This is a genomic window from Micromonospora avicenniae (assembly GCF_900156065.1).
Classification (GTDB): domain Bacteria; phylum Actinomycetota; class Actinomycetes; order Mycobacteriales; family Micromonosporaceae; genus Micromonospora; species Micromonospora avicenniae.
The window spans coordinates 567,738-624,759 of the sequence record NZ_FTNF01000001.1; the positions used below are offsets into that span (position 1 = coordinate 567,738).

53 protein-coding genes (2 of these 53 only partly in view) are annotated in these 57,022 nt (G+C 72.5%); 20 read left to right on the forward strand and 33 right to left on the reverse strand.

Translation table 11 applies throughout. The features are described from left to right. The 4 genes from BXA10_RS02695 to disA form a co-directional block, all read left to right on the forward strand. Nucleotides 1-688, forward strand: the 3' portion of a protein-coding gene (locus BXA10_RS02695) for a UbiA family prenyltransferase (RefSeq protein ID WP_076467075.1). Its footprint begins 200 nt before the window's first position; the window shows 688 of its 888 coding nt (coding positions 201-888); the start codon falls outside the window, past its left edge; it ends in the stop codon at nt 686-688. A gap of 139 nt (nt 689-827) precedes the next feature. Beyond that, nucleotides 828-1,574 carry a putative periplasmic lipoprotein gene (locus tag BXA10_RS02700; protein ID WP_076467077.1) on the forward strand — a complete coding sequence of 249 codons (747 nt, stop codon included), beginning with the start codon at nt 828-830 and terminating at the stop codon, nt 1,572-1,574. Nucleotides 1,575-1,689: 115 nt separating this feature from the next. After that, a complete protein-coding gene (gene radA / locus BXA10_RS02705; protein ID WP_076467078.1) occupies nt 1,690-3,147 on the forward strand; it encodes a DNA repair protein RadA in 1,458 nt (485 codons plus the stop codon). A gap of 133 nt (nt 3,148-3,280) precedes the next feature. Beyond that, the gene (disA, locus tag BXA10_RS02710) at nt 3,281-4,456 is read left to right on the forward strand and encodes a DNA integrity scanning diadenylate cyclase DisA (RefSeq protein ID WP_076467388.1); all 1,176 of its coding nucleotides are present in this window, start codon (nt 3,281-3,283) and stop codon (nt 4,454-4,456) included. A gap of 104 nt (nt 4,457-4,560) precedes the next feature. Here the strand turns inward: disA and BXA10_RS02715 are convergent, their stop codons facing one another. The 3 genes from BXA10_RS02715 to BXA10_RS02725 form a co-directional block, all read right to left on the reverse strand. Next, nucleotides 4,561-5,280: a hypothetical protein gene (locus tag BXA10_RS02715; protein ID WP_076467080.1), complete on the reverse strand. Its 720-nt coding sequence runs from the start codon at nt 5,278-5,280 to the stop codon at nt 4,561-4,563. 117 nt (nt 5,281-5,397) lie between these two features. Beyond that, nucleotides 5,398-5,994, reverse strand: a complete 597-nt coding sequence (locus tag BXA10_RS02720; protein WP_076467082.1) for a peptide deformylase — start codon at nt 5,992-5,994, stop codon at nt 5,398-5,400. Continuing rightward, the gene (locus tag BXA10_RS02725; RefSeq protein ID WP_076467083.1) at nt 5,991-6,503 is read right to left on the reverse strand and encodes a glycine cleavage system transcriptional repressor; all 513 of its coding nucleotides are present in this window, start codon (nt 6,501-6,503) and stop codon (nt 5,991-5,993) included. Before BXA10_RS02725 ends, BXA10_RS02720 begins: the two co-directional genes overlap by 4 nt. A gap of 96 nt (nt 6,504-6,599) precedes the next feature. Here BXA10_RS02725 and BXA10_RS02730 point away from each other — a divergent pair, with 96 nt between their 5' ends. Further along, a complete protein-coding gene (locus tag BXA10_RS02730; protein WP_076467085.1) occupies nt 6,600-7,511 on the forward strand; it encodes an HhH-GPD family protein in 912 nt (303 codons plus the stop codon). A 337-nt stretch (nt 7,512-7,848) separates the two neighbouring features. On the opposite strand, the gene BXA10_RS02735 is transcribed toward BXA10_RS02730, so the two are convergent. From BXA10_RS02735 to lysS, 3 genes are all read right to left on the reverse strand, one after another. Next, complete coding sequence (locus BXA10_RS02735; RefSeq protein ID WP_076467086.1) at nt 7,849-10,386, reverse strand: ATP-dependent Clp protease ATP-binding subunit; 2,538 nt, start codon at nt 10,384-10,386, stop codon at nt 7,849-7,851. Nucleotides 10,387-11,085: 699 nt separating this feature from the next. After that, a complete protein-coding gene (locus tag BXA10_RS02740) occupies nt 11,086-11,430 on the reverse strand; it encodes a histone-like nucleoid-structuring protein Lsr2 (protein ID WP_165947327.1) in 345 nt (114 codons plus the stop codon). Between the two features lie 111 nt (nt 11,431-11,541). Then, nucleotides 11,542-13,050 (reverse strand): lysine--tRNA ligase, encoded by a 1,509-nt coding sequence (lysS, locus tag BXA10_RS02745; protein WP_076467089.1) that lies wholly within the window; start codon nt 13,048-13,050, stop codon nt 11,542-11,544. An 87-nt stretch (nt 13,051-13,137) separates the two neighbouring features. Here lysS and BXA10_RS02750 point away from each other — a divergent pair, with 87 nt between their 5' ends. Next, entirely contained in the window at nt 13,138-13,881 is a 744-nt protein-coding gene (locus BXA10_RS02750) for a class I SAM-dependent methyltransferase (RefSeq protein ID WP_076467091.1), read from the forward strand. A gap of 9 nt (nt 13,882-13,890) precedes the next feature. Here the strand turns inward: BXA10_RS02750 and BXA10_RS02755 are convergent, their stop codons facing one another. The 7 genes from BXA10_RS02755 to BXA10_RS02785 form a co-directional block, all read right to left on the reverse strand. Continuing rightward, the gene (locus BXA10_RS02755; RefSeq protein ID WP_076467093.1) at nt 13,891-14,649 is read right to left on the reverse strand and encodes a type III pantothenate kinase; all 759 of its coding nucleotides are present in this window, start codon (nt 14,647-14,649) and stop codon (nt 13,891-13,893) included. A gap of 318 nt (nt 14,650-14,967) precedes the next feature. Next, the gene (gene nadC / locus BXA10_RS02760; protein WP_076467391.1) at nt 14,968-15,864 is read right to left on the reverse strand and encodes a carboxylating nicotinate-nucleotide diphosphorylase; all 897 of its coding nucleotides are present in this window, start codon (nt 15,862-15,864) and stop codon (nt 14,968-14,970) included. Continuing rightward, nucleotides 15,861-17,555, reverse strand: a complete 1,695-nt coding sequence (locus BXA10_RS02765; RefSeq protein WP_076467095.1) for an L-aspartate oxidase — start codon at nt 17,553-17,555, stop codon at nt 15,861-15,863. The genes nadC and BXA10_RS02765 overlap by 4 nt, the downstream gene beginning before the upstream one ends. 83 nt (nt 17,556-17,638) lie before the next feature. Further along, on the reverse strand, nt 17,639-18,532 hold the full coding sequence (locus BXA10_RS02770) for a septum formation family protein (protein WP_076467097.1): 894 nt from the start codon (nt 18,530-18,532) through the stop codon (nt 17,639-17,641). Nucleotides 18,533-18,655: 123 nt separating this feature from the next. Next, the gene (panD, locus tag BXA10_RS02775; protein ID WP_076467099.1) at nt 18,656-19,078 is read right to left on the reverse strand and encodes an aspartate 1-decarboxylase; all 423 of its coding nucleotides are present in this window, start codon (nt 19,076-19,078) and stop codon (nt 18,656-18,658) included. Between the two features lie 29 nt (nt 19,079-19,107). Further along, nucleotides 19,108-19,953, reverse strand: coding sequence for a pantoate--beta-alanine ligase (gene panC, locus BXA10_RS02780; RefSeq protein WP_076467101.1), 846 nt, complete (start codon nt 19,951-19,953; stop codon nt 19,108-19,110). Nucleotides 19,954-20,014: 61 nt separating this feature from the next. After that, a complete protein-coding gene (locus BXA10_RS02785; RefSeq protein WP_076467394.1) occupies nt 20,015-20,980 on the reverse strand; it encodes a Rossmann-like and DUF2520 domain-containing protein in 966 nt (321 codons plus the stop codon). A gap of 663 nt (nt 20,981-21,643) precedes the next feature. Between BXA10_RS02785 and BXA10_RS02790 the strand changes: the two genes are divergently transcribed. Together BXA10_RS02790 and BXA10_RS02795 are read left to right on the forward strand one after the other, a co-directional pair. Continuing rightward, a complete protein-coding gene (locus BXA10_RS02790) occupies nt 21,644-22,633 on the forward strand; it encodes an SAM-dependent methyltransferase (RefSeq protein ID WP_084752168.1) in 990 nt (329 codons plus the stop codon). Then, nucleotides 22,630-23,817, forward strand: coding sequence for an NADH-quinone oxidoreductase subunit D (locus BXA10_RS02795; RefSeq protein WP_175649084.1), 1,188 nt, complete (start codon nt 22,630-22,632; stop codon nt 23,815-23,817). The genes BXA10_RS02790 and BXA10_RS02795 overlap by 4 nt, the downstream gene beginning before the upstream one ends. Nucleotides 23,818-23,837: 20 nt before the next feature. Here BXA10_RS02795 and BXA10_RS02800 read toward each other — a convergent pair whose 3' ends face one another. From BXA10_RS02800 to BXA10_RS02815, 4 genes are all read right to left on the reverse strand, one after another. Then, nucleotides 23,838-25,364: a hypothetical protein gene (locus tag BXA10_RS02800; protein WP_084752137.1), complete on the reverse strand. Its 1,527-nt coding sequence runs from the start codon at nt 25,362-25,364 to the stop codon at nt 23,838-23,840. A gap of 131 nt (nt 25,365-25,495) precedes the next feature. Continuing rightward, entirely contained in the window at nt 25,496-26,500 is a 1,005-nt protein-coding gene (locus BXA10_RS02805) for a glycine betaine ABC transporter substrate-binding protein (protein WP_076467107.1), read from the reverse strand. A 287-nt stretch (nt 26,501-26,787) separates the two neighbouring features. After that, complete coding sequence (locus BXA10_RS02810) at nt 26,788-27,510, reverse strand: ABC transporter permease (protein WP_076467399.1); 723 nt, start codon at nt 27,508-27,510, stop codon at nt 26,788-26,790. Next, complete coding sequence (locus tag BXA10_RS02815) at nt 27,507-28,193, reverse strand: ABC transporter permease (protein WP_076467109.1); 687 nt, start codon at nt 28,191-28,193, stop codon at nt 27,507-27,509. The genes BXA10_RS02810 and BXA10_RS02815 overlap by 4 nt, the downstream gene beginning before the upstream one ends. 2 nt (nt 28,194-28,195) lie before the next feature. Here BXA10_RS02815 and BXA10_RS02820 point away from each other — a divergent pair, with 2 nt between their 5' ends. Beyond that, complete coding sequence (locus BXA10_RS02820) at nt 28,196-29,212, forward strand: ABC transporter ATP-binding protein (RefSeq protein WP_076467111.1); 1,017 nt, start codon at nt 28,196-28,198, stop codon at nt 29,210-29,212. Nucleotides 29,213-29,268: 56 nt separating this feature from the next. Here the strand turns inward: BXA10_RS02820 and BXA10_RS02825 are convergent, their stop codons facing one another. From BXA10_RS02825 to folP, 7 genes are all read right to left on the reverse strand, one after another. Next, entirely contained in the window at nt 29,269-29,769 is a 501-nt protein-coding gene (locus tag BXA10_RS02825) for a hypothetical protein (RefSeq protein ID WP_076467113.1), read from the reverse strand. Nucleotides 29,770-29,806: 37 nt separating this feature from the next. Beyond that, on the reverse strand, nt 29,807-30,115 hold the full coding sequence (locus tag BXA10_RS02830; RefSeq protein ID WP_076467114.1) for a hypothetical protein: 309 nt from the start codon (nt 30,113-30,115) through the stop codon (nt 29,807-29,809). 54 nt (nt 30,116-30,169) lie between these two features. Continuing rightward, nucleotides 30,170-31,375 carry an ABC transporter permease gene (locus tag BXA10_RS02835; protein ID WP_076467116.1) on the reverse strand — a complete coding sequence of 402 codons (1,206 nt, stop codon included), beginning with the start codon at nt 31,373-31,375 and terminating at the stop codon, nt 30,170-30,172. Between the two features lie 133 nt (nt 31,376-31,508). Next, nucleotides 31,509-32,036 carry a DUF3180 domain-containing protein gene (locus BXA10_RS02840; RefSeq protein ID WP_076467118.1) on the reverse strand — a complete coding sequence of 176 codons (528 nt, stop codon included), beginning with the start codon at nt 32,034-32,036 and terminating at the stop codon, nt 31,509-31,511. A gap of 19 nt (nt 32,037-32,055) precedes the next feature. Then, nucleotides 32,056-32,583: a 2-amino-4-hydroxy-6-hydroxymethyldihydropteridine diphosphokinase gene (gene folK, locus BXA10_RS02845; RefSeq protein ID WP_076467120.1), complete on the reverse strand. Its 528-nt coding sequence runs from the start codon at nt 32,581-32,583 to the stop codon at nt 32,056-32,058. Further along, nucleotides 32,580-32,945 carry a dihydroneopterin aldolase gene (folB, locus tag BXA10_RS02850; RefSeq protein ID WP_076467122.1) on the reverse strand — a complete coding sequence of 122 codons (366 nt, stop codon included), beginning with the start codon at nt 32,943-32,945 and terminating at the stop codon, nt 32,580-32,582. Before folB ends, folK begins: the two co-directional genes overlap by 4 nt. After that, nucleotides 32,942-33,832, reverse strand: coding sequence for a dihydropteroate synthase (folP, locus tag BXA10_RS02855; RefSeq protein ID WP_076467124.1), 891 nt, complete (start codon nt 33,830-33,832; stop codon nt 32,942-32,944). The genes folB and folP overlap by 4 nt, the downstream gene beginning before the upstream one ends. Before the next feature lie 355 nt (nt 33,833-34,187). Here folP and BXA10_RS02860 point away from each other — a divergent pair, with 355 nt between their 5' ends. The 7 genes from BXA10_RS02860 to BXA10_RS02890 are packed head-to-tail and all read left to right on the forward strand — an operon-like array spanning nt 34,188 to nt 42,573. Then, nucleotides 34,188-34,502, forward strand: coding sequence for a hypothetical protein (locus tag BXA10_RS02860; protein ID WP_076467126.1), 315 nt, complete (start codon nt 34,188-34,190; stop codon nt 34,500-34,502). A 14-nt stretch (nt 34,503-34,516) separates the two neighbouring features. Further along, on the forward strand, nt 34,517-34,879 hold the full coding sequence (locus BXA10_RS02865) for a hypothetical protein (protein WP_076467128.1): 363 nt from the start codon (nt 34,517-34,519) through the stop codon (nt 34,877-34,879). A 49-nt stretch (nt 34,880-34,928) separates the two neighbouring features. Next, nucleotides 34,929-38,300, forward strand: coding sequence for an ATP-binding protein (locus tag BXA10_RS02870; RefSeq protein ID WP_076467130.1), 3,372 nt, complete (start codon nt 34,929-34,931; stop codon nt 38,298-38,300). A 1-nt stretch (nt 38,301) separates the two neighbouring features. After that, nucleotides 38,302-40,239 (forward strand): MraY family glycosyltransferase, encoded by a 1,938-nt coding sequence (locus BXA10_RS02875; RefSeq protein WP_076467132.1) that lies wholly within the window; start codon nt 38,302-38,304, stop codon nt 40,237-40,239. A gap of 6 nt (nt 40,240-40,245) precedes the next feature. Beyond that, nucleotides 40,246-40,794 (forward strand): hypothetical protein, encoded by a 549-nt coding sequence (locus BXA10_RS02880; protein WP_076467402.1) that lies wholly within the window; start codon nt 40,246-40,248, stop codon nt 40,792-40,794. Further along, the gene (locus tag BXA10_RS02885) at nt 40,791-41,960 is read left to right on the forward strand and encodes a M23 family metallopeptidase (protein WP_076467133.1); all 1,170 of its coding nucleotides are present in this window, start codon (nt 40,791-40,793) and stop codon (nt 41,958-41,960) included. The genes BXA10_RS02880 and BXA10_RS02885 overlap by 4 nt, the downstream gene beginning before the upstream one ends. Nucleotides 41,961-41,973: 13 nt before the next feature. Then, a complete protein-coding gene (locus BXA10_RS02890; RefSeq protein WP_076467135.1) occupies nt 41,974-42,573 on the forward strand; it encodes a hypothetical protein in 600 nt (199 codons plus the stop codon). 1 nt (nt 42,574) lies between these two features. Here the strand turns inward: BXA10_RS02890 and BXA10_RS02895 are convergent, their stop codons facing one another. After that, nucleotides 42,575-43,129, reverse strand: coding sequence for a hypothetical protein (locus BXA10_RS02895; protein ID WP_076467137.1), 555 nt, complete (start codon nt 43,127-43,129; stop codon nt 42,575-42,577). Between the two features lie 194 nt (nt 43,130-43,323). On the opposite strand from BXA10_RS02895, the gene BXA10_RS02900 reads away from it, so the two are divergent. Next, nucleotides 43,324-45,942: an FtsK/SpoIIIE domain-containing protein gene (locus BXA10_RS02900; protein WP_076467139.1), complete on the forward strand. Its 2,619-nt coding sequence runs from the start codon at nt 43,324-43,326 to the stop codon at nt 45,940-45,942. Beyond that, entirely contained in the window at nt 45,939-46,703 is a 765-nt protein-coding gene (locus BXA10_RS02905) for a hypothetical protein (RefSeq protein WP_076467405.1), read from the forward strand. Before BXA10_RS02900 ends, BXA10_RS02905 begins: the two co-directional genes overlap by 4 nt. 136 nt (nt 46,704-46,839) lie before the next feature. Here the strand turns inward: BXA10_RS02905 and folE are convergent, their stop codons facing one another. From folE to BXA10_RS02925, 4 genes are all read right to left on the reverse strand, one after another. Next, nucleotides 46,840-47,505, reverse strand: a complete 666-nt coding sequence (folE, locus tag BXA10_RS02910) for a GTP cyclohydrolase I FolE (RefSeq protein ID WP_076467140.1) — start codon at nt 47,503-47,505, stop codon at nt 46,840-46,842. 38 nt (nt 47,506-47,543) lie between these two features. Continuing rightward, nucleotides 47,544-49,559, reverse strand: a complete 2,016-nt coding sequence (gene ftsH, locus BXA10_RS02915; protein WP_076467408.1) for an ATP-dependent zinc metalloprotease FtsH — start codon at nt 49,557-49,559, stop codon at nt 47,544-47,546. 532 nt (nt 49,560-50,091) lie between these two features. Further along, nucleotides 50,092-50,667: a hypoxanthine phosphoribosyltransferase gene (hpt, locus tag BXA10_RS02920; protein ID WP_076467142.1), complete on the reverse strand. Its 576-nt coding sequence runs from the start codon at nt 50,665-50,667 to the stop codon at nt 50,092-50,094. A 101-nt stretch (nt 50,668-50,768) separates the two neighbouring features. Continuing rightward, nucleotides 50,769-50,957, reverse strand: a complete 189-nt coding sequence (locus BXA10_RS02925) for a hypothetical protein (RefSeq protein ID WP_076467144.1) — start codon at nt 50,955-50,957, stop codon at nt 50,769-50,771. Between the two features lie 100 nt (nt 50,958-51,057). Here BXA10_RS02925 and BXA10_RS02930 point away from each other — a divergent pair, with 100 nt between their 5' ends. Continuing rightward, nucleotides 51,058-52,020: a GlxA family transcriptional regulator gene (locus BXA10_RS02930; RefSeq protein WP_076467146.1), complete on the forward strand. Its 963-nt coding sequence runs from the start codon at nt 51,058-51,060 to the stop codon at nt 52,018-52,020. 4 nt (nt 52,021-52,024) lie between these two features. Here the strand turns inward: BXA10_RS02930 and tilS are convergent, their stop codons facing one another. From tilS to dacB, 3 genes are all read right to left on the reverse strand, one after another. After that, nucleotides 52,025-53,020 (reverse strand): tRNA lysidine(34) synthetase TilS, encoded by a 996-nt coding sequence (tilS, locus tag BXA10_RS02935; protein ID WP_076467148.1) that lies wholly within the window; start codon nt 53,018-53,020, stop codon nt 52,025-52,027. 10 nt (nt 53,021-53,030) lie between these two features. Next, nucleotides 53,031-54,101: a zinc-dependent metalloprotease gene (locus tag BXA10_RS02940; protein WP_076467150.1), complete on the reverse strand. Its 1,071-nt coding sequence runs from the start codon at nt 54,099-54,101 to the stop codon at nt 53,031-53,033. 143 nt (nt 54,102-54,244) lie between these two features. Continuing rightward, nucleotides 54,245-55,663 carry a D-alanyl-D-alanine carboxypeptidase/D-alanyl-D-alanine endopeptidase gene (gene dacB / locus BXA10_RS02945; protein WP_245828111.1) on the reverse strand — a complete coding sequence of 473 codons (1,419 nt, stop codon included), beginning with the start codon at nt 55,661-55,663 and terminating at the stop codon, nt 54,245-54,247. A gap of 620 nt (nt 55,664-56,283) precedes the next feature. Between dacB and BXA10_RS02950 the strand changes: the two genes are divergently transcribed. Continuing rightward, entirely contained in the window at nt 56,284-56,790 is a 507-nt protein-coding gene (locus BXA10_RS02950) for an inorganic diphosphatase (protein ID WP_076467154.1), read from the forward strand. Nucleotides 56,791-56,824: 34 nt separating this feature from the next. On the opposite strand, the gene eccD is transcribed toward BXA10_RS02950, so the two are convergent. Continuing rightward, a protein-coding gene (gene eccD, locus BXA10_RS02955) for a type VII secretion integral membrane protein EccD (RefSeq protein ID WP_076467156.1) crosses the window boundary here: on the reverse strand, nt 56,825-57,022 show its end. It continues 1,200 nt past the right edge of the window; the window shows 198 of its 1,398 coding nt (coding positions 1,201-1,398); its start codon lies beyond the right edge, outside the window; its stop codon occupies nt 56,825-56,827.

Consider the following 57,022-nt stretch of genomic DNA (forward strand, 5'->3'; position numbering starts at 1 on the left):
CGTGGGCTGGGCCAACGACGCGCTCGACGCCGAGCGGGACACCGCGGTGGGGCGTACCGACAAACCGATCCCCGCCGGCGCGATCAGCCGGCGCACCGTGGCCGTGGGCGCGGTGCTGGCCGCGTCCGCCACCCCGGTGCTGGCACTGTTCACGAACGCCACAGCGGCCTTCTGGGTGACGCTCGCACTCGTCTCGGCGCTGATCTACGACTGGCCGCTGAAGTCCACCCCGGCGTCGGTGCTGCCCTACGCGGTCTCCTTCGGCGCCCTGCCCGCCTTCGTGGTGCTGGCGCTCCCCGGGGCGCCGGCACCGCCGGCCTGGCTGGTCGCCGCAGGGGCGTGCCTCGGCGCCGGAGCGCACTTCGCCAACGTCCTGCCCGACCTGGCCGACGACGCCCGCACGGGGGTACGCGGCCTGCCGCACCGCCTCGGCGCGACCGGCAGTCGGGTGGCCGCCGCGGTGCTGCTGCTCACGGCGACCGGGACGCTGGTCTTCGGTCCGCCCGGGCCACCGTCCGGACTCGGGCTCGCCGCGGTTCTCGCCGCCGTCGTGGTTCCGTCGCTCAGCTGGTACGGCGGGCGCGGGGCGGCCCGAGCGGGGCGGCGCCCGGTGGCCGCCTTCCGGGCGGTGATGCTGGTGGCGCTCATCGACGTGGTGCTGCTGGTCACGAGCGGCCGGGTGGTCTGATAGTCACCCCGGGAGGTGGCATCGCCGGGTCGGGGTGCGGCCCTCGATCAGCTCCAATTACCCTGGAGCGCGGTCTGCGCGGGCATGGCCACCGTGCCCGGCGTACGCACCGGGTGTGATCGTGACGAGGAGGACCGACGTGACGCGCTCGATCAGGGGTTCCCGGCGGGCGGCCCTGCTGCTGTCCGGGGTGGCGGCGGCGACGAGCCTGCTGCTGTCCGGGTGCGGCGCCGGCCAGGTATCGGAGACCGCCGAGAAGGTGCCGTCGGTCCAGGGCGTCAACATCGAGACGGAGAACGGGCAGCTCGCGGTCCGCGGCCTGCTTGTCGAGTTCCCCGGCGTCGATGGCTACAAGGCCGGCGAGAACGCCCGGCTCAACGCGGTGATCTACAACGACTCGAAGGAGCCGGTCACGGTCACCGTCACCAGCCAGGACGCCCGCGAGGTCGTCCTCACCGGCCGCGGCGCGTCGGCCAGTCCGACCCCGTCGGAGTCGGCTTCGCCGAGCGGTTCGGCCTCGGCCAGCCCGTCGGAGTCCACCAGCCCGTCGGAGTCCACCAGCCCGTCCGGCTCCGCCAGCCCGTCGGAGTCCGCCAGCCCGTCGCCCTCGGCGCCGGCCGGCGAGCCCGCGCGCTTCGAGATCGCACCGCTGAGCTACATCCAGCTGAACTACCAGGGCGAGCGGATGCTCGAGCTGATCGGTCTCAACGAGTCGCTCCGTTCCGGCCAGAACGTCTTCGTCACGTTCGACTTCGGCAACGGCAACACGATCACCGGCCCGGCCCCGATCGCGGTGCCGTTCACCCCGCCCGCCCCGCCGTCGCCGATCGTGCACCGTGAGGGCGGCGAGGAGGGCGGCGCTGAGGGCGCCGGCCACGGCGGCTGACCAGCCGCACGAGCTTCCGAGAACACCCCGGCGTGGTGAGCACCACGCCGGGGTGTTCCGTCGTCCGGCGGGGTCTGCGCGCCATCTGGTCGTACCGCCGGGCTAGCGTCCTGGTGTGACGACCTCCCGATCCACCTCTGCACGCGGCGGCGCGGTGTCCGGCACGCGCGGCCGTGCCTCCGGCCGTGAGCCTCGGCCCGCCTACGAGTGCGACGCCTGCGGCCACCAGCCACCCAAATGGGTGGGACGCTGCCCGGAGTGCGGCGAGTGGGGCTCCGTGGTCGAGAGCACCATCACCGGGCCGACCGTCTCCGGCCGGGTGGTCAGCTCGCGGATGCCGGCCGAACCCGCCCGGCCGATCGCCACCATCAGCGCCGCACCCGCCCGGGCCCGCCCGACCGGAGTGAGCGAGCTCGACCGGGTGCTCGGCGGCGGCCTGGTGCCGGGTGCCGTGGTGCTGCTGGCCGGTGAGCCGGGCGTGGGCAAGTCCACCCTGCTGCTCGACGTCGCCCAGCAGTGGGCCGCCGGCGCGGGCAGCCCGTCGCTGGTGGTCAGCGGCGAGGAGTCGGTCAGCCAGGTGCGGCTGCGCGCCGAGCGGATGGGCACCCTGCACGACCAGCTCTACCTGGCCGCCGAGAGCGACCTGTCCGCGGTGCTCGGCCACCTCGACGCGGTCAAGCCCGGGCTGCTGGTGCTCGACTCGGTGCAGACCATCTCCACCCCCGGCACGGAGGGCGTGCCGGGCGGGGTGACGCAGGTGCGAGCCGTCACCGCCGCGCTCGTCTCGGTCGCCAAAGAGCGGGGCATCGCCACGGTGCTGGTCGGCCACGTGACCAAGGACGGCCAGGTCGCCGGCCCCCGGGTGCTGGAACACCTGGTCGACGTGGTGCTGCACTTCGAGGGCGACAAGCACTCCTCGCTACGGATGGTGCGCGGCGTCAAGAACCGCTTCGGCGCGGCCGACGAGGTCGGCTGCTTCGAGATGCACGAGGGCGGCATCTCCAGCCTGGCCGACCCGTCCGGCCTCTTCCTGACCCGCTACTCCGAGCCGGTGCCCGGCACCTGCGTCACAGTGGCGATGGAGGGTCGGCGCGCCCTCGTCACCGAGGTGCAGGCGCTCATCGGCGCGACCGTCGCCGGTTCCCCCCGGCGTACGGTCTCCGGGCTCGACTCGGCCCGGCTGGCCATGGTGCTGGCGGTGCTGCAACGGCGTACCGAAAGGCTCACCCTGCACGACCGGGAGGTCTTCGCCGCGACGGTCGGCGGCATCCGTGTGGTCGAGCCGGCCGCCGACCTGGCGGTGGCGCTCGCGGTCGCCTCCGGCGGGCTCAACCTGGCCATCGCGCCGCATCTCGTGGCCATCGGCGAGGTCGGGCTCACCGGCGAGGTACGGCGGGTCGGGGCGGTGCCGCGCCGGCTGGCCGAGGCCGCCCGGCTGGGCTTCCGGTTCGCGCTCGTCCCACCCGGATGTGGGCCGGAGTCGACCGGGGTGGCCCCGGATCAGATGCGGGTGATGGAGGTCACCGATGTCCGGTCGGCGCTGCAGTGCGCCGCGCGGGCGTCGGCGGAGTAACCCATCGTGACCGCCGGGTCGGACCGCCCGGGCGATACCGGGGCAGCGCGCCACGGGCCGGACAAGAGGGCATCGTGACACATCACAGTAACCACGACAGCACCCACCGCACGTCAGTCCGTAGACTGTGCCCGTGCCGATCGACCGCGATACCACCAAGCCTGCCGGCGCGACACCCCACGCCCGCACCGGCGCCGTGGGCTCGCCCGCCCGTCCGATCAGCGTGAACGTGACCGGCGGCGCTGCGGGTGACCCGCTGCGCGCGAACCTGGCGTTGATGGCGCCCGGCACCGCGCTGCGCGACGGCCTCGAACGGATCCTGCGCGGCCGCACGGGCGCGCTGATCGTCCTCGGCTACGACAAGGTCGTGGAAGGGCTCTGCACCGGCGGCTTCCCGCTCGACGTCGAGTTCTCCGCGACCCGCATCCGAGAGCTGTGCAAGATGGACGGCGCCGTGGTGCTCTCCAGCGACGGCACCCGCATCGTCCGGGCCGCGGTGCACCTGATGCCCGACCCGTCCATCCCCACCGAGGAGTCCGGCACCCGGCACCGCACCGCCGAGCGGGTGGCCCGGCAGACCGGCTACCCGGTCATCTCGGTCAGCCAGTCGATGCGGATCATCAGCCTCTACGTGAACGGCCAGCGGCACGTTCTGGACGACTCGGCCGCCATCCTGTCCCGGGCCAACCAGGCCCTGGCCACCCTCGAGCGCTACAAGCTCCGGCTCGACGAGGTCTCCGGCACCCTCTCCGCGTTGGAGATCGAGGACCTGGTCACCGTACGGGACGCGGTGGCCGTGGTGCAGCGACTGGAGATGGTCCGCCGGATCGCCGACGAGATCGCCGGCTACGTGGTCGAGCTGGGCACCGACGGCCGCCTGCTGGCCCTGCAGCTCGACGAGCTGATGGCAGGCGTCGACGCCGACCGGACACTCGTGATCCGCGACTACCTTCCGGCCGGCCGCAAGTCGCGCACCCTCGACGAGGCGCTGGTCGAGCTGGACCTGCTCGGCGCCACCGAGCTGATCGACCTGGTCTCGGTCGCCAAGGCGATCGGCTACCCGGCCGCGTCCGACGCGCTCGACGCGGCGGTCAGCCCGCGCGGCTTTCGGCTGCTGGCCAAGGTGCCGCGGCTGCCGGCCGCGGTGGTGGACCGGCTGGTACTGCACTTCGGCAGCCTCCAGCGGCTGCTCGGCGCGACCGTGGAGGACCTCCAGGCGGTCGAGGGAGTGGGCGACGCACGGGCCCGCGGCGTACGCGAGGGCCTGTCCCGGCTCGCCGAGGCGTCCATCCTCGAGCGGTACGTCTGACCGTTCCGACGTTCGTCGACCCCGCTCGGTCTCCGTGTCGGTTTCCCGCGACGTGCCGGTTCCCGCGACTCGTCGCCTTCGGCGACCGGCCCCCGCGCCCGTGCTCAGTCGCTGATGGTCAGCTTGACCGGCTCGCTGAGCTTCGTGTCCACCCGGGCGAAGACCTGGTACGACCCGGGCGGCACCTGCGGCCCCGCGGCCAGCCCGTCCGCGCACCGCGTGGTGTCCCGGCCGTTCCACGTCACCTGGAACATGTGCTCGATGTTCGGCGGGAAGGACTTCACGTCCGAGCCCTTGGCCTGACCGCAGGTGTCGGAGGACCAGATCTTCTCCGCACCGGACTTGATGAAGATCTCCTGGAGGGTCGCGCCGACGTCGCGGCTGCACGTCCGGTCGGAGATGTTCCTGATCCGCAATTGCAGGTCGACGGAGGCTCCGACGCCCACCGAGGCGGGCAGCGCCACCGGGGTCACCTTGATCTCGGCGTCGGCGCAGCTTCCGTCGTTCGACCCACCGTTGACGGGAGCCGTCGGAGCGTCGCCGCCCGGAGAGGCCGGCGCGTCGGCGCTCGCGTCTGGGCCGTCGGAGGTGCCGGACGCCTCGGGCGGGGGCGTCCCGGTCTTCGGGGTGAGCAGCGTCTGGGTCGGGCTCGGACTGACCGACGAGGTCGCACTCGCCCCGGCCTGCGGTTTCTTGTCGCCGGTGTTACCCGATCCGGTGCACGAGTAGAGCAGGACAATCAGGAAGAGAAGCCCCGCTCCGAGTACAACGGCGCGACGCCGCCAGTACACGGCGGGTGGCAGGGGGCCGACCGTCAGACGCATGATTCCCCCACCGTATCCGCGTAGCAGAGTCGTGGTGCGGCACGACTCGCCGGAAGGTTCCCGGAGCGTCAAGATCGGCATCCACTGTCGACAGGGTAGTCGAGCGGGCGCCTGGGATCAGAGGTAGACCTTGCGCTGGTAGACGGCGTGCGCGCCGGCGACCCGGTCAAGGAAGAGCAGCCCCGAACAGTGGTCGATCTCGTGTTGGAGCGCCCGAGCCTCGAAGCCGTCGGTGACCAGCCGTACCGGCGCGCCGGTGCCCGGCAGCTTGCCCGCCACCACCAGGCGGCTGGCCCGCTTCACGTCCCCGGTCAGGTCCGGCACCGACATGCACCCCTCGCGCCCCGCCTTCCACCGGGTCGCCTCGACCACCCGGGCGTTGCAGAGCACGAAGGTGCCGTGCACGGTGACCGCCTTCGGGTGCCCGGTCACCTCGACCGCGAACACCTGGGCGCCCACCCCGACCTGCGGAGCCGCCAGGCCCACGCAACCCGGCGAGACACGCATGGTGGCGATCAGGTCGGCGGCCAGCCGTACGGTCTCCGCCGAGGTCGGATCCACGGCCGCGCCCGCCCGGCTGAGCGCCGGATGCGGGGCGCTCACCACCGGGCGCACCTCACCGGGGAGGCCCAACGCCTCCGGCGTCCAGTCGCCCAGCCCGGCGTACTCCTCGCCGGCCGAGGCCGCGTCCGGGCCGCGCGTCTCGCCGCTCACAGCAGGTCCGGATCCGCAGGCCGGAGGCTGACCTCGACGCCCAGGTCGGCGGCGGCCCGGTCCAGCCGGCCGGCCAGTTCGTCGGCGGTGCCGGGCGGCAGGTCCACCTCGGCGACCACCACGTAGAGCGAACCGGCCAGCCGGGTGCTCAAGTCGGTGACGTTGCCGCCGACGCCGGTGACCACCCGCGTCATCGCCGCGACGATCCCCATCCGGTCGGCCCCGTGCACCGCCATCACGTACGGCTCGCCGCCCGTCGCCGCGCCACCGTCCGGGGTGACCGCTCGTACGGTCGCCAGCAGCTGTCCGTCGGCGGCGAGCGGCGCCAGCGCGGCCTCGACCTCGGCGGCGGCGGGACCCACGCAGATCAGCGTCATCGCGAAGTGACCCCGCAACCGGGTCATCGTGCTGTCGGTGAGGTTCGCGCCCAACCGGGCGAGGACCTCGGCGACGTCGGCCACGATGCCCGGCCGGTCCCGGCCGATGACGGTGATCGCGAGCTCGTTCATCCGCGCATTCTGCCCGATCCGTCACCCGCCGCGGAGCCGCCCCGCCCAGGCTGCCCACGCTCCGGGAACACCGACGCGTGACATGATCGACGGACGATGAGTGAGCCGACGTTCGCCACCCTGGTCAGCCGCTGGTACGAGGAGAACGCCCGGGACCTGCCGTGGCGTAAACCGGGCGTCAGCCCGTGGGCGATCCTGGTCAGCGAGGTGATGCTCCAGCAGACGCCGGTGGTCCGGGTGCTGCCCGCGTACGAGGCGTGGCTGACCCGGTGGCCGGTGCCGGCCGCGCTGGCAGCGGACACTCCCGCCGAGGCGATCCGGATGTGGGGCCGGCTCGGCTACCCGCGCCGGGCGCTGCGGCTGAGGGAGTGCGCGACGGCGATCGTGGAGCGGCACGGCGGGGAGGTCCCGGATCGGCTGGACCAACTGCTGGCGTTACCGGGAGTCGGGACGTACACGGCCCGTGCCGTCGCCGCGTTCGCGTACGGGCAGCGGCACCCGGTGGTCGACACCAACGTACGCCGAGTGGTCTGCCGCGCCGTGGCCGGCGAACCCGACGCCGGACCTGCGACGCGCCCCGCCGACCTGCTCGCCACCGAGGCGCTGCTGCCCGCGGAGCCGGCCGCCGCGGCACTGGCCAGCGCGGCCTTCATGGAGCTGGGAGCGGTCGTCTGCACCGCGCGTTCACCGCGTTGTGACAAGTGCCCGGTCGAGTCGACCTGCGCCTGGCGCGCCTCCGGGCAGGCCGCGCCGGCCGGTCCCACCCGCCGCCCTCAGCGGTACGCGGGCACCGACCGGCAGGTACGCGGTCTGCTGCTCGGTGTGCTGCGCGAGTCGACCGGACCGGTGCCGCGGCTGCGGCTCGACCAGGTGTGGACCGACGGCGTACAGCGCACCCGCGCGCTCGCCGGTCTGGTTCAGGACGGCCTGGTGGAGCCGGTCGGCGACGACTCGTACCGCCTCGTCGGGGACGGTCCGGCCGTCCCCCTCCCCGATCTGACCCGCTGACCTCCCGCGCCAGCGCGACCGGCGCTCGCCGATGGAGTGCCCGATCATCGCGGGTGGGCGTTCGCCGGCCCCCGGGCGCCGGCGGCCGGCCGGGGGTCGGGCGACGGCCGACCGGGGGTCGGGCGGCGGTCGCTGGTTGGCGGGCGGCGGGGCGCTGATCCACTCGGCATCCTTGAAGTCGGGGTGTCCAAGTGCGCCGGATGGGCCGACTTCCTTGATCCCGAGTCGATCAACGACCTGGCCCACACAACGACCACCGCCGACCCGGGAGTGCAAAAAGGCGGGGCCCCGGCGGCTCTCGCCACCGGGGCCCCGCCCCTACTGCCGCTACCCGACGTTACGCCGCGTCGTCCGCGCCCGCGGTGGCCGCGCCACCGAGGTCCGCCGGCACGGCGTCCGGAACGATGTCCGGCTTGTCCGCGCCCCGGAAGACGAGCTTCGACTTGTCGATGTCGTTCGGGTCGCCCTCGCAGTCCACCACCACGATCTGACCCGGGGTCAGCTCGTTGAAGAGGATCCGCTCGGAGAGGTTGTCCTCGATGTCGCGCTGGATCGTGCGACGCAGCGGACGTGCACCGAGCACCGGGTCGAAGCCCTTCTTCGCCAGGTACTTCTTGGCGTTGTCGGTCAGCTCCAGACCCATGTCCTTGTTCTTCAGCTGCGTCTCGATCCGCTGGATCATGATGTCGACGATCGAGAGGATCTCCGACTCGCGCAGCTGGTGGAAGACGATGGTGTCGTCGATCCGGTTCAGGAACTCAGGCCGGAAGTGCTGCTTGAGCTCGTCGTTGACCTTCTGCTTCATCCGGTCGTAGTTGGAGTCGGAGTCCTCCGACGCCTGGAAGCCCAGCGACACCGCCTTGGCCACGTCACGCGTACCGAGGTTGGTGGTCAGGATGATGACCGTGTTCTTGAAGTCCACGATCCGGCCCTGACCGTCGGTGAGCCGGCCGTCCTCCAGGATCTGGAGCAGCGTGTTGAACACGTCCGGGTGGGCCTTCTCGATCTCGTCGAAGAGGACCACCGAGAACGGCCGACGCCGCACCTTCTCGGTCAGCTGCCCGCCCTCGTCGTAGCCGACGTAGCCGGGAGGGGCACCCACCAGCCGGGAGACCGTGTAGCGGTCGTGGAACTCGGACATGTCCAGCTGGATGAGGGCGTCCTCGCTGCCGAACAGGAACTCGGCCAGCGCCTTGGAGAGCTCGGTCTTACCGACGCCGGACGGACCGGCGAAGATGAACGAGCCCGACGGACGCTTCGGGTCCTTCAGGCCGGCGCGGGTACGCCGGATCGCCTTGGACACCGCCTTGACCGCGTCCTCCTGGCCGATGACGCGCTTGTGCAGCTCGTCCTCCATGCGCAGCAGGCGCGAGGTCTCCTCCTCGGTCAGCTTGTAGACCGGGATGCCGGTCCAGTTGCCGAGCACCTCGGCGATCTGCTCGTCGTCCACCTCACTGACGACGTCCAGGTCACCGGCCTTCCACTCCTTCTCCCGCTGCGCCTTCTGGCCAAGGAGCTGCTTCTCCTTGTCCCGCAGCTGGGCGGCCCGCTCGAAGTCCTGCGCGTCGATCGCGGACTCCTTGTCGCGGCGGACCTGGGCGATCCGCTCGTCGAAGTCGCGCAGGTCTGGCGGAGCGGTCATCCGGCGGATCCGCATCCGGGCGCCGGCCTCGTCGATCAGGTCGATCGCCTTGTCCGGCAGGAACCGGTCGGAGATGTAGCGGTCGGCCAGCGTCGCGGCAGCGACCAGAGCCGCGTCGGTGATCGACACGCGGTGGTGCGCCTCGTAGCGGTCCCGCAGCCCCTTGAGGATCTCGATGGTGTGGGCCAGCGAGGGCTCACCCACCTGGATCGGCTGGAAGCGACGCTCGAGAGCGGCGTCCTTCTCCAGGTGCTTGCGGTACTCGTCGAGGGTGGTGGCACCGATGGTCTGCAGCTCGCCGCGGGCCAGCATCGGCTTGAGGATGCTCGCCGCGTCGATCGCACCCTCGGCGGCACCCGCACCCACCAGGGTGTGGATCTCGTCGATGAAGAGGATGATGTCGCCGCGCGTGCGGATCTCCTTGAGCACCTTCTTGAGGCGCTCCTCGAAGTCACCGCGGTAGCGGGAACCGGCGACCAGCGCGCCGAGGTCGAGCGTGTAGAGCTGCTTGTCCTTCAGCGTCTCGGGCACCTCGCCCTTGATGATCTTCTGGGACAGCCCCTCCACCACGGCGGTCTTACCGACGCCGGGCTCACCGATCAGGACCGGGTTGTTCTTGGTACGGCGGGAGAGCACCTGCATGACCCGCTCGATTTCCTTCTCGCGCCCGATGACCGGGTCGAGCTTGCCCTCGCGGGCGGCCTGGGTCAGGTTACGGCCGAACTGGTCCAGCACGAGGCTGGTGGACGGCGCGGCCTCACCGGCGGCGGCGCCGGCGGCAGCAGGCTCCTTGCCCTGGTAGCCGGAGAGCAGCTGGATCACCTGCTGACGGACCCGGTTGAGGTCCGCACCGAGCTTGACCAGCACCTGGGCGGCGACGCCCTCACCCTCGCGGATCAGACCGAGCAGGATGTGCTCCGTGCCGATGTAGTTGTGGCCGAGCTGCAGCGCCTCGCGCAGCGACAGCTCCAGCACCTTCTTGGCCCGCGGCGTGAACGGAATGTGCCCGCTCGGCGCCTGCTGGCCCTGGCCGATGATCTCCTCGACCTGCTGCCGGACGCCCTCCAGCGAGATGCCCAGGCTCTCCAGAGCCTTGGCCGCGACGCCCTCGCCCTCGTGGATCAGGCCCAGCAGGATGTGTTCCGTACCGATGTAGTTGTGGTTGAGCATCCGGGCCTCTTCCTGGGCCAGGACGACAACCCGTCGCGCTCGGTCGGTGAACCGCTCGAACATGCCCTCGTGCTCCTCACGTGCCGTGCGCCTTGATGGTCAAAGATCTTGGCGGGGCCGGTGCGCGGACGTCCGGGACGGGCGTCCGTGCCTCATTACTCTATCGCCGCGGACCGACTCAGCTGAGGTCGTGTGTCTCCGGCAGCAGCCGCGTACGCGTCGTTTTGCACAACCGTGCGCGCTCAGGAGGTGTTCCGGTACCCCCAGCGCTACGCGTAGAGCGAAATTCTCACCGTCACTCGAACGAGCTGTCCGAGCCTTCTGGCGGGCCGGATCCGCGTCGGCGGCGGCCCCTCGACGGACCGCCGGCGGTCATCCACAGGCTGTGGACGAAAACTCCACCGGCTGTGGACAACGCCGCCCGACGGGGGTTTCTTCCCCACCGCGGTGGTCGTAGCCGAAGTAGATCAGCGCGCCGAGGAGCATCCAGGCCGCAGGAGGCGGCACCGGCACGACCCCGAACCATCGGGGCGCGGCCGAACCCGGTCGGCGAGCACTCCCGCAGGCGAGAGTCCGCGAGGATCACAACGCCCCCGATACCGGACGTAAAGGGACACGCGTCGTGCTCAGGGAGATTCCGAGCGACTGCCCCGCGTCTCGGTGCCCGGCTGCCAGGAAGCGCCCGCACGGGGCCGGAAATGCGGCGACGCCGGCCCGGAGAGTGCTCCGGCCCGGCGTCGTTCGCCGCTGTGGTCGACCCGGTCAGCGCCGGGCGTGGTACTCGTCGACGATCTCCTGGGGGATCCGGCCCCGGTCGGAGATGTCCTTCCCCGCCTTCTTGGCCCACTCCCGGATCGCCCGGTTCTGCTCCCGATCGGCGGTCGCGCCGCCCCGGCCGCGTGCCGCCCGGCCACCGACCACCACGCCGCCACGGCCGACCTTGGTGCCCGCTCCGACGTACGGCGCGAATACGTCACGCAATTTCTCGGCGTTCGCACTCGACAGGTCGATCTCGTACTGAACGCCATCCAACGCGAACTTGACCGTCTCGTCCGCGTCCCCGCCGTCCAGGTCATCGACCAGCTTGTGAATGATCTGCTTGGCCACGTCCCACATTCCTTTCGAGCAGGGTGCTCCTGCTAACTCAGAGCACAATAACCCGTACGACGCGCGCCGCGTCAATAGGATGCGGTATGACGCCCCGGCCGCGACCGGCGACTACTCGGGCCGGACCAAGGGGAACAGGATCGTTTCCCGAATTCCCAGCCCGGTGAGCGCCATCAAGAGACGATCGATTCCCATTCCCATACCGCCCGCCGGCGGCATTCCATACTCCATCGCCCGAAGAAAGTCCTCGTCGAGCCGCATCGCCTCGTCGTCGCCACGGGCAGCCAGCTGCGCCTGGGCCACCAGCCGCTCCCGCTGCACCACCGGGTCGACCAGCTCCGAGTACGCGGTGGCCAGCTCGAAGCCGAGCACGTAGAGGTCCCACTTCTCGGCCAGCCCCGGCTCGCTGCGGTGGGCCCGGGTGAGCGGGCTCGTCTCCACCGGGTAGTCCCGGATGAACGTGGGTTCCCGCAGACCTGGCACGACCAGTTCCTCGAACAGTTCCTCAGCGAGCTTGCCCGGCCCCCACTTCGGATCGACGGCCAGTCCCACCTTGTCGGCGTACTCCACGAGCCGGGCGCGCTCGGTGCGGACCGTCACTTCCTCGCCGAGCGCCTCGGAAAGCACCCCGAACAGCGTCACCGACCGCCACTCGCCGCCCAGGTCGAACTCCCGCCCATCGGCGTGGGTGACCACCGTCGAGCCGCTCACTGCGATCGCCGCCTGCTGCACGAGATTACGAGTCAGCTCGGCCATCGTGTCGTAGTCGCCGTACGCCTGGTAGGTCTCCAGCATCGCGAACTCCGGGGAGTGCGAAGAGTCGACACCCTCATTCCGGAAGTTGCGGTTGATCTCGAAGACCTGATCGACGCCACCGACCACGGCGCGCTTCAGAAACAGTTCCGGCGCGATTCGCAGATACAGATCGGTGTTCAACGCATTGCTGTGCGTCACGAATGGGCGCGCCGCGGCGCCACCGTGCAGCAACTGGAGCATCGGGGTCTCGACCTCGATGAAGCCCCGCCCGTGCAGGGAATCACGCAGGCTCCGGACGGCCGCGGCCCGGGTACGAACCATCTGCCGCGCCTGCGGGCGCACGATCAGGTCGACGTAGCGCTGCCGGACGCGGGCCTCCTCGGAGAGCGGCTTGTGCGCCACCGGCAGCGGACGCAGCGACTTGGCGGTGACCGCCCACTCGTCGACCAGCACGGAGAGCTCACCGCGGCGGCTGGTGATCACCTCGCCGGTGACCCCGACGTGGTCACCGAGGTCCACCAGGCGCTTCCAGTCCTCCAGCCGCTCCGGGCCGACCCGGTCCAGGGAGAGCATCGCCTGCAACTCGGTGCCGTCACCGTCACGAAGCGTCGCGAAGCAGAGCTTGCCGGTGTTCCGCACGAAGATCACTCGACCGGTGACGGATACCCGGTCGCCGGTCGCGGTGTCGGTCGGCAGCTCGGCGTAGCGCGCGCGCACCTCGGCGAGGGTGGCCGTACGGGGGTAGCCGACCGGGTACGGCTCGACACCGTCGGCGAGCATGCGGTCCCGCTTCTCCCGGCGGACCTTCATCTGCTCGGGAAGGTCGTCGGCGGGATCCACAGGTAGGGCGTTCTGCTCGGTCACGGCATGCTTCCTCGTCAGGAGATACAGGGGGTCACGCCCGAGCGTACTCAAGCCCCCAGTGGACCGTTACGGGATAACCTCCGCGCCATGGTTGATCACACTCAAGCCCTCTCCTTCGGGGCCGCCGCAGCCGAGTACGACCGCTTTCGGCCGCACTATCCGGAACCGGCGCTGCGCTGGGCCCTCGACGGCCTGACCGGGACGCCCGTCCGCGTCGTCGACCTCGGCGCCGGCACCGGCATCCTGACCAGGGGCGTACTGGCCCTCGGGCACGAGGTGACGCCGGTGGAACCCGATCCGGGCATGCGCGCCCAACTCGATGCGACCACCCCCGGCACGACGGCGCTCGCGGGCAGCGCCGAGGCCGTGCCGCTGCCCGACGGTGCGGCGGACGCGGTGCTGGTCGGGCAGGCGTACCACTGGTTCGACCGGGACCGAGCGCACGCCGAGATCGCCCGGCTGCTCCGCCCCGGCGGCACCTTCGCGCCGGTCTGGAACACCCGGGACGAACGGGTCGGCTGGGTTGCGGAGCTGGGCCGAATCGCCCACATGGGGGATAACGCCGGAAACGTGATCGAGAGGTACACCGACTTCGGCCCGGAGTTCCAGCCGATCGAGGTCGGCGAGTTCAGCCACAGCACCACGCTCACGCCGGACGACGTGGTCGCCCTGATCAGGACCCGCTCGTACTGGCTGACCGCGCCGGCCGAGGAGCGGCGGAAGGTGGAGCGGGAGCTGCGGGAACTCCTCGCCACCCATCCCGACCTGGCCGGCCGGGAGACGGTGGAGCTGCCGTACCGGACGATCGTGCTGCGGGCGCGGCGGCGCTGAGCCGGCCGATCACGTGTTGCGCTCGTAGATCATCCGCAGACCGATCAGCGTGATCATCGGCTCGTGGTGGGTGATGGTCCGACACTCGTCGATCACCAGTGAGGCGAGGCCGCCGGTGGCGATCACCGCCTTCACGTCGCCGAGCTCCTCGACCATCCGCTCGACGATCCGGTCCACCTGGCCGGCGAAGCCGAAGTAGAGGCCGGACTGCAGGCACTCGACGGTGTTCTTGCCGATCACCGACCGCGGCCGAGTCGCCTCAACCTTGCGCAACTGGGCCGCGCGTGCGGCGAGCGCGTCGAAGGAGATCTCGATGCCCGGGGCGAACGCACCACCGAGGAACTCACCGCGCTCGCTGATGACGTCGAAGTTGGTGGTGGTTCCGAAGTCGACCACGATCGACGGGCCGCCGTAGAGCGTGTACGCGGCCAGCGTGTTCACCACCCGGTCCGAGCCCACCTCCTTGGGGTTGTCGATCGCCAGCTGGACCCCGGTCCGCACCCCCGGCTCGACGATCACGCTGGGCAGCTTGTCGTAGTAGCGGGCGAGCATCGTACGCAGCGAGCGCAGCGCGGCCGGGACGGTGGAACAGGCGGCCACTCCGGTGATCTCGACGGCGTCGCCGGCGAGCAGGCCCCGGAACATCAGGCCCAGCTCGTCGGCGGTCGACCGGGCGTCCGTCTTGATCCGCCACGAATGCACCAGCTTGTCGCCGTCGAAGGTCGCCAGCACGGTGTTGGTGTTTCCGATGTCGATGCAGAGCAGCACGGACGAAGCCTAGACAACGCTCGTCCGCGCAGGGTGCGGAGCGGGTCGCGCTATGGCCCACGGCGACGCTTTGGAGCTGATGACGTAGACGATTCAGCGGGAGCCGGAGCACCCGCTCACTGCCGCACCTGCCACCCGGTCCTACCCCACCGCCCACCACCACACCGACGGTTCGCGTGGCGTTCGAAGCGGGGGACGGCGCCATGACGTAGACGACTCAGCTCCAAAGCAGCCGGACAGCACAACCGCCCCCGACCCCGCGCAGACACCGGGCGCGCGCGAGCGCCGTCGCGCCCTGTGGGCACGCGGCCCCGGGCGTCATTCGGTACGCAGATCCAGGGCGATGTCGAGGATCGGCGACGAGTGGGTCAACGCGCCGACCGAGAGGTAGTCGACTCCGGTCGCCCCGTACTCGGCCGCCACCGGCAGGGTCAGCCCGCCCGTCGCCTCCAGCTCCGCCCGGTCCCCCACCTGCGCGACCACCTCACGCAGCTGGGCCGGGGTCATGTTGTCCAACAGCAGGAAGTCGGCACCTGCCTCGACCGCCTCCACCGCCTCGGCGACGGTGTCCACCTCCACCTGCACCGGCACGTCCGGGAACGCCTCCCGGACCCGCCGGTAGGCGGCGGGGATCCCACCCGCGGCGAACTTGTGATTGTCCTTGATCATGGCAACGTCGTAGAGGCCGAGCCGCTTGTTGGTGCCACCGCCGGCGCGCACCGCGTACTTCTCCAGGGACCGCAGGCCCGGCGTGGTCTTCCGGGTGTCCAGCACCGTCGCCTTCGTGCCGGCCAACGCGTCGGCCCAGGCTCGGGTGTGGGTGGCCACTCCGGACATGCGGGAGAGCAGGTTGAGCGCCGTCCGCTCGGCGGTGAGCAGCAGCCGGGTGGGCCCGGTCACCGTCGCCAGCACGTCACCGCGGGCCACTCGCTGACCGTCGCGGGCCACCAGCGACACCTCGACCGTACGACCGGCGCCGGTCACCTCGCCGACCAGCTCGAAGACGGCAGCGGCCACGACCAGACCGGCCACGACGCCGTCCGCGCGAGCCACCAGGTCGGCGGTGTCGGTCTGCTCGGCCGGAATGGTCGCGACGCTGGTGACGTCGAGGAAGTCCGGCCCCAGGTCCTCGGTCAACGCGCCGACGATCAACCGGCGCACCTCGTCCGGGTCCAGGCCGCCGCCCCGCAACGCCTGCTCCGTCGACTCCCTCATCGCGTCCCCTCCCACTGCTGCGTCAACCGGCCGTGCGCACCGACCGCCTCGACGAGGTGACCCAGCCACCGGTCGTCGGCCGCCGGGAAGTCCTCCCGCCAGTGGCACCCGCGGGTCTCCTGCCGGGCGTACGCGGCGGCGACCAGCGTCGACGCCACCGTGAGCAGGTTCGTCGCCTCCCAGTCGGCCATCCGCGATCGTCCCCGCCCAGCGCCCAGTTCGGAGAGCACCCCGGCCGTCGTGACGAGCGTCTCCGCCGAGCGGAGCACCCCCGCACCCCGGGTCATGGCCCGCTGCAGCGCCGGCGTTCCCTCCGCCGGAACCACCCAGCCCTCACCGCCGACCCAGGCCCCGGTCTCCGCCGGCCGGGCCTGCTCGGGCAGCCCGGCGGCGATGTCCTCGGCGATCCGGCGGGAGAAGACCAGCCCCTCCAGCAGCGAGTTGCTGGCCAGCCGGTTCGCACCGTGCACACCCGTGCAGGCGACCTCGCCGCAGGCGTACAGGCCGGGGATGGAGGTGTGGCCGCGCAGATCGGTGCGTACCCCACCGGAGGCGTAGTGCGCGGCCGGCGCGACCGGGATCAGATCGGTGGCCGGGTCGACCCCGATGGCCAGGCAGGACGCCACGATGGTCGGGAAGCGCCGGGCCAGGAAGTCACCGCCGAGGTGCCGGGCGTCGAGGAAGACGTGGTCCGCTCCGGTGGCGAGCAGCACCCGGTGGATACCCTTCGCCACCACGTCCCGCGGCGCCAGCTCGGCGAGCTCGTGCTGGCCCACCATGAACCGCTTGCCGTCGCCGTCGACCAGGTACGCGCCCTCGCCGCGCAGCGCCTCCGACACCAGCGGCTGCTGGGCGCGACCGGCGCCGGGCACCCTCGCCTGCTCCGGCACGATCAGGGCCGTCGGATGGAACTGGACGAACTCGACGTCGGTCACCGCAGCGCCGGCGCGCATCGCCAACGCCACGCCGTCGCCCGTGGAGACCGCCGGATTCGTGGTGGCCGCGAAGATCTGCCCCATGCCGCCGGTGGCCAGCACCACGGCCCGCGCCAGGATGGCGCCGACCCCGTCCTCGCTACCCTCGCCGAGCACGTGCAGGGTCACCCCGCACGCCCGGCCGAGCCCGCCGGGACCGTCGCCCGGGGCCCGCAGCAGGTCCAGCACGAGAGCGTGCTCGACCAGCCGGATCCAAGGATCGCGGCGTACGGCGGCGTGCAGCGCCCGTTGCACCTCGGCGCCGGTCGCGTCACCACCGGCGTGCACGATCCGGTCGGCCCGGTGCCCGCCCTCCCGGGTGAGCATCAGCGAGCCGTCCGGGTTCCGGTCGAACTCGGCGCCGATCCGCATCAGCTCACGTAGCCGGATCGGCCCCTCCTCCACCAGCACGCGGACCGCGGCCGGGTCGCAGAGGCCCACCCCCGCGATCTCGGTGTCCGAGGCGTGCGCGGCCGGGGTGTCCGCCGGGTCGAGGACCGCGGCGATGCCGCCCTGCGCCCACCGGGTCGAGCCGTCGTCGATGTTGACCTTGGTGACGACGGTGACGTGCAGGCCCGCCTCCCGCAGGTGCAGCGCCGCGGTGAGTCCGGCCACGCCCGAGCCGACCACGACCACGTCGGTGGTCTCCACCCAGCCCGGAGCGGGCGCGGCCAGCAGCCTCGGCAGGGCCGGCAGGTCGACGGTCGGAAGCTCCATGGACACAGTCAACCCCGAACGAGGCTCGGGAGAGGCGGCGGGGGCGGGACGAGTGGTTTGGGCTACCCCGTCCGTACCCGCGGTCAGCTGGTGCGGACGGGCAGACCGGCCGGGCCGGCGCCCCTGAGCGAGCCGGTCACCGTACGGTGGCTGAGCCAGAGGTAGCAGCGCACCCCCCGGTCGCCGACCCGCCACCGTCCCTCGCCCGGCGGGCGGACCACCACGCCGCTGCGGAACCGCAGCTCGGCGTCGTCGGGTACACCGACGAACCGGCCGAGCACCGAGCGGCACCCGGCGTAGAGGGGCAGCCAGTCCGCCTGTCGCGTCGGGTACGCGCCCTCCGGCGCCCGCCACACCCCGACGAACTCCGCGTCGTGGCGGGTGACGCAGTCGACCGGCACCAACCCCTGCACGCCCGCACCCTTGCCGCCCCGGGCCTGCTGGCAGCCCAGCCGCAGCGGATACGGGCCCTTCAGCGCGTCGCGGAGGCTGCCCGTACGGGTCACCACGGTCGCGGCGGCCTCGACAGTGGTCAGCTCGGAGAGGTCGCACCGGTACCACCGGGAGCCGGCCGCCCAGCCCACCCCGGAGGGCACGGCCACGGAGAGTCTCAGTCGGCCGGCCCGCCAGTCGTCGCCCACGTACCCACTGGCCCGGGTGTCGCAGTCGGCGAAGGCGCCCCGCATGTCGGCGGAGCTGCCCGACGGCGGCGTCGGCGACGCCACCGGGAACGTGCCCACGTGCACGGTCTCCACCCGATGCGGCTCGGCGCAGTCGATCGGCTGGTACGCCGCCAGGGTCACCACATCGGTGAAGTCGGCCGCCTGGCACATCCCGACGGCCGGGGTGAACGCCGCTGCGGGCGGCAGGGCGGGCCAGTCGTCGGTGAGATCGCCGTCGCCGTCACCTGTCCCGCAGCCTCCCAGCAGGACCGCCGCGGTGGCGACCGCGGACAGGACGGTCATCGAACGGCGCATCGCGGCCTCCCCCAGGCACCGCCCGCCTCCCGGCAGGTGCGACAAGGGTAACCAGGAATGACCTTTCGGTGACAGACCGCATCGGCCGCCCGAACCGGTCGGGACGGCCCGCCTGCGGAACGGTCAGACCACGGCGTACGGGTTCGGGACCGGGTCGCCGGCGGTGCCGGGGACGGCGGTCGACGGATCGGCCGTCAGGTCCACGATCCGGTTGTCCGCGTCCACGTGCACCACCCGCGGCCGGTAGGTCCGCGCCTCGGCGTCGTCCATCTGCCCGTACGAGATGAGGATGACCAGGTCACCGGGGTGCACCAGGTGCGCCGCCGCGCCGTTGATGCCGATCACGCCGCTGCCCCGCTCGCCCGGGATCACGTACGTCTCCAGCCGGGCTCCGTTGGTGATGTCCACGATCGCCACCTGCTCACCCGGGAGCAGGTCGGCGGCGTCGAGCAGATCCTCGTCCACCGTGACCGAGCCGACGTAGTGCAGGTCCGCCTGGGTGACCGTAGCGCGGTGGATCTTCGACTTGAGCATGGTTCGCAGCATCGGGGTGGGCCTTTCGCGGAGCAGGGGGTTCAAGAACGGGGGGCGAGACGGATCGGCATGTTGTCGATCAGGCGAGTGCTGCCGACCCAGGCGGCGATGAGCAGCCGTGCCGGGCCGTCCACCGGCCCCGGCTCCAGGTCCGGGTCGGTCAGCACCAGGTAGTCCAGCTGCGCGCCGGGGGTACCGGCGCCGAACGCCTGGTGCGCGGCGCTGAGCACCACGCCCGCGTCCCGCCCCTGCTCGGCGGCCTCGGCACCGGCACGCAGCGCGCCGGACAGGCTCAGCGCGGCGGCCCGCTCGGGCTCCGAGAGGTACCGGTTGCGGCTGGAGAGCGCGAGCCCGTCCGGTTCCCGTACGGTCGGCACGCCGAGCACCTGCACCGGCACGCCCAGATCGCGGACCATCCGCCGGATCAGGGTCAGCTGCTGGTAGTCCTTCTCGCCGAAGAAGGCCAGGTCGGGCCGGGTGAGCTGGAACAGCTTCAGCACCACGGTGAGTACCCCGTGGAAGAAGCCGGGGCGGCTCTGCCCCTCCAACTCCGCACCGAGGCTGCCCGGGTCGACCCGGACCCGGGGCTCACCGCCCGGGTAGATCTCCTCCCGGCTCGGTGCGAAGACCACGTCCGCCCCGGCTCGCCGGCAGACCTCCAGATCGGCGGCGAGCGTACGCGGATAGCGGTCGAAGTCCTCGTTCGGGCCGAACTGCAGCGGGTTCACGAAGATCGTCACCAGCACGTGGTCGGCCTGCTCCCGGGCCGCGCGCAGCAGCGTCTCGTGCCCCTCGTGCAGGGCACCCATGGTCATCACCACGCCGACCGTGCCGGTCAGCCCGGCGCGCGCCTTCGCGAGCTCCTCGCGGGTCGTCACCAGTTCCATGCGGCGGCCACCTCCCGGATCCTCGTCAGCGTGCACACGCCCCCCGCCATTCCCCGGACCGTCACCTGGCCACCTGCCCCTGGGTGTCGGCGAGCACACCGAGCAGCGACGCCGCGTCGGCCGGGGCCAGCCGGCCGCTGGCGATGGCCCGGTCAGCGGTACGCCGAGCCAGGGCCAGGTAAGGGGCCACCGACTCGGGCGCGGTGGCGGCGAGTCGGGCGAGATGCCGCTCGACGGTGCCGGCGTCGCCGCGGGAGACCGGACCGGTCAGCGCTTCGTCGCCGTAGTGCAGGGCGTTCTCCAGGGCGGCCCGCAGCAGCGGGGCGAGCACCTTCTCCGGCTGGGTCACCCCGGCGTCACGTAGCCGGTCGGCCGCCTCGTTGACCAGGGTCACCAGATGGTTGGCGCCGTGCGCCAGGGCCGCGTGGTAGAGCGGGCGGTCCGTCTCCCCGACCCACTCCGGCACACCACCGAGATCGGCGACCAGCCGTGCCGCCAGCGGCCGAAGGTCGGTGGGAGCGGTCACCCCGTACGAGATGCCGGCGAGCCGGCCGAGGTCCTCCGGCGTACCGGTGAAGGTCATCGCCGGGTGCAGGGCGAGCGGCCGGGCACCGACCGCGGCGGCCGGGTCGAGCACGGCCAGCCCGTGCGCACCCGAGGTGTGCGCGACCACCTGCCCGGGGTGGAGCAGGCCACCGTCGGCCAGGGTGGCGACCACGCACGCGAGCGAGTCGTCCGGCACCGCGATCAGCAGCAGGTCGGTGGCGGCTCGGGCCACCTCGGCGGCGGAGCCGGGTGCCACGCCGGGCAGCAGCGCGAGCCGGTTGCGGTTCACCCCGGACCCGCCGGTGGCGGCGACCACCCGGTGCCCGGCGGCGGAGAGTGCGGCGCCCAGGACGGCGCCGACGCGGCCGGCGCCGATGACGCCGACGGTGAGGCTGCGCGGAAAGACGCCCGGACGGGCGGAGCCCACGGTGGCGGCGGCCTGCCTGGGGGCGGCCGGGCGTGGGCGCAGCGGTGCGCTCATGGCGATGATCCAGTCCTCGAGTGGGGTACCGGTCGATCGCAAGTATGCGCCCGGGCGACGGTATCGAAACCCCTGATGTGAAAACCTTCACCACCCCGGGCCGGCCTGTCGGGCGGGACCTGCCACGGCGGGGACGAGGCGCCGTCTCATGCCAGGTGACCGTAGGGTCGGCACGGTGACGGGCCCTGACCGAGGAACGAACTGATGCCGATCCGCTGGCGCGACGCGATGGACCGGGCGCTCTACGGCCCGGGCGGCTTCTTCGTCTCCGGGTCCGGCCCCGTCGACCACTTCCGGACCTCGGTGCACGCGTCCCCGGCGTTCGCCACCGCACTGCTCCGGGTCGTCGAACAGGTCGACGCGGCGCTCAACCACCCGGACCGGTTGGACGTGGTCGACGTGGGTGCCGGTCGCGGAGAGCTGCTACGGGCTCTCGCGGGGTTGGCCGCCGGGTCCGGTTCGAGGGGGCGTGCCGGGTCCGCTCCGGCGGCGGGTGCCGGGTCGGGGGTTTCCGGGGAGCCCACCCGCTCCGGGCGGTCAGGCTTGATCCCTCCGCGGGTGGGCTCCCCGGAAACCCTGACTTCCGCGGCCGCCGTCCGTCCCGCGCCGCCACAATCCGGATCCGGATCCGGGGCACGGCCCGCCGAGCCGGCATCCTCCGCCGTGGTTCCGCTGGCCGAGCGGGTACGGTTCACCGCCGTCGAACTCGCGCCTCGCCCCGAAGACCTCCCTCCGGAGATCAACTGGGTCGACCGGATCCCGGCCGGGATCACCGGGCTGCTCCTGGCCACCGAGTGGCTGGACAACGTGCCGCTGGACATCGCCGTGCACGGGTCCGGCGGGTGGCGGTATCTGCTGGTCGATCCCGCCTCGGGTGCAGAGCTTGTGGGTGGCCCGGTCGGTCCGGAGGACGCCGAATGGCTGGCGACGTGGTGGCCGGTACCCGGCGACGTCGCCGACGAGGTGGGCTTGCTGCCGGGAACCCTTACGGACGGTCCAGGAACGACCGGGTCGGGTTTCCGGGCAGCCCGGCCGGCGGAGGGATCAAGCCTGACCGCCCGGAACCGGTCGGGCTGCCCGGAAACCCCCACGGCGACCAGCGCCGAACCGAGCGAGTCGGGCTGCCCGGAAACCCCCACGGCGACCAGCGCCGAACCGAGCGAATCGGACTGCCCTGACGCCGCCACGGGCGCGAGGGCCGAGATCGGACGGACCAGGGACGAAGCCTGGGCAGAGGCGGTGCGCCACGTCGACCGGGGGCTGGCGTTGGCCGTGGACTACGGACACCTGACGGCGGAGCGGCCGGTGGGCGGGACGCTGACCGGCTACCGGGGCGGGCGACAGGTGACACCGGTGCCGGACGGATCCTGCGACGTCACCGCGCACGTCGCCATGGACTCCGTCGCCTCCGCCGGTGAGCGGGTCGCGCGGTGCGCGTACTCCTTGTCGTCGCAGCGGGAGGCGCTGCGCGCGCTCGGGGCCGACGGCGGCCGACCGCCGCTGACGTTGGCCGCCACCGACCCGGCCGGGTACGTGCGGGCGCTCGCCGCGGCGTCCACGGTGGCCGAGCTGACCGACCCGGCCGGCCTGGGCGGGCATCGGTGGCTGTGGCAACCGGTCGACGTGGCGTTCGACCCGGGCGTGGCACGATGACGGGCATGACCACCGACGCCGGGGACCTCCGCGAGCTGACCGTCGGCACCGGGGCCGGCCTGGTGGCGGGCACCGGCGGTGAGCAGCTCGGCACCGACATGGTGCTCAACATCGGCCCGCAGCACCCGTCCACCCACGGTGTGCTGCGGCTGAAGCTGGTGCTCGACGGTGAGCGGGTGGTGTCGGCCGAGCCGATCGTCGGCTACATGCACCGGGGCGCGGAGAAGCTCTTCGAGGTACGCGACTACCGGCAGATCATCGTGCTGGCCAACCGGCACGACTGGCTGTCGGCGTTCTCCAACGAGCTGGGCGTGGTGCTCGCGGTCGAACGGTTGATGGGGCTCGAGGTGCCCGAGCGGGCGACCTGGCTGCGGATGGCCCTCGCCGAACTGAACCGGGTGCTGAACCACCTGATGTTCCTCGGCTCCTACCCGCTGGAGATCGGCGCGATCACGCCGATGTTCTACGCCTTCCGCGAGCGGGAGACGCTCCAGGCGGTGATGGAGGAGGTCTCCGGCGGCCGGATCCACTACATGTTCAACCGGGTCGGCGGGCTGAAGGAGGAAGTGCCGTCCGGCTGGACCGGCCGGGCGCGGGCCGCGATCGGCGAGGTACGCCGGCGTCTGCCCGACCTGGACCACCTGATCCGGCGCAACGAGATCTTCCTGGCCCGTACCGTCGGTGTCGGAGTGCTCTCCAGGGAGGACGCCGCGGCGTTCGGGGCGTCCGGCCCGGTCGCCCGCGCCTCCGGCCTCGACCTGGACCTACGTCGGGACGAGCCCTACCTCGCGTACGACGAGTTGGACGTCCCGGTGGTGACCAAGACCGCCGGGGACTGCCATGCCCGGTTCGAGGTTCTGCTCGACCAGGTGTACGTCTCGCTCGACCTCGCCGAGCAATGCCTGGACCGGGTCGACCGGCTCACCGGACCGGTGAACACGCGGCTGCCGAAGGTGGTCAAGGCCCCCGAGGGGCACACGTACGCGTGGACCGAGAACCCGCTCGGCATCAACGGCTACTACCTGGTCTCGCGGGGCGAGAAGACGCCGTGGCGGCTCAAGCTGCGCACCGCGTCGTACGCCAACGTGCAGGCGCTCGCGACGCTGCTGCCGGGCTGCCTGGTGCCGGACCTGATCGCGATCCTCGGCTCGATGTTCTTCGTGGTCGGCGACATCGACAAGTAGGTCGGGCCGGGCGGCGCCGGTCAGCGCCAGCGGGAACCGCCGCCACGGGGTCCGTCGTCGCGGGGCGGGTAGTCGTACGCGTCGTCGTCGACCCGCGCGCGGCGGCCGACCCGCTCCGGCTCGGCGTCGACCGGCCCGCGCTGGCGCGGCGGGCGCCACTCGTCGGGCACGGGCACCCCGCCGGCGGGCAGCGCCCGCTCCTCCGGCTCGACCCAGTTGCCCCGGCGGCCCTCGTCGTACCCGCGTTGCGGCTCGTCCCGGCGGACCGCCGCCCAGCGGTCGGCGACCCGGTACTCACTGCCGGTCGCGTCCGCGTGCACCTCGGCCCGCCGCTCGCCCATCCGCACCTCCCGGCCCCGGTCGTCGTCCCGGACCGACGCCCAGCGGTCACCGGCGCGCATCTGCGACCAGTACTGTCCGGCGTCGTCGACCTGCGCCGGCCGGTCCGGCTCCGCCCGGTCCCACTGGTCGTCCGGGGCCGACCAGCCCCGCTCGTCCCGCCGGCCGGCGCGCGGATCGTCCCAACCGGTCTCGCCGCGTGGACCGCCCGCACCTGCCCACGGGTGCTCGTCATCGGACCGGGAGCGCTCGTCCGAGCCGCCGTACCCGGACCAGGACCGCTCCTGCGGGCGGTGCTCCTCGGGGGTGCCCCACTGTCGCTCGTCGGCCGGCGGCGACCAGCCGCCCGAGTAACCGCCGCCGTAACGCCCGCCGGGCGACTCCGCCGGGCCACCGTCCACGATCGTGTGCCGGGTGGTCACGTGCACCGTCTCGGTGTGCCGGACCACGCCCATCTGCCGGGGCTCCGGCCGGCCGTCCTGCTCACCCGGGCGGGGCCCGGCTCCATAGACGCCGGCCGCGGCGGCACCCGTACGCTCCCCGCCGTACCCGGCGGCACCCGTACGCTCCCCGGCGGATCCGGCTCGCGCGCCGTAGGTGCTGGGGGCCGGCCACTCCGGCTCGGGGTTCGGAAGGTCGGTGCCGTGCCGGCCCGACGCCGAACGGGGGGCCGGCTCCTCGTCGTCCGCCCACCGGGACCGGCTCTCCTCCCGGGGCGCCCGAGCCCGGCCGGCCGGCACATCCTCCTCCGGCTCGGCGACCGGCACCCGCGCCCGACCTGACCCGACCGGCTCCTCGGCACCGCCGACAGCGGCACCGCCGACCGCGGCACCGGCGAGGGCGGCACCGGTGGCTTCGAGCCTCCGGTGCACCGCGGCCACCGCCTCCTGAGCCCGCTGGGCCTGGTCGAGGGCCTGGTTGCCGCGCTGGGCGGCGGCGACGATCTCGCCACGCAACTCACGGCGGAGCTGGTCCATCTCGTCGAAGACCTCCGCCAGGCGGTCCTGACCGCTCTCACCGTCGGATCGAAGCGCGATCGACAGGCCGATCAGCACCACGGCCACGATCGCGAGCACCGCCGCGAAACGCAGCGGCCCGTTGCCGTCGGCGACCAGCAGGATCAGCGCTGCCACCGGCGCCAGTCCCACGCCGATCCAGAACAGGGTCGTCAGGAGGGAGCGGCTGCGCATGGCTTCGGGGGCCGGCATGGCTGTGCAGCCTACCGAGAGCCGGCTTCAGGTGGGAACGGGCCCGGGACTCCGCACCCGTCACCGCGGCGGGCCCGGAAAAAGTGCCGGCCCGACCGGCCGAAGCCGATCGGGCCGGCCCGATGGACAGGTCAGCTGGTGGCCAACGCCGCGTCCGAGGAGAGGACGAGGCCCACGCTGGCGCTGCCGGTCTTCAGGGCGTTCTTGGTCTGCGGGCCACCGGCGTCCAGCGAGCTGAAGGAGCCCGCCTGGAAGTTGTAGACCTGGACCAGGCCGGCCTGGCAGGTGACCCGCTGCGGGCACTCCGGCGGACCGGCCAGCACCGTCGCCTGACCGGAGCACTTGCCGGCCAGCTCGGAGAGGGTACGGACGCCGTACTTGTCGGAGAACGCCTTGGTGACCGCGAAGGCGTTCTGGTCCTGGGCTGCCGACGGCTTGCCGAAGGTGATGCCCACCTTGTCGCCGGCCGCCCGCAGCGCGGTCACGGTCTTGTCGAGGTCCGGCGAGGCGACCGGCTTGGCGCCTGACCCGTTGGCCTTGGTGTTGAGGAACTCGGCCATGCTCGCGGCGTACTCCGGGACGACCTGGATCTCGCCCTTCTCCAGGGCGGGCTCGTAGAGCTCCCGGCTGCCGATCTGCTGCACGCGGACCTGGTAGCCGGCGGCGGTGAGCGCGATCCGGTAGAGCTCCGCGAGCGTCTCGCTCTCGCTGAAGTTGGCGGCGCCGACCACGAGCTGGCCGCCCGGGCCCTTGGCGATACCCGCGGTGAGGTTGTTCGCCGAGGCGAACTCCTCCGCCGCCGTCTTCGGGGTCTTCCGGTCGACGTCGACCGCCTTGTTGAGCTGGACGAGCTTCGGCGTGTCCAGCGCGCCCGAGACCTTGTCGAGCGCGGCGAGCAGCTGCGGGTTCGCCGCGTCGGCGTTGACGGCCGGGATGACGTTGTCGCTGTTCTGCTGCTTCTTGTCGTCGGCGAGGACCATCAGCTGGTCACCCGCGACGGGGGCGCAGCCCGCGCCGCTCGCCTGCTGCTCCGGGGTGTCGGTGCCGGACGAGCCGGCGCCACCGCAGCCGCTCAGGAGCCCGGCCGCGGTGAGAGCCGCGGCCGCGCCGACGGCCAGTCGAATACGTGCGTGCATGTACTGCCCGCCTTCCGTGTCCCGGCGCGACCCTTCCGGGCCGGCCGCGTGTCCGACGGGCGATCGTTCCGATGCCCGCGATTCCACCCAACATCCTCCGGCCGGGTACGACAACCGGACGGGACGTTCGTCACCTGATCGTCACCGCCGGGCCGGCGCCGGGCGGCATCCGGGCGTTCGGCGGCGTGAGTCACGCCACAGAAGATTGGTTGGCCCCTACGGTCGCCGGGTACGGCTCGCCCGCGGTACGGCGCCTCGTCGTCCGCCCTTCGTCGGGTGCGGGTGGGTCAGCCGCCAGCCACCGCGTCGGCGGCGCGGCGGTTCGCGCCACGGCGGGCGGCGCGAACCGCACGCGGCGTGACGGCCCGCTCGACCAGGGCCAGCACCACCTCGACCAACATGGCGAGCGCGGCCACCAGCACGCCCCCGGCGAGGATCTGGCCGCCACCGGCGGCGATGTCCAGCCCGAACCCGGCACGGATGATCTGGCCAAGCCCGCCGCCGTTGACGAACGAGGCGAGCGCCGCGGTGGCCACCACCTGCACGGCGGCGGTCCGGAACCCGGCCGCCAGGTACGGCACGGCGAGCGGCAGCTCCACCTGCCGCAGCACCTGCCAGCCGGAGAGTCCCATGCCGCGTGCGGCGTCCCGCGCCTCCGGATCGGCCTGCCGCACCCCCGTGTACGCGTTGGCCAGCAGCGGCGGCAGAGCGAAGACCGCCAACGCGACAATCACCGACGGCCGGCCGAACCCGAGGAAGGTCAGCGGCAGGATGGTGAGCAGGGCAAGCGTGGGGATGGCGAGGGTCACGTTGGCCACCAGCACGACCAGGCCGCCGGCGCGCCCGGTGTGACCGAGCCAGAGCCCGATCGGCCAGGCCACCAGGCAGCCCAGCGCGACGGCGGCGGCGGAGAGGATCAGGTGCTCGCCGAGCCGGTCCAGCACCCCGCCCGGGTTGGTCCAGTTCAGCGGGTCGTTGAGCCAGACGATCGCCTGCTCGATGACACTCATGACGATCTCCGGGTGAGCCACGGGGTGAGCAGTCGGCCGAGCCCGGCGAGGATCAGGTCCAGCACCAGGGCGAGGAGGACGCAGAGCAGCGTCCCGGCCATGATCTGCGCCTTGTAGAAGTTGTTCTGGAAGCCTGCGAAGATCACCTGTCCGAGTCCGCCGCGACCCACGACCACGCCGACGGTGACCAGCGCCACGGTCGAGACGGTGGCCAGCCGGAGACCGGTGAGGATGCCCGGTAGGGCGAGCGGCAGCTCGATCCGGAACAGCCGCCCCCACCTGCCGTAACCCATGCCTTCGGCCGCCTCGCGGACCTCGGGCGGCACCTGGGTCAACCCGGCGACCGTGTTACGCACGATCACGAGCAGGGCGTAGAGCACCACCACGGTGAGTACGGTTACCGTGCCGATGCCCAGGTAGGGCGCGATGAACGCGAACAAGGCCAGCGACGGGATCGTGTAGAGCACCCCGGTGAAGGCGAGGATCGGACCGGCGAGCGGACGGAACCAGTACGCCACCACGGCCAGCGGTACGGCGATCAGGGCGGCGATCAGCACGGCCCGGGCGGTCAGCGAGGCATGGTCTCGCAGCGCCGCGACGAGCGTGTCAGAGTTGTCCCGCAGGTACTGCCAGGAGAACCAGGGATTGCCCGGGTCGGCCCGGTAGCTCAGGCGGAAGGACATACGTGGACGTTACCCCGGAGACCTCCGGCGCCGGCGGGCGCGCGACCGTCGGTGAGCAGCGCGCGGCGTCGATCACCTTGGAGGGCGTCCGCAAACGCTACCCGGACGGGACCGAAGCCGTACGCGGGCTGAGCCTCGAGGTCGGTGCCGGCGAGCTGGTGGTGCTCATCGGTCCGTCCGGCAGCGGCAAGTCGACAGTGCTGCGGATGATCAACCGGATGATCGAGCCCACCGGGGGCCGGACCCTCCTCGGTGACGAGGACGTCACCCGGGTCGACCCGGTGCGGCTGCGCCGCCGGATCGGCTACGTCATCCAGAACGTCGGGCTCTTCCCGCACCAGACGGTACGGGCGAACGTCGCGACCGTCCCGAAGCTGCTCGGCTGGCCCCGGGACCAGATCCGGAGCCGGGTCGACGAACTGCTGGAGCTGATCGGCCTCGACCCGGGGACGTTCGGGGGCCGGTACCCGCACGAGCTCTCCGGCGGGCAGCGCCAGCGGGTCGGGGTGGCCAGGGCGCTCGCCGCCGACCCGGTGGTGCTGCTGATGGACGAGCCGTTCTCCGCCGTCGACCCGGTCGCCCGGACCCGGCTGCAGGAGGAGTTCCTCCGGCTGCAGGCCGAGGTGCGCAAGACGATCGTGCTGGTCACCCACGACCTCGACGAAGCGGTCCGGCTCGGCGACCGGATCGCGGTGCTCTCCGAGGGCGGCCACCTGGAGCAGTACGACCCACCGGCGGCGCTGCTCGGCACGCCCGCCACCCCGTTCGTACGCGAGTTCGTCGGCGCCGACCGGGGCATCCGCCGGCTGGTGGTCACCCCGCTGCGTCGGGAGGCGCTGGAGCCGGTGCCCACCGACGCGGCACCGGACGCGCCGGCCGTGCCACTGGACGGCTCGGCGTACGACGCGCTCGCGGCGCTGCTCACCTCGGCGGCGGAGCGGGTGCTGGTCACCGACGAGGGACGCCCCGTCGGCTCGCTGGACCGCCGACGCCTGTTCGACCTGGCCCGCCCGCAGTAGGCAGGGCCCCTCCGGCCCGGCCCGATCGACCCCCGGGCCGGTCCCGGGGGCGGTCGTCAGGCGCGGCCGCCCAGGCTGGCCGTGCCGATGATCCAACCGGTGAGGAAGCCGTAACCGGCTCCGGCCGAGGCGGCCTGCAACGCGCCGAGCATCGACGGCCCCGGCCCGAGGAACGTCGCGAGCAGGCCCGCGAGACCGCCGGCCAGCACGAACGCCGCCCAGCCGGAGAAGAACTGGCTGAACCCGCCGGGTACCCGGGCCACCTGCGAGGCCGGAAGCACGTAGAGCAGAGCCGCCGCGAGGATCACCAGCAGGATCGCTCGCAGGTCTGCCGCGAGCACCCCGCCGGCCCGGTCCCCGGCGTCGATCCGCCACGCCGGCCAGGCGAGCACTCGCAGGTACCAGCCGGCCGCCGAGTTCGGGTCGGTGTGATTCCCGGCCCAGCCGACGTACGCCGGACTGCCGGCGACGGCGACGAGCACGAGCACGGCGAGCGCGCCGGTGCCGGCCGCCGTGCCGTACCGGCTCAGCGTGCCGGTCCGGTTGGTGAACGCCATGATGCTGTCCGTTCCCGGCCTGCGTGTACCGCTCCCGTCAGTGCTTCATCAGGTAGTCGATGAAGGCGGCCCGCAGCAGGGGCTCCGACTCCTCGTCGCCGTGACCGGTCAGCTGACGGAAGAGCGCGGCGGCCTCGTCGACTGTCGGCCCGACGGAATTCGGGGCGCCGTCGAGCACGGTGGCCTCGTCCGCGTTCGGCAGGTGGCGCAGCACCGACCAGAAGAAGCCGACATCGAGCCGCTCCCGGGCGCGCGCGAACGACCGCTCCCGCAGTTCCTCGGTGGGGAGTGCGTCCAGCTCCTCGAAGGAGTGACCGCCGGTGGGGGTGGCTGGTGTCTCGCTCATGTCGCCGAGCCTAACCGCCGAGATCACCTCCGGCTCGTCGGACGTGGCCCCAGCTCACCGGGCATCGTCCCACCGCCGGGGTTCGCTCTCCCAGTGTGGCGACCGCCACGGGTCCATCGGCGAGTCCGTGGCGGGTGTCGGCAGGGCCGGCGGCCAGTTCTCCACCGGGCCGGGCACCGTCCAACCCGAGCTGATCGTGCCGTCGCCGGCCGGCTCCGGGGTCTCCACGGTGGCCGATCCGGGGCGGCCGTACCGCTCGATCAGCCGAGTGATCAGCAGCCCGACGCCCAGTGCCACCCCGCCGACCGCCCACCGGCTCACCGTCCAGCCACGCGTCTCGGCGTACGCGAGGAACGCCGACACCAGGCCGACCGCGAATACGGTGCCGAAGATCCCGCCGCGACGACCGTACGCGCTGGTGCCGGCGAGCAGTGCCACGCCGACGGCGAGCACCGTCCAGTCCAGGCCGGTGGCGGGGACCACCGATGCGGCGTCGTTGGCCGCGACCAGCACCCCGGCCAGCATGGCGAGCAGGGTCGAGCCGACCAACGCGCTGGCGGTGACGAACGCGGCGGCCGCCCCACGACGACGCGCCGGATCGGCGACCGGGCGGAACCGGCCGACGAGCCGGCGGACTGCCCGGATAGCGCCGAAGAAGCCACCGAGGACGGCGACCGCGGCGAACCCGGCGACCAGGTAGTACGCATGACGGCGCGGGTCGTAGTCGCCCTGCACGAGCACCGGCGTCGAGCGGCGCTCGATGTACACGATCACTCCCGCCGCCGCGGCGAGGCTCGCCGCCCAGCCCGGCACGTGCAGCACCACCACGGCCAGCGCGATCAGCAGACCACCGATCGCGGCGACCACGGCGGCCGGGGCCACGGCGGCCACCAGGCCCCGGTCGCTCTGCTCGGCGAAGTGCAGTCCGGCGGCGACCGCGACCGGCCCGATGGCGAGGTTCACCGCGGCGGTACGCAGGCTCAGCCCGGCGGCGAGGACGAGCAGCCCGAGGGCGGCCACGTCGACCAGCAGCGACTTCAGCCCGGCACCGCGCAGGACGGCCGGATCCTCGCGCCAGAGCAGCCAGGCGCAGCCGACCAGCCCGATCAGCAGCACGATCTCCCAGCCGATGTGCACGCCCACGCGGTCCCGGCCGGGTTCACCGTGGAACGGGTCGTCGAAGACGTTCTCCAGCACGGCGGCGGGCACTCCGGACGAGGGCTCGACTGGCGCGTCCCGGCCCGGTTCGTCGTACCCCATGACGCCGCCTCCCCCTGGCCGGTCGTCCTGGTCCGACGCTCGGGCGGACCGGCGGCGGCCATTGCTGCCCGGTCGGAGGCACCGTACCCGCGTGGCGAGCCGCACGTAACCCCCCGACCACTGCGGAGACGGGTCAGCGCTGGCCGGGCCGGCTCTCCCGGTCGTCGGGCTCCCGCTCGTCCTCGGGTCGTTCCGGCACCCGGCAGGAGCGCTCCAGCCACAGTGCGGCGGCCACCAGGGCGAGCGAGGCGACCAGCCCGCCGGCCGCGGGCGCCCGGTCCTCGGTGGCCGCGCGGGTGGACTCGACGAAGAGCCAGGCGGTCAGCCCCGCGTAGAAGCCGGCGAAGATGGCACCCGCCAGCGACGACGCCTTGGCCAGCACCACGAACCGGGCGACCATCAGCGCGTTGACCGGCTCCCGGCCCGGCCGCCGCTCGATGCGGCCCCGGGTGTTGATCGCGGCGTACCCCTCGAGCACGGCGAGCACGGCGAGCGTGACCACCGGCAGCCAGGGCAGCCGAGGTACGCCGTTGTAGTAGAAGGTGCTGATCAGTAACCAGGCCGCCGCGGCGGCGGCCAGACCGGCCACCACGAGGGTGGAGATCCGGGTGGGGCCCATCCGCCCCGGGCCGCCCGGCGGCGGGGACTGCGGCTGCGTCATGCCGACCGGCTCCGCTGGGTCATGCCGTCGACTCTAACGCCAGATCCGGGCGCGGGCGCAGTTCCAGCGCGTCGGCGGCGGCCTCGCCGGTGTTCAGCACCTCGGCGATCGGACCGTGACCGGGCAGCCGGCCGTACGGCTCGAGGTCGAGCCACGGCCGCAGCACGAACGCCCGCAGGTGGGCGCGGGGGTGCGGCAGGGTCAGCTCGGGGTCGTCGGCGAGGACCGGTTGGCCGTCGTCGCCCCAGACCGCGATGACGTCGACGTCGAGGGTGCGCGGCCCGAAGCGCCGCTGCGGGTCACGGACACGGCCGGCCGCGCGTTCCGCGGCGCGGGCCCGCTCCAGCCAGTCGTACGGGCCCGCGGTCGGATCCTCGGCGAGCAGCACCGCGTTGAAGTACGTGGGCTGGTCCGGGTCTCCCCACGGTGGAGTCTCGTACACCCCGGAGACCCGGAGTACCGCGTCGCCGAGCGCGGCGACCGCGGAGCGCAGGTGGGCGAGTCGGTCACCGAGGTTGCTGCCGAGGGAGAGGACCGCGCGCGTCATCGCCCGCTCCTGCGGGTCATGGTGACGGCGACGTCGGTGAACACGTGCGGCACCGGCGCCTCCGGCTTGTGCACCGTCACCGTCGCGCTGCCCACGCGAGGATCGGCCAGGCACACGTCGAGCAGCCGGTCGGCGAGCGTCTCGATCAGGTCGACCGGGTCGCCGGTCACGACGGCGACCAGCCGATCGGCGAGTTCGCCGTAGTGGACGGTGTCCGCGACGTCGTCCGAGCGAGCGGCCGGGCCGAGATCGAGTTCCAGCACCACGTCGACGACGAAGTCCTGCCCCTGTTCGCGCTCGAAGTCGTACACCCCGTGCCGGCCGCGTGCCCGCAGACCGGTCAGCGTGATCCGGTCGCTCACCGGCTGCCCTCCCCTTCGGTGGCGGATCCGGTCGCCGCGGCGACCGGAGTGACCAGACGCGGGCTGCCGGTGGCCCGCCAGACGGCGAGCGCGTCCACGGTGGCGCGTACGTCGTGCACGCGTACGCCCCAGGCGCCGGCCGCCACGGCGAGCACGCTGGTGGCGACGGTGGCCGCCTCGCGGTCGCCGGGCGGGCGCGGGGTTCCGTCCGGGCCGGCGAGCAGCCGGCCGAGGTAGGACTTGCGGCTGGCCCCGAAGAGCAACGGGTAGCCGAGGTCGAGCAGCTCGGGCAGGCGCGCGCTGAGCCGCCAGTTGTGTTCGGCGGTCTTGGCGAAGCCGAGCCCCGGGTCGACGATGATCCGGTCGGCGGCCACCCCCGCCCGCAGCGCCGCGTCGATCCGCTGGGACAGCTCGGCCCGGACGTCGGCGACCACGTCGGTGTAGTCGGCCAGCTCACGCATGCCCCGCGAGTGCCCGCGCCAGTGCATCAGCACCCACGGGCAGCCCGCGTCCCGGACCACCCGGGCCATGTCCGGGTCGGCCAGTCCGCCGGAGACGTCGTTGACCACGGCCGCGCCGGCGGTCAGGGCCGCCTCGGCGACGCGGGCGCGGGTGGTGTCGATGCTGACCGGCACGCCCGCCGCGGCCAGCTCGCGGATGACGGGCAGCACGCGGGCCGCCTCGGTCTCCGCGTCGATCCGGTCGGCGCCCGGCCGGGTGGACTCGCCGCCCACGTCGATGAGGTGCGCCCCGTCGGCGTGCAGTCGGACGCCATGTCCGACGGCCGCGTCGAGGTCGGCGTACCGTCCGCCGTCGGAGAAGGAGTCGGGCGTGACGTTGAGGACGCCCATCACAACGGGGGCCGGGGCCCGCACCAGATCGGTCACGACTAGACCGTACCGGTCGTCGGCGGGGCCTCCGCCGGCCCGGGGCAGCCCCGCACAGCGGCCCTGACATGCTCATTGAAACAGGTGTACGATCGGTCGTCCGGGTCGTATCGGGCAGGCTCTTCGCGGCTTGTCGCATTCCGGGGCGGCCCGTACGCTGTGGAATTGCCCAGCATCGAGATGGCGAAGCGTGGAGGGAGGGCCGAAGCGGGACCAAATCGCCCAAAACTCGCCACCCTCCGTGGTGAGTAACGAACGCAAGGCAACTTAGCTGCGCTCGAAAAGGACATTTGCCCTCGCAGGCTTTCCAACTGCACCGCTGCGGCGCCGCCGGCCGCGTTTTGGGGAGGTTTCAGTGATCGCCATCGAGCTCATGGAGCAGGCGTCGTCCGGCGTCGCCCACGCGCTCTCCGCCTTGGCGTCGACTCCACTCGCCGAGCCGGCACCGAAGGGCATCGACACCAACGGTGTCGTCACCTTCTTCGCCAGCAAGATCGCGCCGATCCTGCTCGCCGTCCTCGGCGTCATCTTCATCGGACGAGCCAGCCGCGGTGAGATCTCCAAGGTGCTGACCAGTTCCGCCATCGCGATCGTCGGCCTGGCCTTCATCGCCGGGGCGGCGACACTCTTCTTCGTCGGCGACTACCTGATCGACCTGATCTTCGAATAGGGCGCGGGCTCGACATGCGGCTGCGCACCGACGACGACATCTACCGGGCACGCCTGGTCTACCTCGGGCCGCCCGGCTACACCCTTCCCGTCCACCTCCCGTACGCCCAGTACGGGCTCTTCATGCTGCTCGTCCCCCTCTACATGTTCATCCACTGGCTGTTCACGTTGCAGGTCGAGCTCTTCCCCGCCTGGGAGATCGCGCTCGCCATCGTGAGCACGTCATTCGTCTTCCGGCACGTCGACCCGGACCGACCCGCGCGAGTGGTGATCCGCACCGCGCTGACGGACTGGCGGCGTACCCGGGAGCCCGCCGCCGAACAGCGCGATCCTCGCCTGGTCGGCACCGGGATCAGGATCCGGGAGGAACTGGCATGACCGGGCGTACGCCGACGGGGCGGTCACACGATGCGGGTGAGGCGGTCGCATGAGTCGCAATTCCACGCCGGGCTCCCCGGCCGGCCGTCCGGCCGCGCCGAGTGGTCACCGTGCGCGTTCATTTGACTACCCAGAGACCGATGAGCTGGACGAGAACACCCTCGATCCGGCACTGGCCACCACACCCGGTCACGGCGGGGTGGGCGTCTTCCAGGCACCCCGCCCGGCGGCCCGAAGGGTTCCGCCGGCCGACCCGGTGACCCGACGGGCCACCCCGGCGGACCAGCCGCCGCGCCCGGCTCCAACGGCGACGGGCACGGAGAGCGCCGACATCGACTCCCCGTTCCTCGACCTCTTCGGCGCTCCCCGCCCCGGCACGGCCCGTCCGCTGACGCCGTCGCGACGCCCCGAGCGCGAGCACACCCCGATACCGCCGCAACCGGCTGCGATCGAGCCGGCGCCGACCCTTTCGGTCGCGCCGCCGGCGCCTCGGTCGCCCGGCGCGGGCCGGGAGCCCGGGCCGACCACGCAGCCGGCCCTCCCCCGGAGCGACCTTCCAGCCGGGGCCCCGCCGGAGCAGGGCACCCGGTCGCGAGTGCCGCACCAGGCCGGCGATCGGCTGCCGGTTCGGCGCCCGGCGGCAGATCCGCAGCCGGCGGCCGAGCAGGTGCCGTTGGCACCACCCGTACCGCCGGCACCCCGGGCGGCGCCCACGCCCGAGCCCCGGCAGCCGCTGAAGCACCTCGCCGGGTCCGACGCGCCGACCTCGAACGGGCGTGAGGTCGCGCCGCCCCGACAGCGCTCGCCCGAACGGCGGGACAAGCCGACCAAGCCGGTCCGGGTGAAGGCCCCGAAGATCAAGTTCGGTGACCGCGACCCGTCGGTCGAGCTGGCGATCACCGAGATCGCAGGCCACCTCACCTTCACCCCGAACACCGTCACCGCCTGGTACTGGCTGCCCGAGGTCCGCTGGGCGTTCCGGCCGGACGCCGAGCGCGAGGCGCTGCTGGCCGCGATCGCCGAGCAGTACGCCGGCCTCGCCGGTTTCCGGCTGCACCTGCGCCGCACCACCCGGCCGTTCCCGGCCGACGAGTGGGCCCGGACCGTCGACACACACACCGTCGCCCCGCTGCCCGACGTGCCCGGCACGCCGAGTTGGGCCGACCATCTGGTCGCGGCGCAGCGTCACCTGATGTCGGTCAACCATGCCGAGGGGCAGACGTACCTCGGGGTGACCTTCGCCCGCCGCTCCCTCGGCGACTCCCTCAGCGAGCGGCTGCTGCGAACCTTCGGCCGGGGCGTCGCCGAGGGCGAACGCCGCCGGTTGGGCCGGACGGTCGAGCAGTTCGACGAGGTGCTCGGCGCCTTCGGCATGCGCGGGCGACGGGTGACCGCACAGGAACTGGAGTGGCTGCTCTACCGCTCGGTGGCGCTCTGCATGTCGCCACCCGGGGCGCTCTCCCCGGTGACCAACGGGCGATGGGAACGCGGTGACCTGCTCGCGCTCACCGAGCAGATCGAGCGCTACCGCACGCCGTACGGCTCGACGGTGAAGCTGGTCAACCGGATGACGGGCGAGGAACGGCACGTCGCGGTGCTGGCCGTGGGGCGGATGGAGCCGCTCGAGATTCCCGAGCGGCACGAACCCTGGCTGCACTTCCACGAGCGGCTGCCCTGGCCGATGGAGATCTCGACGCGGGTGGACATCCTCGGCTCGGGTGACTCGTTCCGCAACCTCGAGCACCGGCTCCGCATGATCCGCTCGCAGCAGCTCGACTACGCCGAGCACGGCATCGACGCACCGCCCGAGCTGGAGCGACTGGCCAAGCGGGCCCTCGTGATCGGCGACGAGATGACCACCGGCCTGCCGGTCGACTCGGCCCGGGCACACGGCTGGCACCGCATCGCGGTCGGCGGCCGGACCCGGGAGGAGTGCCTGGAGCGGGCCCGCCGGCTCATCCAGCTCTACTCGCGCGAGCTACGCATCTCGCTGCAGCATCCGAAGAACCAGGACTGGCTGGCCCGGGAGTTCATTCCCGGCGAGCCGATCGCCAACACCGGCTACGTACGCCGGATGCCGGTGTCCCTGCTCGCCGCCGCACTGCCGCAGGCCGCGTCCACCGTCGGCGACCGGCGCGGCGACCTGATCGGTCGTACCGCAGGCACCTGCCGGCGGCCGGTCTTCCTGGACCTGCACTACCCCATGGAGGTACGCGAGCGTTCCGGACTCGCCGTCTTCGTGGCCGAGCCGGGCGGCGGCAAGTCGACCCTGCTCGGTGCGCTCGGCTACCTCGCCGCCCGGCGGGGCGTCCAGGTGACGCTGCTCGACCCGTCCGGCCCGCTCGCCCGGCTCTGTGCCATGCCGGAGCTGGCCCCCTACTCCCGGGTGCTCAACCTGACCGGTTCCGAGCACGGCACTCTCGCCCCGTACGCGCTGATCCCGACACCACGGCGCAGCGAGTTCGGCACCGGCGCCGCCGGCGACCGGGAGTACGAGATCGCGGTCTCCAACGCGCGGGCCGAGCGGCGGATGCTCGTCCAGGACATCTGCATGATGCTGGTGCCGCCGCAGGTCGCCCGGGAGGCGTCGACCGCCACGCTGTTCCGGCACGCCGTACGCCAGGTGCCCGCCGAGGAGACGTCCACCCTGGACGACGTCGTGACCACGCTCAGCCAACTCGACGACGACACCGGCCGGGAACTCGCGAACCTCCTGCTGGACACCGCCGAGATGCCCCTGGCGATGCTCTTCTTCGGCCGCCCGCCTGAGGGGATGCTCGGTCCGGACGCCGCGCTCACGGTGATCACCATGGCCGGCCTCCGGCTGCCCGACCTCAAGATCGAGCGGGAGTACTGGTCGGCCGAGGAGGCGCTCGCCCTGCCGATGCTGCACACCGCGCACCGGCTCGCCGTGCGCCGCTGCTACGGCGGGTCGATGTCGTCCCGGAAGCTCGTCGGTCTGGACGAGGCGCACTTCATGGAGGGGTGGCGCTCCGGCCGATCCTTCCTGGTACGGCTCGCCCGGGACTCCCGCAAGTGGAACCTGGCCGCACTCGTCGCCTCGCAGAACCCGCGCGACATCCTCGGCCTCGACGTGCAGAACCTCGTCTCGACCGTCTTCGTCGGCCGGATCGCCGAGGACAGCGAGATCGCCTCGGAGGCGCTCCGGCTGCTGCGGGTCCCCGTCGACGACGGATACGAGGCCACGTTGGCCTCGCTCTCCACCGCCGAAGCCACATCGGCCACCCGGCTGGGCTTCCGCGAGTTCGTCATGCGTGACGTCGACGGCCGGGTGCAGAAGGTCCGGGTGGACGTCTCGTACGTCGACGGGCTGCTGGACCACCTCGACACCACGCCCGCCGCGGCCGCCGCAGCGGCCGGAGTACTGCCGAGCATCCCCCTGCCGGATCTGGAGGCGTGACATGGCGAGGGCCCGAGCACGGATCACAGCGTTCCTGCTCGCGCTCGGCCTGCTGGCCGGAGCCACGATCGCCTGGCCGTTGATCGGGGCGTCTCCGGCGGCCGCCGCCCCGGTGGCCGCGCAGGCGCAGGCCGACCTCTGCACCACCGAGGAATGGCAGGCCGACTTCCGCGCCTGCGTCAAGGAAATACAGAATTCCGCCGGGGCTCAGATCAATTGCTGGAAGTCGCCGACGCCCACCGCGCCCGATTCCGGGCTGGCCGGGTGGTTCGCCTCACGACCGGAATCATCGAAGCAGCCGGGCCCGAAGGGCTTCTACACCGACTACGGCTACGCCGGTTACAGCTACACGACGTACCGGGTCGACGACGGCTGCTTTACTACCGTGCTCCATCCGGACTACAAGTTCAGCAACACCGTCGCCAACGGCGAGTTCATGGTCGCGACGGCGATCGTGGGTGCCTCGAACGCCCTGCGCGAGCGGGCCTGGGATCCGCGGTCGATGTGGAGCTGGGCCGACCCGTTGGTGGAGCAGGCCACCAAGGCCATCTACCAGAAGGTGTTCAGCGTCTTCGGGATCGTCACACTCTGCGTGGTCGGGCTGTACCTGCTCTGGCGGTCGCGCCAGTCCGACATGAGCAACGCCATGACCACAGCGGGTTGGGCTCTGCTCGTGATGGTCGCGGTGACTGCACTGGCGGCCTGGCCGGTGAAGTCCGCCAACGTCGCCGACAGCACACTGATCACCACCCTCGGCGTGGTGCATGACGCCCTTGGTCCCGCTTCCAGAGACACGCCTCCGGCTGAATGCGTCGTACCGAACCCGGATGCATGTGTCGACAAGCGTCCCCCGGCGGTGCGGGCCAGCGACACCGCGACCGAGGCCATGCTCTACCGGAACTGGCTCCGCGGTGTTCTGGGCTCGGCCGACAGCGAGACTGCGAAGAAATACGGTCGGGCCCTTTATGATGCGAAGTCCCTTTCCTGGGATGAAGCGGAGAAACTTCGCGCTAACCCGACGACGCGTACCGCCACCATCGAAGCAAAACAGCGGCAGTGGGCCCAGGTGGCGGAGCAGATAAGACTCGAGGACCCCGAGGCGTTCGAGTACCTCCAGGGGGTCCGGGACATGGACCGGGTGGGGGCCGGCTTCATCGCGGTGCTCGCGTCGCTGCTCTTCGCCATGTTCGACCTGACGGCGTCGCTGCTGGTGCTGCTCGGCTTCCTGATCTTCCGGTGGGCGGTGATCGCTGCCCCGATCCTCGGCACGATCGGTCTGCTCAGGCCGGCCAGCGCCGGTCTGCGCCGGCTCGGGAATGCGGTGGTGGCCGCCGTCTTCAACATCGCCATCTTCGGCACCGGAGCCGCGGTCTACCTCTTCGCGGTGGATCTGATCATGAGCACGCCGAGCCTTCCCGGCTGGCTCCAGGTCGTGCTGGTCTGGCTCTGTGGCGTGGTCGGCTGGCTGCTGCTCCGCCCCTACCGCCGGATCACCCAACTCGGCGGGAAGGACAGCAGCGAGGCAGTCGGCTCGGCCGGCTCCTGGCACCGCCGCTTCTTCCGGGACATGCGCACCGCCGCCCGGCTCGACGTGGCCGAGCCCGGCGGCACCGCCGAACCCACCATGGGGCGCCGGAAGGCGGTCGTCGCGGAACAGACGCGGCTGCGGCCTGAGGCCCGGCACGAGGACCCGGTACACAGCGCGACGGACGGCACCGAACGGCAGCGCCCCGACGGCCGCGAACGGACCGAGGGCGCGCCGGCGGTCGAGGAGAGCCGCACTGCCCGTCGGGCCGCGCCGCGACCACGTCGCGGCCAGCCCGCCTGGACGGCGCCGGACCTGCCCGAGGAACGTCCCTCCTACGCCGTCTACCGGCCCGGCTCCGCGGAGAGCACGCCCGACCGCCCCGCGCCCCGGATCCGTACCGAGGCCAGGTGAGTGGCGATGCGACGGGCGCTCGAATTCCTGGTCACCCGGGTGCTGCGGTCCCGTATCGGGATCGCGCTCGCTCTCGCGGTGGTCGTGTTCGGCATCATCGGCGCGGCTCGACTCGTCTCGGGACCCATCGATCCAACCCTCGGGCTCAGTAACCGGCCGACCGAACCGATCAGCACAGTCGACCCGCAGGCGGGCGACGACGGATTGATCGCCAGCGGGGAACCGCGCGATCCGGTCGCCCGGCCCGGCGAGCTGAAGCCGGAGCAGACCGCCGACCGCTTCGTGACGGCCTGGCTCGGAAAGCCGGGCATCACCGCCGAAGAGTGGCGCGAGGACCTTCGGCCCCTGTCGACACCCGCGCTCACCGAGAAGCTGGCCGGGGCGGTGCCGGACGAGGTACCGGCCGAGCAGGTGACCGACAGGGCGACCATACAGCCCCGGACCGAGACGTTCGTCGAGGCGTTGGTGCCGATGGACACCGGTCGGCTCCGGCTGGAACTGGTCGCACCGGACGGGCAATGGCTGGTCGACGCGGTGGACTGGGAGCAGGGATGAACGACGGGAAGCCCCCTCGGCGTCGGCGACTGCCGCTCCGCGCGCTGGCCGGCGCGCTCACCGTGGCACTGGCGCTCCTCTGCTGCACCGGCGGAACGGCCGCCTTCTTCCTCAGCGGACTCGGCGGAGACTCCGCGGAACAGATGACGCCGATGAGCGTCGAGTGCACCGGCGACTTCCAGGTCGACGTGAGCGGGAAGATGCCGCGCCTGGCCGACTACGGCGACAGCCAGCTCCGCAACGCGGCCCGGATCATCGGGACCGGCCAGAAGATGAAGGTGCCGCCGCGCGGCTGGGTCATCGCGGTCGCGACCGCGATGCAGGAGTCCCGCCTGCGGAACCTGGCGAACCGGACCGTCGGGGAGTCGCAGGGCCTCCCCAACGAGGGTGTCGGCGCGGACCACGACTCGGTCGGTCTGTTCCAGCAGCGGGCCTCCTGGGGCACGGTGCGGCAGCGGATGACCCCGGAGTACGCCGCCAAGAAGTTCTACGAGGGGCTGCTCGACATTCCGGACTGGGAGCAGTTGCCGCTCACGGAGGCCGCGCAGCGGGTGCAGAGGAGCGCGTTCCCCGACGCGTACGCCAAGCACGAGGCGGTGGCCGCCCAGATCGTCGACGCGCTCGCCGGAGGGGCGGCCCGGACGGCGTTGGTGTCGGGCCAGGAGATCTGCGACGCGGCCTCCGGTAAGGAGGTCGCGGCCTCCGGCTGGACGGCCCCGATCGCGGGCGGCGTCGGCTCCGGGTTCCGGACCAGCCAACGACCCGGGCACAACGGGGTCGACATCGGCGCGAGGAAGGGCACCCCCATCCACGCCGCCGCCTCCGGCCGGGTGCTGGTGTCGAAATGCGATCCCGACAACAGCGGCCGGGAGACCTGCGACGTCGACGGCTACCCCGGAAAGGGTGGCTGCGGATGGTTCGTCGACATCCTGCACTCCGGAGGCCTCATCACCCGCTACTGCCACATGGTGACCAGGCCGCATGTACACGAGGGGCAGCGCGTGTCCGCCGGTGAGGTCCTCGGCAAGGTCGGCAGCAGCGGAAACTCCTCCGGCCCGCACCTGCACTTCGAAGTCCACACGGAGGGCGACCGGAGCAGCCGGGGCGCGACCGACCCGGTGCCGTTCATGTGGTCGCGGGGCGCTCCCCTCACGGCGAAGAAGTGAGAACCTTCCCGGCATGAACGAACCAGTGCCCGATCCGTTCGCGGACCGCCCGGACTGGGCACCACGCCCACCACGCCCGGTCGAGATCGTGCCGGCGACCGCCCGGGTCGGGCTACGCGGCCGGCGGGTGCAGGTCGGTCTGCCCGGGCTCGGCTGGCGCGGTGACCTCCGGGCGGACGACCGGGTGGTGCAGGGCAGCCGGACGTACGTGCCGGTCATCCCGGAACACGAGTGGTACCGGGCCGAGACCGACCAGATCGAGGTCTTCGCGCCTCTGGTCCCGGTGGAACGGGTCTGGGTCGAGACCGTCGGTGCGCAGGCCGACGGCTCGACCGGGCGCGAACCCGGCCTCCGTCTCGTCTCGCTCGACGGCCCGAGTCACCGGACGCCCATCCCGGTCGTCGACGCGGATTCGGTGGCCGGTCGTCGCGTCGTCCACGTGGTGGACTCGACCGAGCACCGCGACCTGCGCGCGGTCACCGAGACGTACTCGGGTGCCGACGGGGACATCTGCGTACGGGTCGCGGCCGAGGCCGAGTGGTACCGCTGGGCCTGGCGCGGCCAGGCACCCACCACCCTGGAGGTACCGGTGCATTTGCTGTGGATCGAATGACTCAGCCAAGCGCGGTAGCGTCGCAAACGCGCCAGTCGTCGTGCAACTGCGTGCTCAACTGCCAGGATTGGCGGTCGCTCTGCGTAGTCCCGTCGACAACCGCGGAAATTGTCAAAACTACTTCGACCTGTGCCCGGTCATCCTGTCGCCGGACTTCGAGACTGCCCCAGCTCACGGCGATCGGCACCCCAAACTGCGCTTGACGCTCCGTCAACTCATCCCGCAACGCCCGGAGCTGTTCCGGGTGACCCGCCTGACAGATGAACTGGTCTGCGCGCACGTCGTTACGGTCGACGAGGAACGCGCGGAGGTAGTTGTCAACCACCACGTCGGGGGCGCTGCGGTCCGGGGCGGTGGCGCGGTCGTACAGCACGTAGCCGGTGACGGCCCCGCCGAGGCAGAGCAGTGCGAGCACACCCGCGACGACGGTGAGGACGGTGCGGACTCGACGGCGCGGACGCTCCGGGGCCGGGGCTGCCGGAGCCGGTGGCAGCTGCTCGGAGGGGGGCCGCTGCGCCGGTACGCGGGATACCTGGGAACCGGCGGGGGGCTGCACTGATTCCACGTCCTGAGGCTATCGGTCGGAGCCCGCATACCCAATGCCTCAATTTTCGGCGGATCGTGACGGACCGCTCGCCTTTGGTGAGATGACCGACGACACCCTCACACCGCCGCCCCACCTCCCAGGGAAGGGGCACCACCTGGGATACGGTCTCTGCTCGGGGAGGTTGCCAACCTCGATCAGAGGGGGTGGACGCGGTGGCCGGTCCGAAGGCACGCACCAACCGCGCCGCCGCTCTGCACCGTCAGGCCGCCGCCACCGCGGCCGCAGCTGCGGGCATCCTCGACGAGATCCGGCCCGCTCCCGCTGATCAGCGCCGCCAGTACGAGTTGGCCGACCGGCTCCGCACCGTTGCCGAGCTGGCAGCTCCAGGCTGGGCGGGCGCTTCCCTGGAGACTCTCGCCGCCGACACCGCACCGAATGAAGGCCCGCCGCCGTTCGTCCGGGTCGGCACCGCCGCGCCGCTGGACGACGCTCGCTTCCCCGCCCTGGTGCCGCTGGTCGGTACGGGTCACCTCAGCATCGACACCGATGCGCGGGACTTCCGCGTCGCGGGTCTGCTCCGGGCCGTCCTGCTGCGCTCGATCGCGGCGGCGCCGGCCGGCGCGCTGCTGGTCAGGGCGGTGGACGCCACCGGGTCGGCGCTGACGCCGTTCGCTCCGCTGGCTGACGCCGGGCTGCTCCCGCCGCCGGCGTCGGACGTGCCAGGTCTGCGGGCGGTGCTGACCGAGGCCGAAGAGTGGGCTGCTCCGGGGTCCAGCGGGCGGCGGCGGCACGACCGCACCCTGCTGCTGGTGATCGCCGCACTTCCCGAGCTGACCGCGCCGAGCGACCTGGCCCGGATCGAGGCGCTGGCCGAACAGGGCCCGGCGGCCGGGTTGCACCTGGTGGTCGCCGGTTGGGCGGCCGCCGGCCCGTACGCGAACCGCCCGCCGCTGCCCCGGGCCACAACGCTCGCGCTGCGCAACGCGTACGCGCTGCTCGGCGATCCGCCCGGTACGTCGTTCACCAGCCCCGGTGTGGATCCGCCGGCCGGGCTGAACTCTCCCGTCTTCGTCGAGGCGGATCCGCCGGCCGAACTGGTGGCCACGGTCTGCCGGCGGCTGGCCGCCCAGGTCGAGGCGGGTTCCCGGCTGGCGCTGACCGAACTGCTGCCGCCGACCGGCGAGGCGCTCTGGTCGGCGCACTCGACGGACGGGATGACGACCACGGTGGGCGACGCCGGTGGCCGGCCGGTACCGCTCGGGTTCACCGAACTGACGCCGCACTGGCTGGTCAGCGGCCGGTCCGACGGCAGCCGCTCCGCGTTCCTGACCAACGCGCTGCTCGGTCTGACCGCCCGGTACGGCCCGGAGGAGCTGACGCTGTACCTGGTGGACCTGGGCGACGGCGAGTCCTTCGTGGAGTTCCTTCAGACCGAGCGGGACCGGTCCTGGATCCCGCAGGTCCGCGCGGCCGCGATGACCGCCGACCGCGAGTACGTGCGGGACCTGTTCGAGCAGTTGGCGGCCGAGGTGCACCGCCGCGAGGAGACGGGTCGCCGGGCCGGCGGGCAGCGCTTCGCCGCGCTCCGGGAACACACTGCGCTGCCCCGGATCGTCTGCGTGGTGGACAATGTGCCGCTGCTCTTCGCCGAACGGGACCGGCTCAGCGCCGACATCGCGTCCCGCCTCGACGCTCTCGCCCGGTCCGGACGGACGTACGGCGTTCATCTGGTGCTGGCCGGTGCCGGTGATCTGGGGCTGGCCGGGCGGTCGGACGGCGGCCACCGGGATTCGCTGCTCGGGCAGTTCCCGGTCCGGGTTGCGCTGCCGGGCGGGGGCGCCGTCCTGGAGCCGACCAACGATTCGGCGGCCGGCCTGCCGATGGGCAGCGCTGTGGTGAACACGGCCGGCGGGCTCGGCGGCCCGCGGGGCGCGGTACGCGGTCACGAGCGGCTGATCCGGTACCCGGATCCGCAGGACGAACCGGAGACGGTGGAGCGGCTGCGCCACGAACTCTGGGCGGCCCGTCCGGCGGGTGCGGCGCCGCCGGTGGTGTTCGCCGGGTACGCCCGGCCGCTGCTCCGCAACGACCCCCGGTACCGGGCGGCGGTCGCCAACCTGGCGCACGCTCCGGCAGCCCTGCTGGGTCGGGCGGTGGACGTGAACCGGTCGACGGTGGCCGTGCCGCTCGGTCCGGCTGCGGGGCGCAACCTCGCCGTCCTCGGTCCTGGGCCGGAGGCGGCCTCGCTGCTCGCCACCGCGGCCCGGAGCACCGCCGCCCACCACGCCGCGGGCACGGCCCGTTTCTTCATCGCCGCCGCCGACCCGGACTGCCGTCCGCTGGCCGAGGCGCTGACCACCGAGCTGGCCGCCGTGCATCCGGCCACGACCGTCGACGTCGCCGGCCTGCTCGACATCGTGGCCGGCACCGGATCCTCCGGGTCCACCCCGGACGACGAGGGTGGGGCGACGCCGACGAACGACCCCACGTATCTCGTGCTCTTCGGCGCGGGTCGCGCGGACGCCGAGGAGTTGCCCGTCGAGCTGTTGCGGACGCTGCTGCGGGAGGGTCCGCCGGTCGGTCGGCACCTGCTCGGCTGGTGGCGGGTGGTGCCGCCGTTCGCTGCCCTGCTGGAGCCGGAGGATGCCGTGGACAAACTCGCGGCCGTCGCCGCGGTGGGCGTGCCCGGAGCCCAGCTCGTCAGCGTCTTCCACCGGCCGGTGGAGTGGCGTCCCCGGCCGGGTCGGGCGGTGCTCTGGGACGGGCCGGACGAGCAGGGCGTGGTCCTGGTGCCGTTCGCCGAGGAGGAGGCGTGGGCATGAGCCGCAACGGGAGGAAGGCGGCCACGGCCACGCGGGACGAGCGGCAGGATCCGGCCGGGCCGGGCCGGCAGCGTACCGCCGAGCAACATGGGTCTGCTCCGCGGCCGGCCGCGACGACCGATGCCGCGGTGGACGCCTGGCAGGACTACCTGGCGGCGGCCCGTCAGCTGGACGGGGTACGCCGGGCCGCGGCGGCAGCCGCCGGTGAGCAGGCCCGGTCGGTGCAGGCGGCCCGGGACGAGCTGACCGAGGTCCGTACGCGGCTCGCCGCTCAGCAGAGCCGGCTGCGCGAGCGGGGCGTACCGCAGATCTCGCTGGTGCCGTCACCGCCGGAACTGTCCGAGGAGACCCGCGCGCTGGCCGGCGGTCCGGCCACCGTCCTGGCGGGGCTCCGCACCGCTCGCGACCGGGTAGACGCGGCGGACGTCGCACTTGCCGCGCGGCATCCGCTGCGCCCGGCGAGCTGGTCCGCGCGGCCCCGCAACCTGCTGGTGTACGGCCCACTCGCGCTGCTGGTGCCGCTGATCCAGGTGGTGGTCTACGTCGCGACCGGCGCCGGTGCGGCGACCGTCGCCGCCCTGATCTGCGGCCTGCCGATGCCGGCGGTGGCGTTCGTGGCCGGTTGGATCGGCGTCGGGCGGGTCTTCCGGTCGCGGCGCGGGGGTCGGGTGGACCGGACGTCGCGGTTCGGGGCGCTGGTCTGCCTGGTGCCGGCTGTGCTGGTCACCGCCGGCCTGCTGTTCGCCATGTTGGCCGGCTGATACGCCCCCGGCTCCTCCCGTCACGCCGTCGACGTCGGCCCGCCCGGGCCGACATTCCGGTGACGAACGGGAACGGGCGGGAACGCAACGGCCGGTCGGCCTGGATCCAGGTCGACCGGCCGGGTGGTACGCCGGGTCAGCGGGGCAGTATCAGAGCCATCGCCTCGGCCCGGGACTTCGCGTCGTTCTGGAGCGTGCCACGCACCGCCGACGTGATCGTCTGGGCGCCCGATTTCTGGATGCCGCGCATCGCCATGCACATGTGCTCGCACTCGAGCACCACGATCACGCCTCTGGGCGCGAGCTTATTCATCAGGAGATCGGCGATCTGCGAGGTCAGCCGCTCCTGCACCTGGGGCCGGCGGGCGTAGACCTCGACGAGCCGGGCCAGCTTGGACAGGCCGGTGATCCGCCCGTCCGGGCCGGGGATGTAGCCGATGTGCGCGCTACCCCGGAACGGCAGCAGGTGGTGCTCGCAGAGGCTCATCACGTCGATGTCCCGGACGATCACCAGCTCCTGGTGGTTGGCCTCGAAGGTGGTGCTGAGCACCTGGGCCGGGTCGACCCGGAGGCCGGCGAAGAGCTCGGCGTAGGCCCGCGCCACCCGGGCCGGGGTCTGCCGGAGCCCGTCGCGGTCGGGGTTCTCCCCCACCGCGATCAGGATCTCGCGTACCGCCTTCTCGATCCGGGGCAGGTCGACGCTGTCCTCGACCGGGCCACCGGTGAGCTTGCCGTTGATCAGCCGCGCGGCGATGTAGTCCAGCATGTCGTCGCCGTCGGGCTCGGTCGCGGAGGCGGCCAGCCCCCGATCATCGGGGCTGGCCGCCGGGTCCGTCGTGCTCAGTGCGTACCGTCCGAGTTGTTCGAAGCGTTGCCGCCGACCCCCGCCTGGGCGCCGTCGGCCTGGGCCTGCGCCTTGAGCGCCTCCTTCTCCGCCGGGGTGAGCACCGGCGGCTCGGTGGAGGGCTGGCGCTTGCCGAAGCCGTTGTACGGCGCGAGCGGCGGGCGCTTGACCACCCGGGCGCAGATGCGAGCCATGTCAGCCGTGGAGAGGGTCTCCTTCTCCATCAGCTCGAGCACGATGTTGTCCAGGACGTCCCGGTACTCCACCAGGATCTCCCAGGCCTCGTCGTGCGCCAGCTCGATGAGCGCCCGCATCTCGCCGTCGATCTCGGCCGCCACCGCGTCGGAGTAGTCCCGCTCGTGGCCCATGTTGCGGCCGAGGAACGGCTCGTCGCCGCTGGTGCCGTACTTGATCGCACCGAGCTTGGAGCTCATGCCGTACTGGGTGATCATCGCCCGGGCCAGCTGGGTGGCCTTCTCGATGTCGTTGCCGGCACCGGTGGTGGGCTCGTGGAAGACCAGCTCCTCCGCGGCCCGGCCGCCCAGCGCGTACGCCAGCGTGTCGATCATTTCGGCGCGCGTCTGGGTGTACTTGTCCTCGGTGGGCAGCACCAGGGTGTGGCCCAGCGAGCGACCGCGGGACAGGATCGTCACCTTGTGCACCGGCGCGGCGTGCGGCAGCGCCCAGGCGACCAGCGCGTGGCCACCCTCGTGGTACGCGGTGATCTTCTTCTCCTGGTCGCTCATCACCCGGGTCCGGCGCTGCGGACCCGCGATCACCCGGTCGATCGACTCCTCCAGGGAGTCGTTGCTGATCGCCCGCTGGTCCTTGCGCGCGGTGAGCAGAGCCGACTCGTTGATCACGTTGGCCAGGTCGGCGCCGCTGAAGCCCGGGGTACGCCGGGCCACCGAGTCGAGGTCGACGTCGGGCGTGAACGGCTTGCCCTTGGCGTGCACCCGCAGGATGGCCTTGCGGCCCTCCATGTCGGGGGCGTCCACCGGGATCTGCCGGTCGAACCGGCCCGGGCGCAGCAGCGCCGGGTCCAGGATGTCCGGCCGGTTGGTGGCGGCGATCAGGATGACGCCGCCCTTGGTGTCGAAGCCGTCCATCTCGACCAGGAGCTGGTTGAGGGTCTGCTCCCGCTCGTCGTGGCCACCGCCCATGCCGGCGCCACGGTGCCGGCCGACGGCGTCGATCTCGTCGACGAAGACGATCGCCGGTGCGTTCGCCTTGGCCTGCTCGAACAGGTCACGGACCCGGCTCGCACCGACACCGACGAACATCTCGACGAAGTCGGAGCCGGAGATGGAGTAGAAGGGCACCCCGGCCTCGCCGGCGACCGCGCGGGCCAGCAGGGTCTTACCGGTACCGGGCGGGCCGAAGAGCAGCACGCCCTTCGGGATCTTGGCACCCAGCGCCTGGTACTTGGCCGGGTTCTGGAGGAAGTCCTTGATCTCGTGGAGTTCCTCCACGGCCTCCTCGGCACCCGCGACATCCGCGAAGGTGGTCTTCGGCGTGTCCTTGGTGATCATCTTGGCCTTGGACTTGCCGAAGTTGAGCACCCGCGAGCCGCCGCCCTGCATCTGCGACATGAAGAACAGCAGCAGCAGTACGAGCAGCACGATGGGGAGCAGGTTGACCAGCAGGCTCACCCAGATGCTGTCGGACGACACCTTCGTGTCGGCCGGACCGGTGATCCGGTTGGCCGACTTGGCCGCGAGGACCTCGTTCCAGACCTGGCCGCCCACCTCGTAGGGGAACTGGGCTTCGATCCGGTCGGTGGTGGTATCGCCGAACTTGGTCTTCTCGGCCAGCTTGAGCTGGAGCGTCTGCTCCTTGTCCTGGAAGACCGCGCTATCGATCTTGGCTGTGTGAAGCTGGTCCAGCGCAACGGAAGTGTCCACCCGGTGGAAGCTGGGACCCGAGGTGAACAACTGACTGAGAACAACGGCGCCGAGGATGACCAGGATGATCCAGACCACCGGTCGGCGGAAGAAACGCGTACGTTCCATGCTGTTGTCGGGCACCTGAGCGCCCGCATCCTCCTGATCGACGTCCTGACCGTCTGATTGGTGTCGCCGCCTTGGCGGCTGCCGGAGCCGCCGTGCGAGCCGGCCTCGACCTCCGAGGAGCGACAAACTGCCGCGCCGCGGTCATTCGACGGTACACCGTGTGCGCACGGAGTGAGCTTGCGAGCCCCGCACTCGACGCACGTCGGACATCGACGGCACGTCCCCTGAGCCGGGGCCCACCAGCCCGCGCCGGGTCGTACGGCGGACCGGGCGGAGACCGACGTGACGAGGAGTCCGAGCCCGGCCACCCGCGAACACCCGGTCACGCAGTCGAGGGGCCGAGCGCGGAGGTACCTCCACGCCACCGACGTACACGGTAGTCCGAACAGCTGAGAATCCGCTGAACGTCCGCTTGACGAACGCGCCCTGTTCAACTTCCCGGCGCAGTCCGTCCGACCGGAAGCTCGGACGCGGTGCGTACGCGCCGCACGGATTCAGGTGGCAGGGGGCTCGACGCCGCCGCGAGGAGGATTCAGGAGCGGGCGTAGACCTCGGGCTTCAGCACGCCGACGTACGGCAGCTCCCGGTAACGCTCGTCGAAGTCGAGTCCGTAGCCGACGACGAACTCGGTCGGGATGTCGAAGCCCACGTACTTCACCGGGACCGGGACCTTGACCGCGTCGGGCTTGCGGAACAGCGCGACGACCTCGACGCTCGCGGCGGAACGGGACTCCAGGTAGCGCAGCAGCCAGGAGAGGGTGAGACCCGAGTCGACGATGTCCTCGACGACGATCACGTGTCGGCCGGCGATGTCGCGGTCCAGGTCCTTGAGGATGCGCACCACGCCGGAGGAGGTGGTGCCCTGCCCGTACGACGAGACGGCCATGAACTCGAGTTCGGCGGGCGGGCCGTGGCGGCCGAGCGCCCGGGCGAAGTCGGCCATGAACATCACCGCGCCCTTGAGCACGCAAACCAGCAGGAGCCCGTCCTCGACGTGGGCGTGGTCCGCTGCGACCTGCTTGGCGAGTTCCGCGGTCTTCTCGCGGATCTGCGCCTCGGAGATGATCACGTGGTCGATGTCGGCGTCGTACCAGGAGCCGTCTGCCATGGCTCCTAGCCTGCCGTACGCCGGTCGACCCCCGTCGGCGGGGCCGCCCCTTTTGGCGCGGTCCCGCCCGGGATTTTTCCGCTGAATCAGATCAAATGGCATCAGCAGGTACCGGAATGCCATCGACGCCCGGCGTCGGTCGGCTTCCAGTCGGCGGAGTCGCGGCTGTCGGCGGTCACGCCGGTCGCCGCGGCGGCGGCGAGAAGGACCAGGAACAGTACGAGGAACAGGAACTCCATGACGGCGCTCACTTTCACACGGTTGATGTCGGTTTCGCCGCCGATGCGCATCGGGTCTGACCTCAGTCTGCGACGCCGCGCCGCGGGCTGACAGCGGCAGGAATGCCACTGGTCATCGATTTACTGCCACCCGCGGGGTTACCCTCGTCACATGCTCCGCTCAGTGGCCGTACTCGTCCTGGACCAGGTCGCGCCATTCGAACTCGGCGTGCTCGCAGAGGTCTTCGGCACCGACCGGACGGCCGACGGATTCCCCGACTACCGCTTCGACGTGTGCAGCCCGGACGGCCGGCCGGTTCGCACGTCCTCCGGCTTCCAACTGGTACCGCACGGAGACCTCGGCCCCCTGGAGGACGCGGACCTGGTCGCGGTCCCCGCCCACGACCGGTGCGCCAGCGTCCCCGAGCCGGTGCTCGAAGCGCTGCGCCGAGCCGACGCACGCGGCGCGCACCTGCTCAGCGTCTGCTCGGGCGCCTTCCTGCTCGGCGCGGCCGGGCTGCTCGACGGCCGCGAATGCACCACCCACTGGCGGTACGTCGACGAACTGCAACAGTTGCACCCGTCGGCCCGGGTCCAGTGCAACTCGCTCTACGTGGCGGACGGTCGGCTGCTCACCAGTGCCGGCACCGCCGCCGGCATCGACGCCTGCCTGCACCTGATCCGTCAGGAGCATGGTTCGGCCACCGCCACCCGGCTGGCCCGCCGCATGGTGGTCCCACCGCATCGGGACGGCGGTCAGGCCCAGTACGTCGAGGCGCCGATCCCAAAGGCGCCGCAGGCCCCGACCCTCGAACCGGTACTGGAGTGGCTCATGGGGCACCTGCAGCGGCCCGTCACCGTCGACGAGCTGGCGGCCCGGGCGGGCATGGCCCCTCGTACGTTCGCGCGCCGTTTCCGGGCCGAGACCGGCACCACCCCGCACGACTGGGTCACCAACCAGCGGGTGCTGCTAGCCCGGCGGCTGCTGGAGGAGACCCGGCTCAGCGTCGAGGCGGTCGCCGACCAGGCCGGCTTCGGCGACGCGGCGGCGCTGCGCCACCACTTCACCCGCCGGGTCGGCGCCACGCCGCAGAGCTACCGCACCACCTTCCGCGACCGCACCCACGCCGGCTGACGTCCTAGGCCCGCTCCTGAGCGAGATGGAGGCGATCGGCGCGGCGTTGGACGCACAGACCGCCGGGCAGGTACGCGGGACCCTGGCCCCGCCATGCCGTGACCAGGGCGTCCAGCGCCGCCACGTGCCGGTGGGAGAGCGCGCTCGGCGGGGCGCCCAGCTCACGCGCCCAGGCGTGCAGCACCCGGCCGCGTACGGCGGGGGCGAGAGCGGTCAGTGCCGGGACGGAGAGTCCCCCGGCGGGGTGCCGGGCCGTTGCCAACGCCGCCGCGGCGATCTCGTCGAGCGCGGCGTTGTCCTCGGCGACCAGCCGGGCGGTACGAGCCAGCCCGTCCAGCACCGCCGACCCCAGCGCGCGGACCAGCGCGGGCAACACGTCGGAGCGCACCCGCGCCCGGGTGTACGCGGGGTCGCTGTTGTGCGGGTCGACCCACGGCTTCAGGCCGAGCGCGGCGCACGCCGCCCGGGTCTGCTCCCGGGTGATTCCGAGCAGCGGTCGCAGCAGCGGCACCCCGGCCAGATCCCGCCGGGCGGGCATCCCGGCCAGGCCACGCGGACCGGCGCCCCGGGCCAGCGCGAGCAGCACGGTCTCGGCCTGGTCGTCGCGGGTGTGTCCGGTGAGCAACGCCACGGCGCCGCGCCGCGCGGCGGCGTCCGCCAGCGCCTCGTAGCGAGCCTCCCGGGCCGCCGCCTCGGGGCCACCGGGACGCCCGGCCACCTCCACCCGGACCAGCTCCACCGGAGCCATTCCCAGCTCGCCGGCCAACGCCGCCACCTCGGCGGCCCGTTCGGCAGAGCCCGCCTGAAGCCCGTGGTCGACCGTCACCAGGCCGGCACGCCGGCCGAGGCGCGGTGCGACGAACGCGGTGGTGGCGGCGAGCGCCAACGAGTCGGCGCCACCGGAACAGGCCACCAGCACCGGCCCGTCCCCGGGCAGATCGGTCAGCGCACGGCGTACCGCCACCCGGATCGCGGCCACCGGCGGGGCGAGTACGGCCACCGGCGTACCGTCAGCCGGCCGACGGCAGCGGACCGGCCGGGCCGTGCACCCGGGCCACCCAGGCGTCCGGGTCGCCCAGCTCCTCGATCCGGGGCAGGGTGAGCGGCGAGCCGAACACCTTGTTGAAACCCTCCATGCCGACCCGCTCGACCACACCGTGCACGAACTTGCGGCCCTCGGCGTACTGGCGCATCTTCACGTCCACGCCCAGCAGCCGGCGAATCGCCTTCTCCAGCGGGTTGCCGGCCTCGCGCCGCCGGTTGAAGGCGGCCCGGATCCGGTCGACGCTGGGAATGACCTGCGGACCGACGCCGTCCATCACGAACTCGGCGTGCCCCTCCAGCAAGGTCATCAACGCGGTGAGCCGGTCCAGCACGGCGCGCTGCCCCGGCGTCTGCACGAGATCCAGCACGCTGGTGCGGCTCTCCGGGTCCCGGATCGCGTCGGCGAGGGTCCCCACGCCGCGGCGCAGCCGATCCAGCAGGGCCTCCTCAGCGCCGGACGAGGCGTCCACGAACGCCTGCACCTCACCCAGGAAGTACGCCCGCATCCACGGCACGGCGGTGAACTGGGTCCGGTGGGTCACCTCGTGCAGGCACACCCAGAGCCGGAAGTCGTGCGGATCGGCTCCGAGCTTCCGCTCCACCTCGACGATGTTCGGCGCCACCAGCAGCAGCTGCCCCGGATCGCCGGAGAAGACCTCGTACTGACCGAGCACCCGGCCGGAGAGGTACGCGAGCACGGTGCCCGCCTGCACCCCGGTCAGCCGGGAGCCGATCGCCTCGGTGAGGGCACCGGGCCGCTTGTCACCGGCGAGCCGGCCGACGAGCGGACCGATCACCTCGCGCAACCCGGCGATGTTGGCGGCGGCCCAGTCCCGCCGGTCGACGACCCGAACGGGCGGGTGGCTCACCTGCGCCCGCAGACCGGTGTAGTCGGCCACGTGCCGGGCCGCCTCCTCGGTCAGCCGCCGCAGGTCGCCGACCACGTCGGTGGCCTCGGCGTACGACACCCGGGGCCCCGACTTGCCCAGCGCCCCCGCGGTGGCGGCGGCGAGATCCCAGTCCACGAACTGCGCCATGCACCCACCGTACCCGGGTGGGAACACCCCGAACCGGACCCGCGACGGGCCCAGGGCAGCCGCGACGGCCGGCCGACGGCGTGCGGCGGCGCCAGCCGGCGATCGGGAAGCGTCGTGCCCCGTCTCGCCGCCGTCGGGGAAGGTCAGCGGCAGCCGCAGCTCGCGAGCGTGGCGGTGATCCGGTCCAACGCCGCCCGGGCAGAGTCGGTCCCGTCGGCGGGTACCCGGTCGGTGAGCACCGCGAAGGTGAGCAGCCGCCCCTCCTTCGTGGTGACCACGCCGGCGATCGCGCTCACGCCGGTCAGCGTTCCGGTCTTGGCCCGGACCACCCCGGCACCGCTCTCGGTGGCGGCGGTCCCGTACCGGTCGCCCAGGGTCCCGGACCAGCCGCCGACCGGCAGACCGCCGAAGATCGCCGCCAGTTCGGGATGGTCACCGTTGCCGGCCAGCGTGATCAGGTCGGTGAGCAGCGACGGGCTGATCCGGTTGGTGCGGGAGAGCCCGCTGCCGTCGGCGAGGGCCAGTTCGTCGGCGGCCAGCCCCAGCTCCCCGGCCACCTGGTCGACCGCCGCCGCAGCGCCGACGAACGATGCGGGCTGGTTGCGGGCCAGCGCGACCTGGCGGGCCAGCGCCTCGGCGAGGATGTTGTCGCTGTCGGTGATCATGATGTCGACCAGCCGGACCAGTGGCGGGGACTCGACCTTGCCCAGTTCACCACCAGGAGCGCCGGCCGTGGCGTCGGCCCCGGCAGGCGGCGCCGTGCCCCGGGTGACCGCGCTGTTCGGCAGCCCCAGCAGCCGGGCGAACGACCGGCCCGCGGCGAGATCGGGCTCGGACGAGCGCGGGGCCGCGTGGTTGCCCGCGTCGTGGTCCCGCTTGGCCTGCGCCACGTCTCGACGCGCGCCGTCGGTCATCAGGGCGGTGATCTTGGAGCCGTACCCGCCGGTCGGGATGTCCTCGTCCCAGGCCGGCTCGAGGGTGGGACCGGAGTAGAGCGACCCGTCGATGATCACCTTGGTGGGTTTCGTGCCACCGAGTGCCCGCTTGACCTGGTCGGCCAGATCGTCCAGGCGGGCGGCTCCCGGATAGAAGCCGTTCCGGTCGACGGCCAGTGTGATGTCGCCGCCACCGACGATGACCACCTCACCGGGGTTCGCCCCGGCGACCGCCCGGGTCGGGATCCGGTAGCCCGGCCCCCGCGCGGCGAGCACGGTGACCGCGGTGACGAGCTTCGTCACCGATGCGGGCACGGTGCCGTCGTCCGCGCCCTGACCGAAGAGTGGCTGGCCGGTGAGGACGTCCGCCACCGACACGTTCACCCGATCGCCGAGGGCGGCCGCCCGGACCAGCGGATCGAGCGCGGCGCGCACCCCGTCGGGCGTGGGCTCGGGGGCGTTCGGATCGGCCCCGGCGAGCACGACCGACGGTGCGGGCTCCGGCGCGGCGGTATCGGCCTGCGTCTCGTCGGCCTCGCCACCGAGCCAGCCGGCGACCGGGCCGGGGCGTACCACCGCCACGCCCACGCCGGCCAGCACGAGCAGGAGCACCACGGCGAGCACCACCGGCAGCCGACGGCGGCGTGGTGCCGGGCCGGTCGCACCCGCGGCGTCCGGTGGGGCGCTGACCGGGCCGTCGGGATAGCCGCCCGCCCCGGCCGGGTCCCGGCCGGTGGGAGCGGCGGCGGGGGGCACGCCCACACCCGCCCCGGCGTATTCCTGGCCGACCGGCTGCCGCTCGCGGCTCGGCCCGGCCGGGGCCGGGCTGGTCGGGATACCGGAGGTCGGAGCCGGCCCGCCGGACGCCGTGGTGGGAAAGGTCGGCGGGACGATCGGCCGGTCCGGCCCCAGGGCGGGGAACCGTGCTCCCGCTGCCGCGTGCGGGTCGGGCGGAGCCTGACCGAGGGCCCGATCGGAGTTCGTCCTGGGCTCCGTGCCGGGAACGCGCACGCGTCCGGTGGCTCCACCAGAACCAGATGCTCCGGTACCGCGTCCAGACCCATCGTCCGGGCGGTAGTGTGAATCTTCCCTCCCCACGACCCCCTCCTCCCCTGCGGAAATTGGCTTGGGTGACACTACTTCGGTCCGAACACTATGCGGCGGTCGCGACCGGCGGGTGAGTTTGGCCCGTCCGGACGGTGCCGGCGATTCCGTTGGCCAGCGTGGGCAAACGAGGGAGCGTGCACATGGATTTCGACGTCACGGTTGAGATCCCGAAGGGTCACCGCAACAAGTACGAGGTCGACCACAAGACCGGCCGGATCCGGCTGGACCGCACCCTCTTCACATCTACCCAGTACCCGGCGGACTACGGCTTCATCGAGGGCACCCTGGGCGAGGACGGCGACCCGCTGGACGCGCTCGTCCTCGTACCCGAACCCACCTTCCCGGGCTGTCTGATCCGGTGCCGCACCATCGGCATGTTCCGGATGACGGACGAGAAGGGCGGCGACGACAAGGTCCTCTGCGTGCCCTACGAGGACCCGCGCCAGGAGCACCTGCGCGACATCCACCACCTGGGCGAGTTCGACCGGCTGGAGATCCAGCACTTCTTCGAGGTCTACAAGGACCTGGAGCCCGGCAAGTCGGTCGAGGGCGCCACCTGGGTGGGTCGCACCGAGGCGGAAGCCGAGATCCGCGCCTCCTACCAGCGCGCCAAGGAGGCCGAGGAGCGCGGCGAAGGCCTGCACTGATCGCACCGAGACCCGGAACGGGCCCGGAGACTGCTCAGCCGAGCAGCCCCCGGGCCCGTTCGTACAGGTCCAGCACCGCACAGGCCACCGGCACCACGGCCACCACGAGCGCCGTATCGGCCAGGTCGGCGATCCGACCGAGGTACGGCGAAACGGGACGCCGGGCGTAGGTGGTGCCGGCGGCGACGGCGAGCAGAGCCAGTCCCACCCCGGCCGCGGCCAGCCCCAGCCG

Coding starts and splice junctions, on each gene's coding strand:
- hpt (WP_076467142.1), bottom strand. CDS start 50,667: ATGGCAGACGGCTCCTGGTACGACGCCGACATCGACCACGTGATCATC.
- BXA10_RS02840 (WP_076467118.1), bottom strand. CDS start 32,036: ATGACGCAGCCGCAGTCCCCGCCGCCGGGCGGCCCGGGGCGGATGGGC.
- BXA10_RS02825 (WP_076467113.1), bottom strand. CDS start 29,769: ATGGCGTTCACCAACCGGACCGGCACGCTGAGCCGGTACGGCACGGCG.
- BXA10_RS02770 (WP_076467097.1), bottom strand. CDS start 18,532: ATGCGCCGTTCGATGACCGTCCTGTCCGCGGTCGCCACCGCGGCGGTC.
- BXA10_RS02815 (WP_076467109.1), bottom strand. CDS start 28,193: ATGTCCTTCCGCCTGAGCTACCGGGCCGACCCGGGCAATCCCTGGTTC.
- BXA10_RS02950 (WP_076467154.1), top strand. CDS start 56,284: ATGGATTTCGACGTCACGGTTGAGATCCCGAAGGGTCACCGCAACAAG.
- BXA10_RS02735 (WP_076467086.1), bottom strand. CDS start 10,386: ATGTTCGAGCGGTTCACCGACCGAGCGCGACGGGTTGTCGTCCTGGCC.
- folK (WP_076467120.1), bottom strand. CDS start 32,583: ATGACGCGCGCGGTCCTCTCCCTCGGCAGCAACCTCGGTGACCGACTC.
- BXA10_RS02805 (WP_076467107.1), bottom strand. CDS start 26,500: ATGCACGCACGTATTCGACTGGCCGTCGGCGCGGCCGCGGCTCTCACC.
- ftsH (WP_076467408.1), bottom strand. CDS start 49,559: ATGGAACGTACGCGTTTCTTCCGCCGACCGGTGGTCTGGATCATCCTG.
- panC (WP_076467101.1), bottom strand. CDS start 19,953: ATGGAACTGGTGACGACCCGCGAGGAGCTCGCGAAGGCGCGCGCCGGG.
- BXA10_RS02940 (WP_076467150.1), bottom strand. CDS start 54,101: ATGGCGCAGTTCGTGGACTGGGATCTCGCCGCCGCCACCGCGGGGGCG.
- BXA10_RS02835 (WP_076467116.1), bottom strand. CDS start 31,375: ATGGGGTACGACGAACCGGGCCGGGACGCGCCAGTCGAGCCCTCGTCC.
- BXA10_RS02865 (WP_076467128.1), top strand. CDS start 34,517: ATGCGGCTGCGCACCGACGACGACATCTACCGGGCACGCCTGGTCTAC.
- BXA10_RS02750 (WP_076467091.1), top strand. CDS start 13,138: ATGGTTGATCACACTCAAGCCCTCTCCTTCGGGGCCGCCGCAGCCGAG.
- BXA10_RS02800 (WP_084752137.1), bottom strand. CDS start 25,364: ATGCCGGCCCCCGAAGCCATGCGCAGCCGCTCCCTCCTGACGACCCTG.
- BXA10_RS02870 (WP_076467130.1), top strand. CDS start 34,929: ATGAGTCGCAATTCCACGCCGGGCTCCCCGGCCGGCCGTCCGGCCGCG.
- BXA10_RS02880 (WP_076467402.1), top strand. CDS start 40,246: ATGCGACGGGCGCTCGAATTCCTGGTCACCCGGGTGCTGCGGTCCCGT.
- BXA10_RS02765 (WP_076467095.1), bottom strand. CDS start 17,555: ATGGAGCTTCCGACCGTCGACCTGCCGGCCCTGCCGAGGCTGCTGGCC.
- BXA10_RS02925 (WP_076467144.1), bottom strand. CDS start 50,957: ATGCGCATCGGCGGCGAAACCGACATCAACCGTGTGAAAGTGAGCGCC.
- BXA10_RS02830 (WP_076467114.1), bottom strand. CDS start 30,115: ATGAGCGAGACACCAGCCACCCCCACCGGCGGTCACTCCTTCGAGGAG.
- nadC (WP_076467391.1), bottom strand. CDS start 15,864: ATGAGGGAGTCGACGGAGCAGGCGTTGCGGGGCGGCGGCCTGGACCCG.
- BXA10_RS02905 (WP_076467405.1), top strand. CDS start 45,939: ATGAGCCGCAACGGGAGGAAGGCGGCCACGGCCACGCGGGACGAGCGG.
- BXA10_RS02725 (WP_076467083.1), bottom strand. CDS start 6,503: ATGAACGAGCTCGCGATCACCGTCATCGGCCGGGACCGGCCGGGCATC.
- BXA10_RS02890 (WP_076467135.1), top strand. CDS start 41,974: ATGAACGAACCAGTGCCCGATCCGTTCGCGGACCGCCCGGACTGGGCA.
- BXA10_RS02930 (WP_076467146.1), top strand. CDS start 51,058: ATGCTCCGCTCAGTGGCCGTACTCGTCCTGGACCAGGTCGCGCCATTC.
- BXA10_RS02795 (WP_175649084.1), top strand. CDS start 22,630: ATGACGGGCATGACCACCGACGCCGGGGACCTCCGCGAGCTGACCGTC.
- panD (WP_076467099.1), bottom strand. CDS start 19,078: ATGCTGCGAACCATGCTCAAGTCGAAGATCCACCGCGCTACGGTCACC.
- BXA10_RS02785 (WP_076467394.1), bottom strand. CDS start 20,980: ATGAGCGCACCGCTGCGCCCACGCCCGGCCGCCCCCAGGCAGGCCGCC.
- BXA10_RS02810 (WP_076467399.1), bottom strand. CDS start 27,510: ATGAGTGTCATCGAGCAGGCGATCGTCTGGCTCAACGACCCGCTGAAC.
- BXA10_RS02875 (WP_076467132.1), top strand. CDS start 38,302: ATGGCGAGGGCCCGAGCACGGATCACAGCGTTCCTGCTCGCGCTCGGC.
- BXA10_RS02885 (WP_076467133.1), top strand. CDS start 40,791: ATGAACGACGGGAAGCCCCCTCGGCGTCGGCGACTGCCGCTCCGCGCG.
- BXA10_RS02715 (WP_076467080.1), bottom strand. CDS start 5,280: ATGCGTCTGACGGTCGGCCCCCTGCCACCCGCCGTGTACTGGCGGCGT.
- BXA10_RS02730 (WP_076467085.1), top strand. CDS start 6,600: ATGAGTGAGCCGACGTTCGCCACCCTGGTCAGCCGCTGGTACGAGGAG.